Annotated in this window: 43 protein-coding genes (1 of these 43 running past the window's edge); 24 read left to right on the top strand and 19 right to left on the bottom strand. The window is 71.5% G+C overall.

All coding sequences use genetic code 11. The features are described 5' to 3' along the window. Both ACVTJA_RS48800 and ACVTJA_RS48805 read right to left on the bottom strand, forming a co-directional pair. Positions 1-1,306, bottom strand: partial view of an ABC transporter ATP-binding protein gene (locus tag ACVTJA_RS48800; RefSeq protein WP_465831299.1) — the 5' portion only. 551 nt of this gene lie to the left of the window's left edge; the window shows 1,306 of its 1,857 coding nt (coding positions 1-1,306); its start codon is at positions 1,304-1,306; the stop codon falls past the left edge of the window. Between the two features lie 35 nt (positions 1,307-1,341). After that, the gene (locus tag ACVTJA_RS48805) at positions 1,342-2,280 is read right to left on the bottom strand and encodes a universal stress protein (RefSeq protein ID WP_465831301.1); all 939 of its coding nucleotides are present in this window, start codon (positions 2,278-2,280) and stop codon (positions 1,342-1,344) included. Between the two features lie 702 nt (positions 2,281-2,982). On the opposite strand from ACVTJA_RS48805, the gene ACVTJA_RS48810 reads away from it, so the two are divergent. Further along, positions 2,983-3,141 carry a hypothetical protein gene (locus ACVTJA_RS48810; protein ID WP_206723799.1) on the top strand — a complete coding sequence of 53 codons (159 nt, stop codon included), beginning with the start codon at positions 2,983-2,985 and terminating at the stop codon, positions 3,139-3,141. A gap of 94 nt (positions 3,142-3,235) precedes the next feature. Here the strand turns inward: ACVTJA_RS48810 and ACVTJA_RS48815 are convergent, their stop codons facing one another. From ACVTJA_RS48815 to ACVTJA_RS48825, 3 genes are all read right to left on the bottom strand, one after another. Continuing rightward, complete coding sequence (locus ACVTJA_RS48815; RefSeq protein ID WP_465831303.1) at positions 3,236-7,222, bottom strand: hypothetical protein; 3,987 nt, start codon at positions 7,220-7,222, stop codon at positions 3,236-3,238. Positions 7,223-7,455: 233 nt separating this feature from the next. Next, the gene (locus ACVTJA_RS48820) at positions 7,456-7,647 is read right to left on the bottom strand and encodes a CsbD family protein (protein WP_465831305.1); all 192 of its coding nucleotides are present in this window, start codon (positions 7,645-7,647) and stop codon (positions 7,456-7,458) included. Positions 7,648-7,757: 110 nt separating this feature from the next. Beyond that, complete coding sequence (locus ACVTJA_RS48825) at positions 7,758-9,146, bottom strand: M57 family metalloprotease (RefSeq protein ID WP_465831307.1); 1,389 nt, start codon at positions 9,144-9,146, stop codon at positions 7,758-7,760. 253 nt (positions 9,147-9,399) lie between these two features. On the opposite strand from ACVTJA_RS48825, the gene ACVTJA_RS48830 reads away from it, so the two are divergent. Next, a complete protein-coding gene (locus ACVTJA_RS48830; RefSeq protein WP_465831309.1) occupies positions 9,400-11,175 on the top strand; it encodes a methyl-accepting chemotaxis protein in 1,776 nt (591 codons plus the stop codon). A gap of 54 nt (positions 11,176-11,229) precedes the next feature. On the opposite strand, the gene ACVTJA_RS48835 is transcribed toward ACVTJA_RS48830, so the two are convergent. Then, positions 11,230-12,087 carry a hypothetical protein gene (locus ACVTJA_RS48835; RefSeq protein WP_465831310.1) on the bottom strand — a complete coding sequence of 286 codons (858 nt, stop codon included), beginning with the start codon at positions 12,085-12,087 and terminating at the stop codon, positions 11,230-11,232. A gap of 258 nt (positions 12,088-12,345) precedes the next feature. Here ACVTJA_RS48835 and ACVTJA_RS48840 point away from each other — a divergent pair, with 258 nt between their 5' ends. Then, complete coding sequence (locus tag ACVTJA_RS48840) at positions 12,346-13,032, top strand: hypothetical protein (protein WP_465831312.1); 687 nt, start codon at positions 12,346-12,348, stop codon at positions 13,030-13,032. Then, on the top strand, positions 13,029-13,622 hold the full coding sequence (locus tag ACVTJA_RS48845) for a head protein (RefSeq protein WP_465831314.1): 594 nt from the start codon (positions 13,029-13,031) through the stop codon (positions 13,620-13,622). The genes ACVTJA_RS48840 and ACVTJA_RS48845 overlap by 4 nt, the downstream gene beginning before the upstream one ends. A 6-nt stretch (positions 13,623-13,628) precedes the next feature. Here ACVTJA_RS48845 and ACVTJA_RS48850 read toward each other — a convergent pair whose 3' ends face one another. Next, on the bottom strand, positions 13,629-15,203 hold the full coding sequence (locus ACVTJA_RS48850; RefSeq protein ID WP_465831316.1) for a phytoene desaturase family protein: 1,575 nt from the start codon (positions 15,201-15,203) through the stop codon (positions 13,629-13,631). A gap of 196 nt (positions 15,204-15,399) precedes the next feature. Here ACVTJA_RS48850 and ACVTJA_RS48855 point away from each other — a divergent pair, with 196 nt between their 5' ends. From ACVTJA_RS48855 to ACVTJA_RS48930, 16 genes are all read left to right on the top strand, one after another. Continuing rightward, the gene (locus tag ACVTJA_RS48855; RefSeq protein ID WP_465831317.1) at positions 15,400-17,238 is read left to right on the top strand and encodes a CHASE domain-containing protein; all 1,839 of its coding nucleotides are present in this window, start codon (positions 15,400-15,402) and stop codon (positions 17,236-17,238) included. Between the two features lie 103 nt (positions 17,239-17,341). Further along, the gene (locus ACVTJA_RS48860; protein WP_465831319.1) at positions 17,342-17,815 is read left to right on the top strand and encodes a chemotaxis protein CheW; all 474 of its coding nucleotides are present in this window, start codon (positions 17,342-17,344) and stop codon (positions 17,813-17,815) included. Further along, positions 17,812-19,350, top strand: a complete 1,539-nt coding sequence (locus ACVTJA_RS48865) for a CheR family methyltransferase (RefSeq protein ID WP_465831321.1) — start codon at positions 17,812-17,814, stop codon at positions 19,348-19,350. Before ACVTJA_RS48860 ends, ACVTJA_RS48865 begins: the two co-directional genes overlap by 4 nt. Positions 19,351-19,420: 70 nt before the next feature. Further along, positions 19,421-20,020: a chemotaxis protein CheW gene (locus tag ACVTJA_RS48870; RefSeq protein WP_465831322.1), complete on the top strand. Its 600-nt coding sequence runs from the start codon at positions 19,421-19,423 to the stop codon at positions 20,018-20,020. Beyond that, complete coding sequence (locus ACVTJA_RS48875) at positions 20,017-21,660, top strand: methyl-accepting chemotaxis protein (protein ID WP_465831324.1); 1,644 nt, start codon at positions 20,017-20,019, stop codon at positions 21,658-21,660. Before ACVTJA_RS48870 ends, ACVTJA_RS48875 begins: the two co-directional genes overlap by 4 nt. Next, positions 21,660-23,804: a hybrid sensor histidine kinase/response regulator gene (locus ACVTJA_RS48880; protein ID WP_465831325.1), complete on the top strand. Its 2,145-nt coding sequence runs from the start codon at positions 21,660-21,662 to the stop codon at positions 23,802-23,804. Before ACVTJA_RS48875 ends, ACVTJA_RS48880 begins: the two co-directional genes overlap by 1 nt. Then, positions 23,801-24,862 carry a chemotaxis-specific protein-glutamate methyltransferase CheB gene (gene cheB, locus ACVTJA_RS48885; RefSeq protein ID WP_465831326.1) on the top strand — a complete coding sequence of 354 codons (1,062 nt, stop codon included), beginning with the start codon at positions 23,801-23,803 and terminating at the stop codon, positions 24,860-24,862. Before ACVTJA_RS48880 ends, cheB (ACVTJA_RS48885) begins: the two co-directional genes overlap by 4 nt. Before the next feature lie 100 nt (positions 24,863-24,962). Further along, complete coding sequence (locus ACVTJA_RS48890) at positions 24,963-26,666, top strand: ATP-binding protein (protein WP_465831328.1); 1,704 nt, start codon at positions 24,963-24,965, stop codon at positions 26,664-26,666. A 160-nt stretch (positions 26,667-26,826) separates the two neighbouring features. Further along, complete coding sequence (locus ACVTJA_RS48895) at positions 26,827-28,308, top strand: potassium/proton antiporter (RefSeq protein WP_465831330.1); 1,482 nt, start codon at positions 26,827-26,829, stop codon at positions 28,306-28,308. Between the two features lie 106 nt (positions 28,309-28,414). Beyond that, complete coding sequence (locus tag ACVTJA_RS48900; RefSeq protein ID WP_465831331.1) at positions 28,415-28,789, top strand: response regulator; 375 nt, start codon at positions 28,415-28,417, stop codon at positions 28,787-28,789. A 268-nt stretch (positions 28,790-29,057) separates the two neighbouring features. Further along, on the top strand, positions 29,058-30,842 hold the full coding sequence (locus ACVTJA_RS48905; protein WP_465831332.1) for a monovalent cation:proton antiporter-2 (CPA2) family protein: 1,785 nt from the start codon (positions 29,058-29,060) through the stop codon (positions 30,840-30,842). Positions 30,843-30,993: 151 nt separating this feature from the next. After that, positions 30,994-31,710 (top strand): type VI immunity family protein, encoded by a 717-nt coding sequence (locus tag ACVTJA_RS48910; protein WP_465831333.1) that lies wholly within the window; start codon positions 30,994-30,996, stop codon positions 31,708-31,710. A 13-nt stretch (positions 31,711-31,723) separates the two neighbouring features. Next, positions 31,724-31,957, top strand: coding sequence for a hypothetical protein (locus tag ACVTJA_RS48915; protein WP_465831335.1), 234 nt, complete (start codon positions 31,724-31,726; stop codon positions 31,955-31,957). A gap of 185 nt (positions 31,958-32,142) precedes the next feature. Continuing rightward, positions 32,143-32,853: a hypothetical protein gene (locus tag ACVTJA_RS48920; protein ID WP_465831337.1), complete on the top strand. Its 711-nt coding sequence runs from the start codon at positions 32,143-32,145 to the stop codon at positions 32,851-32,853. Next, positions 32,850-34,259 (top strand): glycoside hydrolase family 1 protein, encoded by a 1,410-nt coding sequence (locus ACVTJA_RS48925; protein ID WP_465831339.1) that lies wholly within the window; start codon positions 32,850-32,852, stop codon positions 34,257-34,259. Before ACVTJA_RS48920 ends, ACVTJA_RS48925 begins: the two co-directional genes overlap by 4 nt. 64 nt (positions 34,260-34,323) lie before the next feature. Beyond that, positions 34,324-35,841 (top strand): sensor histidine kinase, encoded by a 1,518-nt coding sequence (locus ACVTJA_RS48930; protein ID WP_465831341.1) that lies wholly within the window; start codon positions 34,324-34,326, stop codon positions 35,839-35,841. A gap of 10 nt (positions 35,842-35,851) precedes the next feature. On the opposite strand, the gene ACVTJA_RS48935 is transcribed toward ACVTJA_RS48930, so the two are convergent. The 10 genes from ACVTJA_RS48935 to ACVTJA_RS48980 all read right to left on the bottom strand — a co-directional run bounded on the left by ACVTJA_RS48935 (position 35,852) and on the right by ACVTJA_RS48980 (position 48,409). Next, positions 35,852-36,220 (bottom strand): response regulator, encoded by a 369-nt coding sequence (locus ACVTJA_RS48935; RefSeq protein WP_465831342.1) that lies wholly within the window; start codon positions 36,218-36,220, stop codon positions 35,852-35,854. A 30-nt stretch (positions 36,221-36,250) separates the two neighbouring features. Beyond that, entirely contained in the window at positions 36,251-37,381 is a 1,131-nt protein-coding gene (locus ACVTJA_RS48940) for a PilZ domain-containing protein (protein ID WP_465831343.1), read from the bottom strand. Between the two features lie 260 nt (positions 37,382-37,641). Beyond that, complete coding sequence (locus ACVTJA_RS48945) at positions 37,642-38,607, bottom strand: fatty acid desaturase family protein (RefSeq protein WP_465831345.1); 966 nt, start codon at positions 38,605-38,607, stop codon at positions 37,642-37,644. Positions 38,608-38,740: 133 nt separating this feature from the next. Further along, on the bottom strand, positions 38,741-39,796 hold the full coding sequence (gene cheB / locus ACVTJA_RS48950) for a chemotaxis-specific protein-glutamate methyltransferase CheB (RefSeq protein ID WP_465831347.1): 1,056 nt from the start codon (positions 39,794-39,796) through the stop codon (positions 38,741-38,743). Further along, the gene (locus ACVTJA_RS48955; protein ID WP_465831349.1) at positions 39,793-40,614 is read right to left on the bottom strand and encodes a CheR family methyltransferase; all 822 of its coding nucleotides are present in this window, start codon (positions 40,612-40,614) and stop codon (positions 39,793-39,795) included. The genes cheB (ACVTJA_RS48950) and ACVTJA_RS48955 overlap by 4 nt, the downstream gene beginning before the upstream one ends. Positions 40,615-40,623: 9 nt before the next feature. Next, positions 40,624-42,993: a HEAT repeat domain-containing protein gene (locus ACVTJA_RS48960; RefSeq protein WP_465831350.1), complete on the bottom strand. Its 2,370-nt coding sequence runs from the start codon at positions 42,991-42,993 to the stop codon at positions 40,624-40,626. Further along, positions 42,990-45,539: a methyl-accepting chemotaxis protein gene (locus ACVTJA_RS48965; RefSeq protein WP_465831352.1), complete on the bottom strand. Its 2,550-nt coding sequence runs from the start codon at positions 45,537-45,539 to the stop codon at positions 42,990-42,992. The genes ACVTJA_RS48960 and ACVTJA_RS48965 overlap by 4 nt, the downstream gene beginning before the upstream one ends. Next, positions 45,520-45,966: a chemotaxis protein CheW gene (locus tag ACVTJA_RS48970; RefSeq protein WP_465831353.1), complete on the bottom strand. Its 447-nt coding sequence runs from the start codon at positions 45,964-45,966 to the stop codon at positions 45,520-45,522. The genes ACVTJA_RS48965 and ACVTJA_RS48970 overlap by 20 nt, the downstream gene beginning before the upstream one ends. Next, complete coding sequence (locus tag ACVTJA_RS48975; protein WP_465831355.1) at positions 45,963-48,035, bottom strand: chemotaxis protein CheA; 2,073 nt, start codon at positions 48,033-48,035, stop codon at positions 45,963-45,965. Before ACVTJA_RS48975 ends, ACVTJA_RS48970 begins: the two co-directional genes overlap by 4 nt. Further along, positions 48,032-48,409: a response regulator gene (locus ACVTJA_RS48980; RefSeq protein WP_465831357.1), complete on the bottom strand. Its 378-nt coding sequence runs from the start codon at positions 48,407-48,409 to the stop codon at positions 48,032-48,034. The genes ACVTJA_RS48975 and ACVTJA_RS48980 overlap by 4 nt, the downstream gene beginning before the upstream one ends. Before the next feature lie 460 nt (positions 48,410-48,869). Here ACVTJA_RS48980 and ACVTJA_RS48985 point away from each other — a divergent pair, with 460 nt between their 5' ends. From ACVTJA_RS48985 to ACVTJA_RS48995, 3 genes are all read left to right on the top strand, one after another. Beyond that, positions 48,870-49,364: an Hsp20/alpha crystallin family protein gene (locus ACVTJA_RS48985; RefSeq protein WP_465831359.1), complete on the top strand. Its 495-nt coding sequence runs from the start codon at positions 48,870-48,872 to the stop codon at positions 49,362-49,364. A 198-nt stretch (positions 49,365-49,562) separates the two neighbouring features. Beyond that, the gene (locus tag ACVTJA_RS48990; protein ID WP_465831360.1) at positions 49,563-51,326 is read left to right on the top strand and encodes an RCC1 domain-containing protein; all 1,764 of its coding nucleotides are present in this window, start codon (positions 49,563-49,565) and stop codon (positions 51,324-51,326) included. Next, positions 51,323-52,786: a di-heme oxidoreductase family protein gene (locus ACVTJA_RS48995; RefSeq protein ID WP_465831362.1), complete on the top strand. Its 1,464-nt coding sequence runs from the start codon at positions 51,323-51,325 to the stop codon at positions 52,784-52,786. Before ACVTJA_RS48990 ends, ACVTJA_RS48995 begins: the two co-directional genes overlap by 4 nt. Before the next feature lie 91 nt (positions 52,787-52,877). Here ACVTJA_RS48995 and ACVTJA_RS49000 read toward each other — a convergent pair whose 3' ends face one another. Next, the gene (locus ACVTJA_RS49000; RefSeq protein WP_465831363.1) at positions 52,878-54,857 is read right to left on the bottom strand and encodes a sensor histidine kinase; all 1,980 of its coding nucleotides are present in this window, start codon (positions 54,855-54,857) and stop codon (positions 52,878-52,880) included. A gap of 603 nt (positions 54,858-55,460) precedes the next feature. On the opposite strand from ACVTJA_RS49000, the gene ACVTJA_RS49005 reads away from it, so the two are divergent. Continuing rightward, complete coding sequence (locus ACVTJA_RS49005) at positions 55,461-55,910, top strand: Fur family transcriptional regulator (protein WP_465831364.1); 450 nt, start codon at positions 55,461-55,463, stop codon at positions 55,908-55,910. 162 nt (positions 55,911-56,072) lie between these two features. On the opposite strand, the gene ACVTJA_RS49010 is transcribed toward ACVTJA_RS49005, so the two are convergent. Beyond that, positions 56,073-57,380, bottom strand: coding sequence for a trypsin-like serine peptidase (locus tag ACVTJA_RS49010; RefSeq protein ID WP_465831366.1), 1,308 nt, complete (start codon positions 57,378-57,380; stop codon positions 56,073-56,075). Positions 57,381-57,671 lie beyond the last annotated feature (291 nt).

Genomic DNA, 57,671 nt, shown 5'->3' on the forward strand with positions numbered 1-57,671 from the left:
TCACATCCACGCCGCCGTAGAGGACCTCCCCCTCCGTCGGCTCGTAGAGGCGCAGCAGCAGCTTCACCAGCGTGCTCTTCCCCGCCCCGTTCTCCCCCACCAGCGCCAGCTTCTGCCCCGGCCTCAGCGTCAGGTTCACGCCCTTCAGCGCCCACGCGTCCTTGCCCGGGTAGCGGAACGACAGGTTCCTCAGCTCAATCGCATTCCGGTGCCCGCGCGGCGGGGACTTCGCCGGCAGCACCCGCGACGTCTCGCCGCCCGTGGGGATGTCCAGGTACGTGAAGAGGTTGCTCATGAAGAGCGCGTCCTCGTACATGGAGCCGATGCTCGTCAGGATGCCCTGGAACGCCGCCTGCCCCTGACGGAACACGCCCAGGTACAGCACCATGTCGCCCACCGAAATCGCTCCGCCCGCCGCGCGGCCCGCCACGTACAGGTAGCAGCCGTAGAACGCCGCCAGCGACAGCAACCCCAGCCCCAGCCCCCACGCCATCCGCTTGAACGCCAGCGCCCGGTCCTCGGTGAAGAACTTCTGGAACAGCGTGCGGTAACGCCCCAGCACCAACTGCCCCAACCCGAAGAGCTTCACCTCCTTCACGTGGTTGTCCCGCGTGAGAATCCACTCCAGGTAGTTCAGCTTCCGCCCCTCGGGCGCCCGCCACGAGTACAGCCGGAAGCCCTCCGCCGCCAGCCGCGCCTCCGCGATGAACGCCGGTACCGACGCCGCCATCAGCACCACCACGCTCCACGGCGACAGCGCAATCAACAGCGCGGCGAAGGTGCTCAGGGTGATGCCGTTGCGCACAATCGAGAACACCTGCATCACCAGCGACAGCGGCCGGCTGCTGGCCTCGCGCCGCGCGTTCTGCATCTTGTCGTAGGTGTCCGAGTCCTCGAAGTGGCGCAGCTCCAGCTCCAGCGCCTTCTGCAGAATCCGCTCGTTGAGGAGGTTGCCCAGGTTGGCGCGGAGCAATTCGCGCGTCAGCGTCAGCCCGCGCTCCACCACCGCCGAGCCCAGCATCAACGCGAACTCCAGCCCCACCAGGCCGTAGACGTGCGCGCGAGCCTCCGCCGAGCCCTTCGACGCGGCCACCACCGTGTCGACAATCAGCTTCCCCACCCAGGCGATGGCCGCGGGCAGCACCGCCGCCACCAGCGTCAGCGCGCCCAGTAACACCGCCATCCGGGGGCTCGCCCGCCAGAAGAGGCGGAAGGTGCCGGGCAACTGCCGGAAGAGGCTGCCCGTGTTCTTCAGACGGGACAGGAGGGACTGCGGAGCGGGAGCGACGAGCGGACGAGGAGCCACGGTCCGCGTTCATAACGCGGACCCGCCGTCCGCGCTCAAGAGGCGGGAGGCATCCTCTGACGCGCCACCAACACGTCGCAGGATGCCCGCGCCAGTACCCGCTCCGTCAGCGGCGTGCGCGCCTCCGCGCCCGACATCGCCACCGCCAGCACGTCCGAGCCGCGCTCCGCGGCCTCCGCGAGGATGCCGTCCCCGGGCTCGCCGCTGCGCACCCGCGCCTCGAACTGGCGCCCCGTCTCCCGGTAGGGAGCGAGGAACCGGCCGAGCGCCACCCGCGCCCCGTGCTCGCGCTCCTGCCGGAGGAGCAGCCACCGCTCCGCGGGCGCACCGGAGGCCCGCAGCAGCGCCTCCTCCTCACGCGTGTCCACCACGTGGAGCACGTCCACCGGCGTGGGCGACGGGCACAGCCTCAGCAGCAGCTCCAGCGCGCGGCGGGACTCTCGTGAGAAGTCCACCGCCACGAGGGGCCGCGCGTACGGCCGCACCGGGTGCGGCACCACCACCAGCACCGACGCGCCCAGCCGCCGGACCATGCGGCGGACCATCGAGTCCCCGGCCAGCTCCTGCGTGGGGTACGTCACGTGCGGGCGGCCCAGCACCACCAGCTCCGCCTCCAGCTCGCGCGACGCGGCGGACGCAGCCTCCACCGCGTCGCCCTGGCGCAGCACCTCCTGCACCTCCACGTCCACGCGGTGACGCATCCGGCGACACACCGAGGCCACCGCCTTGCGCAGACAGCGGTCGCACGCCACCGCCCCGCCCGCGCCGTCATGTCCGTCCAGCGGGGGCGCCACGTGCATCACCGAGAAGACGCCACCCTGGCCCAGCGGCAGACGCAGCGCTCGCGCCAGCGCGAACTCGGAGCGCAGGGAGAAGTCCGTTCCCACCAGGAGCCGCGAGACACCCCGCTGCCCCCGGAAATGCCCCGCCGCCAACAAGGGAAGGGCTCGTTGTGAAAGCTCTTGTGTCCTCATCTCACGTCCCTCCTTCCGCCTCCCTCACTTCTTTAGTGTGCGTGCGACGACGGAGTGACACCTGTTCTTACATCCAACGCATGCCCACGGGCCGCTGCTCCGCGAGCAGCCGTCTCACCCCAGGTTGAAGTGCCCGGTAGCAAAGAGATTCAGGGTCCGTGCCAACAGTGCAACCCGGGTCGCCGGGCCGCTGATGCGGTAGCCGGGCAAGAGCCTCCGCGTGACCACATTCACTTCACCGCGCGGGAACATTCCCAGACACCGCCGTTGAACCGTCATCCAGGGGAATGGACAGACACCATGGCGACGTCCCACTACACGGGCGCGTCCAGCCAGCGCCGAGGAGGCTGGTTCCGGGAATCACGCGCCGCGCCTCGAATCCACGCGGCGCCTCGAATCCGCGGCGCGTCACGTCAGGACGCGGCCGCCCGGGTGCCACCGCGCGGAGTCCGTCACGTGCGTCACACCGTGGACTCGGACCCTGAAAAATCTCCAGCGGCGCGACGCCCGTATCACACCTGGGCGCAGGGGGCCGTGCATCGGCGAACGGCGGTTGGCGTGCTTGGCACGTCCGGAGGGCAACAGAGCGACTCCGGACGGCCACACGAAGCACGGCCAGCGGTTTGCAGAGGGGATGTCGCGGCGGCGCTCGGTGCAGCGGGCGGCGGGGTCGGTCGGGAAGCGAAGAAGGGGGTAGTACCAATGCGCGGGGTCATCACCGGACGAGAGGTGGTCGCCAACCTGGGGCTCATCTATCGGGAGTTCGGTGCCAGCTGTGTTCTGCGCTGCCTGTGGGTCATGCTCAGCGGGAAGACCACCACGTTCCTCGAGGTGGCCTGCCCGCCGGTGACCAAGCGCTGAACGCGAAAACGGGCCGCGGGAGCACATCCCCCGCGGCCCGTTCCATTCCGTGAGTCCTCGCAAGCGACTCACGGCGCCATCAGCAGCAACAGCTTCAGTGCGGAGGAGGGGCGCTCAGCCGCAGCCGCAGCAGCGTGGCATCCACCCAGGAGCTGGCCTCGGGGCCGCCCGCGCTGGACTGGGCGTCCACGGTGGCGTCGAGGATGGCCTTCAGCCGGTCCGCCCGCGTCCGCGTCGCCGTGTCCAGGTCCGAGAGGACGTGGTGATTGGGCAGCGTGGCCGCGGTGCTGAACAGCCGGTACACGTCCACCAGGTCATCCATCACCGGAGCGGTCTCCACGTCGTGCGTGGAGGGCACGTCCTGGCCGGACAGGAGCGCGTCCTCTCCGTACAGCAGCGCGCGCAATTCCTCGTCGTGCTCCAGCGACAGCGGCAGCCCGAGCGCCACGTACGAGCGCCACACCAGCTTCGAGCCCGTCAGCCGGTCCGCCTGGAGCTGGAGCGCGTCACCCGACTGCTCCATCCGGTCCGCGATGGAGTCGTAGAAGTCGCGCTGCTCCTGGCGCAGCCGCTCCACCACCTTCTGGCGCATGGACGACCGGAAGGCGTCCGACGTGAGGACCGAGTACCACGCGGAGGCGTTGGCGTTCGGGTCGAGGAACTCACCCCAGTTGCGCTGCACCGACTTGTCCGCCTCGAAGGTGGCGTTCGGGTCGAACGTGGGCACCTGGGTCTGGCGCATCGTGCGCTGCGTCTCGATGCGGTTCGACTGGCGGCTGTGGACGTAGAGGTTCTGCACCTTCCACGTGCCGCCCTCGAAGTACCAGTAGCGCACGTAGACGGTGGCCTTGAGCCGGAAGAACCACTGGACGTAGTCCTGGAAGCCCGTGGGGATGGCGTTGTACCAGACCCACTCGCCCAGCACGCAGATGTCGATGCGGCCGCTGTCCACGTCGAGGTTGTCGGCGATGAAGAGCGGGCGGAGCGCGTCGTTGGACCAGCGCGCCGGGTCCGTGTCCATCGTCTCGGGCGAGCCGTCCCCGTTGATGTCGTACCAGTCCGACATGTTGCTGCGGCAGCGCATCAGGGGCCGCTGCACATACGGCGACTCCAGCTTCATGTAGTGCTGCGCGGGCTCCTGCTCCGGCGCGCCCCAGATGTCGATGCCGTACAGCTTGCGGTTCGCATCCCACTTCCAGTTGTTCGCGGAGGTCTCCAGCAGCCCCTTCATCGCGTTCCAGTCCGCCGTGTAGCGCGCGTGCAGCCGGGCGAAGAGGTCCTTGTCGATGTTGCGCAGGGCCGCGTCGAGCTGCGCGCCCTTGGTGGCGATGTTGCCGTGCCGCGTGCTGAGCATGGCGGCGCCGTGCACGGGCTGCTCCTCGAAGAGCTGCGCGTAGGCCTCCGCGCCCGCCATCCAGTCCATGGGGCTGGACAGGCGCTCGGGGTACAGCATCCCGCGGCCGAGCTGCACGGGGAACTCGCGCAGGTAGTTGATGTTGTAGGACAGCGAGTGGCCCGCCAGCTCCGACGTGGGGGAGAGGGCCGTGTTGCTGCCCCGCCCGTCGATGCCCGCCAGCGTCTGGGACTGGCTCGAGTCGAGCGCGGCCCACTGCGACAGCGTGCTCTCGGCGGGGATGAAGTGCGTCGCGTAGTCCATGGGAATGGAGTGGCGCGTGCTCCAGCCGAGGTACGTCCACACCGCGGACTCGAACGGGTCCCGCTTCACGTCGAGCAGGTACTCGTACATGTTCAGGTCGATGCGGTTGAGGTTCGCCTGCAGCGAGTACAGCGCGCGCTGCGTCTCGGCCACGTTCTGGTTCACCTGGCCCAGGTTCCAGTCCACCAGGTCGAAGCGGCTCTGCATCTCCTGGTGGATTTGATTGAGGCGTCTATCCACCCTGTCGAACCGTGAGGTCATCTGCCCCTGCATCTGCTCCACCAGCGCGTGCAGCTTGCGGACCTCGGCGAGGATGATGGCTTCAATCGGCGGCTCGGCGGGCTTGCGCAGCAGCGAGAAGAGCTGGAAGGCCGCGCTGATGATTTGACCGCTGAAGACGGCGGCGCTGACGATTTCGAAGCCCTTCACCCCCAGGCCCAGGAAGCCGGAGACCTTCTCCGCAATCTTGATGGAGCTCTCCGCGTAGCGGGCCACCGACTCCAGCGTGGTGTTGAGCGCGTTGCTGAACTTGACGATGTCGTCCGCGAACTGCGTCTCGCCATTCTTGCGGAAGAGGTCCGCCGCCATGCCCAGGCCGGAGTGCACGCCCTCGCGCACGCCGTTGAGCTGGCCGGCCAGCTCCGCGCGCCGCGTCTTCGCCTGCTGGATGGCGGTGGCGAGGTCCGTGGCCGGGCTCGCGGTGGCCATCGCCATCGACGCCGAGGTGCCCGAGGGGCCGGGCAGGTCGATGCTGTTGCGGTACGCCTGCTCGGCCGTGTTGAGCGCGTAGAGCATGTTGGCGTAGTCCTGCGCGGCCTGGATGCCCTGCGACGAGGCCTGCGTCACCAGGGCGCGGGCCTGCGTCGTCGTCGTGGACAGGCCGCCGTCCGGCGTCAGGTGGGCGAGCACGAACGACTCCAGCGGCTCCAGCGCGTACACCGCCAGAATCTGCTGGGCGGTGCTGGTGGTGGCCACACCCAGCGCGGTGCCGATGGCGCCGCTGTTCACCGCCGCCGCCAGCGCGGGGTTCGCCCGCGCCTGGTCATGGAGCTGGTTCCAGGACGCCTCGATGAAGGCCTCGGCCTCCGCGTAGCGCTCCACCTGCGTGTGGCTGGAGGCCAGCGCGCGCTCCAGGTCCAACCCACCGCGCATGCTGCCCAGGAAGGCCTGCGCGTACGCCCGGAGGGCCCTGCCCGCGGGCGAGGTGGTGGCCATGGCCGGCTCGGCCCGGCCGAGGATGCGAATCATCAGCCGCACCAGCGGGCCGCTGCCATCCCGCGCGGGGTCGAAGGAGTAGGCGGCCAGAGCGGTGGAGATGGCATTCAGCCCCGCCGCCAATTCCGCCTGCGTCATGGCCGGGTTGTCGCGGGCGAGGAAGTACGCGGAGCCCGCGAGGATGTGCAGCTTCGCGTCGCGCTTGTAGACGGCCGCGGTGGTGTACACGCGCCGGTTCAGCTCGTCGGCCGTCAGGCGCAGGATGCCCCGGCAATCCGAGCACATCATGGGCGCGTCATAGACGGGCGAGCCCAGGCTCTTCGAGGCCGTCCACTGCGACGCGGCCAGAGCCGTGGCCTGCTCCGGCGTGGAGCCGGCGGGCGCCTGCGCGTTCTCGAAGCCCGCGCCGCACTCCGCGTCCGGCGCCAGCCCGTGGTCCGGGTGGCGGCACGACTTGTAGACGGGCGACAGGCTGGTGGCCGAGCACGGCCCCACCATGGTGCCGCACTGCGCGCCGGTGACCCAGGCTCCGTTGACCTGGCACGTCTGCGGATTCACGCACGCCGGAGAGCACGTGGACTGCGAGGTGCCGCACTGCGGCCCGGTGCCGGACTCGTACCCGATGGGGTAGTTGGAGAAGGTGATGTGGCAGTACTCGGCGACGATGCCGGAGGACGGCTCTCCGGCGCCGGAGGACTTGAGGAGGGATACTTCAATCGGGCCCCCGTCATTGCTGATGTACCAGGTGTACGTGACGCCCTGGCGGTCCTCGGGGCTCAGCATGGACAGTTGGGCCGTGGCCGTCGCCTCGCAGTCCAGCGTCCCCTCGTACTTGCCCTGGCCCGCCACCATCTGGAAGGTGCCGCGCCGCGTGCCGAAGTCCGGGTGCTCACAGGTGTTGTAGGTGGTGCACGTCTGGGGGCCCGTGTCCTCGCCACAGCGCTGCGCGGACTGGAGGCCGTAGCACTCCAGGCTGTAGGTGAGGTTGCCGGCGCACGTCACCTCGGGGCCGAGTTCGGAGGGCGCGCAGGTCAGCGCCTCCTTCGTGGTGACCACCGCTTCCTCCACGGGCGCGGGGACTGCTTCTGGCGGGCCCGCCTCGCCACAACCCCAGAGGACGAGCGCGGCCAACAGGCCCCGCAGGGCGCGTGGGCGCCGGGCCGACGGGCGCACCTCTCCCGTCAGCGTCGAATTCACGGACTCATGCATGAAGGACTTCCCCCTCTAAACTCGGTGTGGTCGGTACGGCGCCACGGCGATACGCACTCCGCGAGCACCGCCCTGCGCCTGATACGGGGGAAGGTTGAAAAGCTGGTTGTTCTCCGAGGCGAAAACCACCCCGGGTGGGTGTCATCCGTGTGGGAAGCGCGGGCCTCGAACGACGACGGGCCGCGAGGGAAAGCCCCCGCGGCCCGAGTCACCTACGACAGCAGGACAGAGCGCTACGGCTCCCCCCGGCGCGGCTTGTCGGAGTCCAACGCGTCCTTGATGGCGCGCTTCGCGTCCTCGACCTTCTCCTTGATGTTGCCCTTCGCCGTGTCGGTCTTTCCCTCGGCCTCCAGCTCACGGTCGCCCGTGGCAACGCCCACGGTTTCCTTCACGCGGCCCTTGGCCTTGTCGGTCCACTCACCCATGTCGGAGCTCCTTTCCCTTGGCTGATGCCTTTGGCCCTTCAAGGGTGGGCATGCGCGCGGTGGCGTGCAGGTGCCGGGGGCCCGCACGCCTGTCCGCCGGGCGTAGGACCTCAGGGCGCGCCGCGCCGCCCCTCCGCGCGGCCGTAGAAAATCCAGTGCTCCAGCGCCGCCGGGTAGTTGGTGGGGCCCCAGGCCGCGGCCACGTCCGGGTTGTTGGCCAGGTAGTACTGCACGTCGAAGTCCGCCGAGCCGCGGCGGCCCTCGTAGATGCCCTGGGTGCGCCAGTGGTCCAGCGCCGCGGCGTAGTTGGTGCCGAACGCCGCGCGAAGGTCTCCGTGCGTGGCCAGGTAGTACTGCACGTCGAACTCGAGCGAGCCGCGGCGCCCCTCGCTGACGCCCGCGTTGAGCCAGTGGCTGCGCGCGGCCGGCCAGTTCGTCGCGCCGAACGCCGCCTGGAGGTCGCCGTAGAGGCCCAGGTAGTAGCGCACGTCGAAGTGGGACGCGCCGCGGCGGCCCTCGGGGATGCCCGCGTTGAGCCAGTGGCTGCGCGCCGCGTCCCAGTTGGTGGCACCGAAGGCGTTGGTGAGGTCGCCGTGGTTGAGGAGGTAGAACGCCACGTCCACGTCCCGGTCCGACGTCGGGCCGTAGAGCGCGTACGCGCCATTCACGTCCGAGCCGGTGAGATTCAAATCACCCCGGTTGGAGCCGTTGCACTGCGGGTAGTGCATCACCGACGCGGCGTCATACGCCGTGAGCGCGCGCCAGTTGTTGTCCTCGAAGCAGGTGCGCGACTCGGGGCGCGTGTGCTCGTGGCGGAAGCCGAGCGTGTGGCCCAGCTCGTGACGCAGGATGCCCGTCAGCGTCCACGGCGCGTTGTTGCCGAAGGACGTCGAGTCGATGAGCACGTTGCGGCTGCCGCGCGGGTAGCTGGGGAAGAAGGCGCGCGCGAGGTACGACTGGCCGCTCACCGGACGCACGTCGAAGATGACGTTGGCGTTGGCGGCGGTGCACGCGCCGTCCTGGTCGCTCCGGTGCTGGAAGCGCACGTTGACCTGCTGCCACGCGGCCGTGGCCCCATTCATGGCGTTCACCACCGCGGCGTAGTTGGAGCCGAACGCCGTGCTCACGCAGTAGGTGATGTTGCGCTGGCGCCGGTAGTCCCAGCGGTCATCCGCGTTGTTCACCCGGTTGACGATGAGCGGCGCGCGCTGCGTGCCGATTTCGGATTCGTCGGCCCGCGCGGCGCGCGCGTAGTCCCGGTACACCTCGCGCAGCCCGTCCTCGCCCAACACGGGCGTGTCGCCGTCGACGACGTAGATGCCGGTGTCCGGCTCGCGCCACGCCTGCGCGCGGAACTCCTCATAGGTGAGCACCGGCTCACGCGTCTCGGACGCGGGCGCCTCCCGCACCTCACCGCAGCCCACCATCCCCAGCGACACCAGCCCCGCGGCCCACAACAGGCGCGCATTCCGCGAGGACGGGTTCGAAGAACGATTCATGGATGCCTTCCTTTGTTGGAGCCGGCAGCAAGCCAGCCCCCCGCCGCGCGATCCAGAACCAAACGGGTAATTCAAGATTTATTTGCAATCCACCCAGCCGGGAGGAGCGGACTCCGGGGGTGGGAAGGGACCCGCACCGGGTGCCCTGTAATTGCGAGAGAAGCTGTTCTAACCGGTAGTAAGCCGGGACATTGACGGGGGGCGTGTTCGCGCCCCAGGCTGGGGTTACTGACACCCTGGAGTACAGCTTCCGATGTCCACCTCGACGCTCCCGACCCCTGGCGCGCTGTTGCTGCGGCTGTACTTCTTCAGGTCCATCATCACCACTGTGGCCTTCACGCCCGCGCTCTACGTCGACATGCAGCTGCTCGACCTGAACGGGGACCACGAGCGGCGCATCTTCCTCGGCGTCATCACTCCGTTGGTCCTGGGCCTGTGCGCGGTGGCGCAGCCCCTGCTGGTGACGCCGTGGCTGCTGCGGCGGGCCTTCAGCTCCGAGGGCGCGCTCCGGGTGGAGCGGTTGATCCGCATCCCCGCGACCCTGGCCTTCGTCGAGACGATGGTGTCGTGGACGGTGGGAGGCATCCTCTTCAACGGCGGGGTGGCGCTGCTGCTGAACCGGCCGGCCTCGGTGGTCTTCGTGGGCGTGGCGGTGGCGGTCAGCGCGGGGCTCTTCAGTTGCCCGCTGATGTTCATGGCCTTCGAGCGGGTGATGATGCCCACGGTGCTGGACGCGTACCGTCAGGCGCCCACCGCGCGGCCCGCGGGTGACGGCTTCGCGCCGCGCCAGCTCTGGCTGCTGCCGGCCACCGTCGTCTCCGCGCTGCTCGTCACCTGCCTCACCAGCATCGTCACGCTGAACCTGCGCCTGGAGCGCGGGCTGGGCGCGCTGGCGGCGGACCTGAAGAAGAAGGGCGACGTGGGGGCCTCGGAGCGCGTGCAGGCCACCATCAATCCGCTCCGCGAGGAGCTGGTGCTGCCGGTGGTGATGTTCGGCGGCTACGCGGCGCTGGGCTCCATCCTCACCGCGGCGTGGGCCGCCCGCCGGCTGGCGCGGGGCTCTCGCGCGGTGGGTGCCTCGCTGGAGGCGCTGGTGGAGGGACGCGCCGCGCCGCCGCAGTGGGTGTCCTCGGACGAGATGGGAGACCTCGCGGCCAACACGTGGCAGCTCTACCAGCGGTTGCAGGAGCTGCCGCGGTCGCTGCGCTCCTCCGCCGGAGACCTGGCCGTGGCCGGGCACCGGCTGTCGCAGGCCAGCACGCAGCAGAACCAGACGCTGTCGCGGCAGGCCGCGGCGCTGCACCAGGCGCGCGCCACCGCGCAGGAAATCCAGCAGGCCTCGCACGTGACGGCCTCGCGCGCCACCAGCATCCTGCGCGTGGCGGAGAAGGCCGCCGCCGTGGGCAAGCTGGGCGAGGAGTCGCTCGCCGGCACCGAGAAGGGGCTCTCGTCCATCCGCGAAATCGCCGCCGGCCTGCACGACCAGATGCTGGATTTGGAGCAGCGCGCTCGCGAGGTGGGCCGCGTGTCCGAGGTGGTGAAGGCGCTGGCGGACCAGTCGCACATGCTCGCCATCAACGCGGCGATTGAAGCCACGCGCGCGGGCGAGCACGGCAAGGGCTTTGGCGTGGTGGCGCGGCAGATGCGCGATTTGGCGGACCAGTCGATTCAGGCCACCAACCAGGTGCGCGGGCTGCTGGAGTCCATGACTGACGCCACCCATCAAGCCACGGCCATGACGGACCGGGGCGCGGAGGGAGTGGAGACGGCGCTGGCCCCGCTGCGCAACAGCGGCGAGCGCCTGCGCGAGCTGGCCGCGCTGTCCCAGGAGTCCGCCGCGGCGGTGCGGCAGATTACGGAGGCCGTGTCCCAGCAGCACCAGGGCGTGGACCAGCTCTTCGCCGCCGTGCGCGAGCTGGACGAGCTGACGACGGACACGCTGCGCCACCTGGACACCACGCAGCAGGCGGCCACCGCCGTCAGCCAGGCCACGGGACAGGTGTCCCAGCTGGCCGAGCGCTACGTCTGAGCGCCGTCAGTCGCCTGGCGCGCGGCCGCGGAGCTCCGGGCGCGGAGTGAGGCACTACGTGCGAGGCGTTGACGTCTCGCGGGATGACGCGGGCGGCTCGGGTGCGAGCCTCCCCTCCAACGTCAGCACGGGCGCGCGGAGCAGCACTGCCAGCTCGCCCATCAGCTCGGCCAATCGCCGCAGCCGTTCGCGAGGCTCCGGACTTCCGTCCTCGAAGCTGGCCGGGTCCAGGTACGCGAGCTGTGCCGAGACCCGTCCGTACACACCAGCCACTCGCACGGTCCTCACTTCCAGCGTGGCGTGCAGCGCTCCGAGGAAGCGCGTTGCCTGCGCCAGCGTTCCAGCGGCTTCGTCCAGTGCTCGCTCGCGCGCCTCTGGCTCCGTGCCCGGCATCGTCGCGGTCCACGGTGCCGCGGCTTCGAACAGCGACGCGCCGTCCACCACCACCGGCGGCGCGTCCTCCTCCAGCCAGCCACGGTCCAGCCACGTCAGCACGGGGACCAGTGCTGACGGTGCCTCCGCGCCCGCGCCCATCAATGGCCACGGGCGCACCGTGCCGCGCAACGCCGGCTCCAATGGCAGGGCTCGCAGCGCCTCGAGTGCGCCGGGTTCGAGCACGTCGGTTTCCCTCGCGAGCTCCCAGCGCTCCAGCCGCTCCAACAGCGCGCGGAAGGGCACCACACCCTCCGAGTGCGCGCGGGACTGGAGCTCGCCCCATGCGGTGACGCCGTCCCTCACGCGCAGCCGTGCGGCCTTGAGGGAGGCCAGGGCCTCGCGGTGACGTGCTCGCGCATCGCGTACCCTCGCCTCCTCGGGCGTCCGGGGCTCCGCCTCTCCCAGCACCCGCTTCACGCCGAGCCCCAGTGCCGTCAGCACCAGGCCACCCATGGCGAAGGGGATGAAGAAGGGCATGCGCGTCTCCTCCAGGAGAGGGTGTCAGCATCGCACCTTCCGCGCCCGCCGCGCGATGGAACCTCGGTCTGACTGCCCGAGGGGGAGGCAGGCTCAGCCCGCGCGGGGTTCGGATTCAGTCCTGGCATTCGTTTCGAGGGGTGGTGCACGCCTCCACGCCTGCCAGGTCAGTCAACGTCGCATCCGTTGGGGCCGACCGCCGCCGAAGCCGGAAAATCGGGCTCCGGAGCCGCGATCTCTCGAACGGAGTGCGTGGGGATGACCTACCGTGCGCGCTCCGTCTGGCGCCCTCTCCATGCGAATCCCCCGACATTGACGAGCTTCACGGCCGCACTACTCAGCGCACTTCTCGTGGCCTGCGGCTCCACGCACCACATGGTCGCTCCAGCCAGCGCCAGCGAGCTCACCCGCTTCGTGCTCTTCATCCGGGAGCTGCCCGACGGCACCGTGACCCACTCCTGGCAGCGTGCCGAGGAGGTGAACCTGGCGGAGTACAGGTTCCTGTCACGCGCACGCAGAGGGACCCGGAACTTTCTGCCCGTGGTCGCGCATCCGCGGGACTGCCATCAGGAATTCGTCGATTGCATCGACGAGTGCCTGTCACGCCCCCTCGCTCCAGGCTACGGACACATCACCTCCGACATGCCCAGGAAGGCCAGCAAGGCCAACAAACGGAAGTTCTGCCGGGGGAAATGCTGGCAGCCGTATCGAGACTGCAGCGAGCTGCAGGAACTGAAGCCTCAAGAGTTCACAGCCATCGACAGCGCGGTGGATTGGCTGAAGCGCAACCGCAAGACGGTCCTGGTAGGAAGTGTGGTCGTCGTGGCGGGCGTGGCCTTCGTGGTGCTCTCCGCTGGCGCGGGGCTTATCCTCCTCGCGCCTGCCGTGCTCCTGGCCGAGCCCGCGACTCCCTCTGAGTCCTGGATGGCGGAGGCCGCACCATGAAGGAGGACTGGCAGTTCCATTTTCGCGTCCTGAACCTCCTGGGAAAACTCTGGGAGGAATCCACGTCCGAGGAGGACAAGGAGTACCTGAGTGCGGCCAGGAACGCGCTCGACTTCATCCACGCGACCGGGCAGTCCCACGACTTCGAGGCCTATCGCGAGAGCCTCCAAGCCGATGCGCCCCCGCTCGTCATCGCGACTTTCGACACGAAGGAGAGCGCCGAGGACTGGCTGAAGAATCATCCGAACCCTCCAACCGGCGCAGATGTCTTGATTGCAGGCGAGTACCACTACGCCAATTGCTCACCCGACCTCAAACGTCGCTATCTGCTCCAGACTCGCACGCTCGAGTACTACCTCCGGGAGATGCTCGACGACGGCCTCTCCGCACCAGTGGCCACGTTCGACACGCTGGAACAAGCCCGAGCCTGGGTGGACAGCCAACCGAAGCCCCCCCAACAGGTGGTCATCACGATTGCCGGCGAGCCTCACCTCGTCGCGTACCACTACAAGGTCGGCCTCCGCGCCATCTACCCGCTCTCGCGCGCCGCGCCCCCGGGCTCCATCAACTACGACGTGGAGCCCGAGTAACCCGCCTCACCCCGTCCGCACCTGCGGCTCCGACTCCGCCGCGTCCAGCGGCGGCACGTACGGCCAGCCCGGCAGCGGCCCTTTACCGGCCTCGCGCGTGAGGTAGTCCGCCGCGATGTTGGCGCTCTCCATGATGGTGAGCAACCCGCTGCCCGGGTGCGTGCCACCGCCCACCCAGTAGAGCCCCTCGATGTCGCGGTTCTTCACCTTCGGCCGCAGCGGCCCCAACTGCAGCCACGTGTGCGACAGGTTGAACACCGCGCCGCGGAACACGTTGAAGTCGTCCCGCCACGTCTCCGCCGTGAAGTAGCGCTCCTCGCGGATGTGCTCGCGCACGCCCTTCAAGCCCACCTTCTCCAGCATCGCGGGGATGCGCTCCCGCAGCTTCGCCTCCGTGTCCGCCCAGTCCACATCCCTCGCCGTGTTCGGCGTGGGCACCAGCACGTACAGCGTGGAGTGCCCCTTCGGCGCCCCTGACGGGTCCGTCACCGTCGGGTTGCACACGTAGAAGGGCGGGTCGTCCACGTCCACGTGCTTGTCCTCCAGCGCGTCCCGGTCCGTGCGCCGCGCGGCGTCCGACAGGTAGATGAGGTGGTGCGGCAGCTCCGAGTACACCGTGTCCAGCCCGTAGTACGCCATGAACGTGCTGCACGAGTACTTCGCCTTCTCCAGCGCCGCGTCCGTCAGCCGCGAGCCCTCGCGCGCCTCGGCCGGCAGCAGCTTCGTCGCCGCGTACGCCAGGTCCGCATTGACGACCACCGCGTCCGCGTCCAGCACCTCGCCATTGGCCAGCTTCACGCCCACCGCGCGGCCCGCCTCCACGCGCACCTGCTCCACCGCCGTGCCCATGCGGAACGTGGCGCCCAGGTCCTGCGCACAGCGCATCATCCCCCGCGCCAGCTCGCGGAAGCCGCCCTCCACGTGCCACACGCCGAAGGCCAGCTCCAGGAAGGGAATCACGCTGAACACCGACGAACATGTCGTCGGGTGCAGCCCGAGGTACTTCGACGGGTACGCCAGCGCGTACGTAATCCGGTCATCGTGGAAGAAGGAGTCCAACTGCCGGTACAGCGTCTGCCACGGCTTGAAGCGCAGCGTGGGCGCCAGCCGCCACGGCGCGTAGTACCCGAGGCTGCCCGCGTTGGTGCAGATGAACTTCTCGTAGGCGATGGCGTACTTCTCGCGCCCCTCCTCCATCCACCCACGCAGCGCGGCGGCCTTCTCCGCGCCGTACTTCGCCACCTGCGCCTCCATGCGCGGCATGTCCCGCGTGGTGTCCAGGTACGTGCCGTCCCAGAAGTGCACCCGCGTGTTGATGTCCAGCGGGACGAGCTTCACGTAGTCGCCGATGCGCCGCCCCGCGCGCCGGAAAATCTGCTCCAGCACGCCTGGGAGCTGGAGGATGGACGGCCCGGTGTCGAGCGCGTACTCGCCCGCCGCGCCGAGCTTCAACCCCTTCATCCGCCCTCCGGGCACCGCGTCCTTCTCCACCACGGTGACGCGCAATCCCTGCCCGGCCAGGTTGATGGCGGCGGACAGGCCTCCAGGGCCGGCTCCCACGACGATGACGTGACGCACCATGACGCATGGATGCCTGAAAGGCCGGAACGTTGCACGCCTGTCGGTGCACGGGCGGACGGATGCCCTTCGGGCCTTTCGCCTGCCGGACAGGTGCGCTCCGTCCATGGCACGGTGGGGCTCCCGGGAACGCGGGTGTCGGGTTATCGCCCTGGTGGACCCTATTCAGGGGTCCCCGCTTCGTGCTCTTCGCGACATCGTGTTCCCCCTCCCGTCTTCCCACCTGCGCCGTCACGCGTCCGTGTACGGCGCGCTGCTGGTCGGCCTGGCCGTCACGGGGGTCTCCGCGTTCTTCGTGCAGCGAGGCATCGACGAGCGGCGCAACCAACGCTTCGATGACGCCGTCCGCGAGGGCGAGCTGGGCCTCCAGCAGCGCCTGGACACGTACCAGGCCATGCTGCTCGGCACGCGCGGGCTGTTCAGCAGCAGCCAGGTGGTGAAGCGCGACGAGTTCCACGCGTACGTGGAGAGCCTGGAGCTGCGCCGGCGCTACCCCGGCATCCAGGGCATCGGCTTCGCGCAGTGGCTGAAGCCGGGAGAGGTGGAGGCACACGAGGCCTCGGTGCACCGTGAGGGCTTCACGGACTATCGCGTGTGGCCGAAGGACGGCCGCGCGGAACACACCGCCATCGTCTTCCTGGAGCCCCTGGACACACGCAACCGCCGCGCCATCGGCTTCGACATGTACTCCGAGCCCATCCGCCAGGAGGCCATGCGCCGTGCCATGGAGACGGGGCTGCCGGCGGCCAGCGGGAAGGTGCGGCTGGTGCAGGAGCACGAGGCGGACCTCCAGCCCCAGGCGGGCTTCCTCATCTACGTGCCCGTCTACGATGGCCCGGCGGGCACGCAACCGGCCACGCCCGAGCTGCGCCGGGCCCACCTGCGAGGCTTCGTCTTTGCGCCGTTCCGCATGGGGGACCTGGTGGAGGGGCTGCGCTTCCCGGGCTTCCAGGGCACCGTGGACCTGGAGGTGCATGACGACGAGAACGTGCGCCCCGACTCCGTGCTGTACACCTCGGTCGAGGACGGCCCGTGGGAGGAGGGGCTGCGGCTGGGCCTGCGCCGCGAGGTGCCCATGTCCGTGGCCGGGCGGCCGTGGACGCTGGTCTTCACCGCGCGCGAGTCCTTCCTCGAGAAGAACACCCAGGTGGAGCTCTTCACGGTGGTGGTCGGCGGGCTGCTGGTGACGCTGCTGCTGTTCCTGATGACGCGCGCGCAGGTGAAGGCCCGGGCCGCGGCCGAGGCCGCGAGCGTGGAGCAGCAGCGGCTGGCAAGCGAGGCGCGGATGGCGGTGCGGCTGCGCGACGAATTCCTCGGCGTCGCCGCGCACGAGCTGCGCACGCCGCTCACGTCGCTGAAGCTCCAGTTGCAGTTGCTGTACCGGCAGCTCCGCCAGGGCGGGCCGCTGGACGCGGAGCGCGTGGAGCACGGGGTGACGTCGTGCGAGCGGCAGACCACGCGGCTGTCGCAGCTCGTGGACAGCCTGCTGGACGTGTCGCGGCTGATGCACGGGCGGATGGAGCTGCGACTGGAGCCGCTGGAGCTGGGCGAGGTGACGCGAGAGCTGGTGCGGCGCTTCGAGACGGATGCGCAGTCGGTAGGCTCGCGGCTGACGGTGGACGCGCCGGAGCCGGTGCCGGGCCGGTGGGACCGGCTGCGGCTGGAGCAGGTGCTGACGAACCTGGTGTCCAACGCGCTGAAATACGGCCAGGGCGCGCCGGTGGACGTACGCGTGCGCGGCGACGGAGACGCGGCGCTGCTGGAGGTGAGCGACAGGGGCATCGGCATCGCCCCCGAGGACGTGGAGCGCATCTTCGACCGCTTCGAGCGGGCGGTGTCGAGCCGGCACTACGGCGGGCTGGGACTGGGGCTGTTCATCACGCGGCAGCTCGTGGAGGCACTGGGCGGGCGCATCTCCGTGGAGAGCACTCCGGGCCAGGGGGCCACCTTCATCGTGCGGCTGCCGGTGACGGGGCCAGGGAACGGAGCGCACGCCACGGTGGCCGAGCCCGAGGAGCCCCGGGCTCCCCTGCACTGAGCGAGCGGGGAAGCACGCCGCCCACTGGGCACTGGTGGACACCCCGCGCGCGAGCGCACATGAGGGTTCGACAGCCCGCACGTCCGTGTCTATGTCCCAGGTCATGGAGCCCGCACCGCGCGAGGTGCTGCTGTTCACCCTGGAAGGCCAGCGCTACGGCCTGCTCGCCGAGGACGTCCGCGAGCTGGTGCGCGCCGCGCGCCTGACCCCCCTGCCTCGCGCTCCCGCCGTCGTCGAGGGCCTGCTCAACCTGCGCGGTGAGCTGCTGCCCGTCCTCGATTTGCGCCGCCGCTTCCGCCACCCGCACCGCCCGCTGTCGCCCCTGGACCACTTCATCGTCGCCCGCGCCGGGGCAAGACAGGTGGTGCTCCGCGTGGACCGCGCGGAAGGGCTGCGCGTGCTTGCCCCGGGTGAGTGGGATGCCTCGCCTCGCGAGCTGCCCGGCGTGGGCCATGTCGCCGGGGCCGCGAAGCTCGCGGATGGGCTCGTGCTCGTCCATGACCTGCGCTCCTTCCTCTCCGAGGCCGAGTCGCTGGAGCTCGACGCCGCGCTGGCCTCGCCGCCGGAGACGCCGTGAGCTGGGGCCCCTGGAGTCATCCCGGCTTCGCCGCCGTGCTCGCGCTGGTGGAGGAGCGCGCCGGGCTCGCCGCGCCGAGCTGCCCCGCCGCCGCCGAGGACGCCATCTCCGGGGCCATGGCCCGCGCCGGCATCTCCGACTTCGACGTGTACCGCGCGCGCCTCGCCGAGGACCCGGCCGCGCTCGATGACCTGCTCATCGAGCTCACCGTCGGCGAGACGTACTTCTTCCGCACTCCCGAGCACTTCGAGCACCTGCGCCGCGTGGTGCTGCCGGAGATTCGCGAGCGGCTCGGGCCGGAGCACACCGTGCGCATGTGGAGCGCGGCGTGTGCCTCGGGCGAGGAGCCGTACTCGATGGCGGTGCTGCTCCAGGCCGAGGGCTGGGGCGAGCACATGGCCGTGTATGCGACGGATGTGTCTCGCGGCGCGCTCGCGCGGGCACGGCAGGCGAACTATGGCGAGTGGTCCCTGCGCGGCCCGTGGGCGGACCGGATGCGGTCGCACCTGCGCATGGAGGGCCGCAGGTATGTGCTGGCTCCCGACGTGCAGCAGCTCGTGCGCTTCAGCTACCTGAACCTCGCGCTCGACACGTGGCCCTCGGCGGACAGCGGCATCTGGAAGCTGGATGTCGTCTTCTGCCGCAACGTCCTCATCTACTTCAACCGCGCCACCATCGAGGCCGTGGCCCGCAGGCTCCATGATGCGCTCGCGGAAGGGGGCTACCTGTTCACCGGCCCCTCGGACCCGCCGCTCGGTGAATTGGCGCCGCTGCGGCCCGTACTGACCGAATGGGGTGTGCTCTACCGGCGGCCGTTGCGCGGTGCCGCCGTGTCCGTGCCCTCGACGGTGCATGAGGCGCGCGGGCCGTCCGGGGCCGTGCTCTCGCCCGACGTCGGCGCGCCGGCACCCGTTCCGATGGGTGTGGGACCTGGATACGCGACAGAAGCGGGTCCGACGCCAGCACGTGACGGTGGCGCACCAGGCGCTCCCGTCGCACCCTCGCGTGCGGCCCACGCGCCGGACGTGGAGGCGCTCGCCGCGGCACGGACGGACCTGGAGCGCGGTAACTGGCGTGGTGCCGCGCAGCGGCTCGGTGCCTTCGACGAGGACGCGGCCGTGGCCATGGAGGCGGTGCGCGTCCTCGCCAACCTCGATGCCCATGCCGCCGTGGATGCCTGCGCGGAAGCGGCCTCGCGTCACCCGCTCGTCGCCGGGCTGCGGTACCTGGAGTCCCTGCTGCTGCTCGGTCAGGGCCGGTTCGCCGACGCGGAGCGCTCCGCGCGGCAGGCGCTGTACCTGGAGCCCTCGCTGGTGGTGGCGTGGCTCGTCCTCGGCCGTGTGCTCCGGCGGCGTGGTGATTCAGAAGGTGCCCTCAAGGCCTGGAGCGAGGCGGAGCTGCTGTGCTCCGTCCTTCCCCCGGACGCTCCCGTTCCCCTCGCGGATGGCGAGCGTGCCAGTGCGCTCGCGGAGGTGGCGCGCGGTGAGCGGACACGGCTGAAAGCGGCCCTGGCTGCTGGCGGAGAGACGACGTGATGTCGAGGTTCGGCGCAATCGACAGGGACGCGGCGCGCGGTGAGCGCACCCGGTCTGGGGAGACGACCTGATGGCGGGCTCGGGAATCGACTGGGACGCGGCACGCGCGCGACTCGCACGGCTGGCGGCCCTGGCGGAGTCGGAGGGCACCCTCGCTCCCGCGGAGGCTGGGGCCGTGCTGGATGCCCGTGCCCGCGCCCTCGCGCGTGCGCCCACGCCCGAGGCGGAGCCCGGCACGCTGCGCGAGGTCGTCCACTTCCGCACCGCCGGTCAGCGGTACACGCTGGAGTCGCGCTTCGTGCTGGAAGTCGTGCGCGCACCGGAAGTGGTGCCGCTGCCGGGCGCACCGCCCGCGCTGCGTGGCCTCACGCTGCTGCATGGCGAGGTGCTCCCCGTCGTCGAGCTGGCGCCCCTCTTCGGCCGCGCGCCGTCGGAAGCCACCGGGCCCGTGCTCGTCGTCGGCGCGGGGCGGCCCGAGCTGGGCCTGCGCACCGAGGAGGTCGAAGAGGTCACCCTGCTGCGAGGGCGCGCGCTGCTGCCGCCGCCCGCCACCGTGGACACCGCGCTGGTGTCCGCCGCTGAAGAGGACGGCACGCTCGTGCTGGAGGGAGAGGCGCTGCTGGGTGACAGTCGCCTCGTCTTCGATTTGTCCGAGGAAGGAGCTGTATGAGCATCGGGAATCGCATCGCACTCGGCTTCGGACTGTCCCTGCTGGTGCTGCTGGTGCTGGCGGGCGTGGCCTTCCAGGGCGCCAACCAGCTCACGGACAGCACCAACACCCTCCTGCGGATTCAGGAGGACGTCCGCCTCATCAGCGAGATACGCACGCTGCTGCTGGAGGCAGAGTCCAGCCAGCGCGGCTTCCTCCTCACCGGCGAGGACCCGTACCTGGCGCCGTATCAGCGGGTCGCCACCACGCTGAAGGAAGACCTGGCGCGGCTGCGCGAGGCGGTGGCCTCCGACGCCGAGCAGCGCGCGCGGCTCAGCCAGCTCGAGCCCGCCGTCGCCGAGCGCATGGACCGGTTGGCCGAAGGCATCCGCGTGCGCCGCGCGGAAGGCCTGGAGGGTGGCTCTCGGTACATCAAGGTGGGCCAGGGCGAGCAGCTCATGGGCCAGGTGCGGGACATCGGCGCCGAGATGCTCGCCGCCGAGCAGGAGCGGTGGGAAGACCATGCCGCGGACGCCAAGGCCATGGCGAGCCGCCTCATGTGGGTGCTCGGCATCTGCTCCCTGCTCGGCCTCGCCATCGTCGCGGTGGGCAGCTACGCCGTCACCAAGAGCATCACCGTTCCCCTGCAGAAGCTGATGGTCGGCGCCGAGCAGCTCGGCCGGGGCCAACTGGAGCACCGCATCGACGTGCGGGGCAGCGACGAGGCGGCGGAGCTGGCGCGCGCCTTCAACGCCATGGCCGAGCGTCGCCGCGAGGCCGAGGCCCAGCTCGCGAAGCAGGCCGAGCAGCGCGAGCACACGCTGCGGACGGTGGCGGAGTTCGTCAACCAGCTCGCCGGAGCCAGCGCGCAGATTCTCGCCAGCACCACGGAGCAGGTGGCCGGCGCGCAGGAGCAGGGCAGCGCGGTGACGGAGACGGTGAGCACCATCGAGGAAATCACCAAGACGTCCGAGGAGGCCGCGGCGCGCGCGCGTGGAGTGAGCGACTCCGCCCGCCACGCGGAGGAAGTCGGCCGCGGCGGGCGGCGCGCGGTGGAGGAGGCCGTGGCCTCCATGGGCGTCGTGCGCGAGCAGGTGGAGTCCATCGCCTCGCGCATCCTCGCCCTCGCCGAGCAGGCGCAGGCCATTGGCGACATCATCACCACCGTCAACGACATCTCCGAGCAGACGCACATGCTGGCCCTCAACGCCTCCATCGAGGCCAGCCGCGCCGGAGAGCAGGGCCGGGGCTTCGCCGTGGTGGCCGCCGAGGTGAAGGCGCTCGCGGACCAGTCCAAGAAGGCCACGGGCCAGGTGCGCCAGATTCTGGGGCAGATTCAGAAGGCCACCCACGGCGCGGTGATGACCACCGAGGAGGGCACCAAGAGCGTGGCCACCGCCACCCGCGTGGTGTCCGAGGCGGGCGCCAACATCCAGACTCTGTCCGACCTGCTCGCCCAGGCTTCCCTGACGGCGGCGCAGATTGCGGCGTCGGCCAATCAGCAGGCCACGGGAATCGCCCAGATTCGCCAGGCGATGCATGACGTGAACCAGGCCACGCAGCAGGCCGTCCAGTCCTCGCGGCAGACGGAGCGCGCCATGCAGGACCTCAACAGCATGGGCCAGAAGCTCAAGGGGCTGCTGGGAGAGTACGGGCGCTGATGGACCGGGACCGGCTGGCGCAGGCACTGCTGGCGACGTTCCTCGAGGAGCTCGAGGGGCATGTGGCCTCGCTCAACCGCGAGCTGCTCGCCCTGGAGCGCGAGCGGACACCGGCGCGCGCGGCGGAGCACGTGGCCTCGTTGCTGCGCACACTGCACAGCGTGAAGGGCGCGGCGCGCGCGGCCAGTACGCCCCTGGTGGAGACGGCGTGTCACCGGATGGAGGAGGTGCTGGAGCGCGTTCGCGACGAGGGCGCCGGCGCTCCCGAGGTGTATGAGCTGTGCTTCACCACCGTGGATGCGCTGGATGATGCGGGGCGGCGGCTGGCCGCGAAGGAGGACCTCGCCGGCTCTCCGCTCGAGGCGCTGCTACCGCAATTGGAGCGAGCGGCCCGACGCGCCGAGCCTCCATCAGCTCCCGCGCCTGGTGTCGCCGCGCGCGAAACGGCCGTCGTCGAGCCCGCCGCCTCGGAGCTTCCACCTCCCGGCCCCGGCGTTGCCGAGACGCTGCCGGTGCGTGTGTCCGCGCAGAAGCTGGACGCGCTGCTCGCGCGCAGCGGCGAGCTCCGCGTGGCCACGCTGCGATTGGATGGACGGGCCGAAGCCCTGGAGTCCGTGCGCGAATCCCTCACCCAGGCTCGCGAGGCAGTGCGCGGGACGGCGGGCGAAGCAGCCCTGCGCCGCGCGGAGACGGAGCTGGCCCGCGTCGCTCGCGAGCTGGCCGCGGACCGGCGCACCCTCGGTGGCGTGGCCACCGGCCTCGATGACGAGGTCCGCCGCGCGCGCACCCTCTCCTTCCTCGAAGGATGTGAGGGATTGGAGCGCGCCGCCCGAGACGTGGCTCGCACGCTGGGCCGCGCCGCTCGATTGGAGATTCACGGCGGCGCCCTGGAGTTGGACCGCTCGTTACTACAGGCACTTCGTGAGCCGCTGCTCCACCTCGTGCGCAACGCGGTGGCACACGGGCTGGAAGCACCGGAGCAGCGACGCATCGCAGGCAAGCCGGAGGAGGGCCGCGTCGCCCTCACCGCGCGCCTGCGAGGCAGCCGCGTGCAGGTGACGGTGGAGGACGACGGACGTGGCCTCGACCTGGAGGCCCTGCGAGAACAGGCGCGGGCTCGCGGGCTCGACGTGCCGGAGGACGACGCGGACGCCGCGCGGCTCGCCTTCCTTCCAGGCCTGTCCACCGCGACGGAAGTCACGCGCGTCTCGGGCCGGGGCGTCGGCCTGGACGTGGTGCGCACGCAGGTGGAAGCCCTGCGCGGCACGGTGGAGTTGGCGACGCGCCCGGGCCAGGGCACCACCTTCCTCCTCGATGTGCCCCTCACGCTGAGCACCCTGCGCGTGCTGCTGGTCTCCGCGAGCGGGCAGACACTCGCCCTGGCCAGCGAGAGCGTGGCGCGGCTCGTCCGGTTGGCCTCCAGCGAGGTGCGCGAGGTGGAAGGCCGTCCCATGTGGGCCTCCGGTGACGCGCTCGTGCCCCTGGTCTTGCTGGCGGACGTGCTGGGCCTGCCACCCGGTCCTCCGCGCACACGGCGGAGCGCGGTGGTGCTCGCCGCCGGTACCGCGCGCGCCGCGCTCGTGGTGGACGAGGTGTTGTCCGAGCAGGAGACCCTGGTGCGCTCGCTCGGCGCGCGCGTGCGCCGGGCGCGGCACGTGTCCTCCGTGGCGGTGCTGCCGGACGGGCGGCTGTCGCTGTTGCTCAACCCCGTCTCCCTCGTGCGCGCGGCGGGAGGACGGCCCTCCGCGGCACTGTTCCCCGCCCCCGCGGCCCAGCGGACGAGGCGCCGCGTGGTGCTGGCGGACGACTCGCCCACCACGCGCGCGTTGGAGCAGAGCATCCTGGAAGGCGCGGGCTACGAGGTGGTGGCGTGCGTCGACGGCGCCGAGGCCTGGGAGCGGCTCCAGGCGGGCGGCGCGGACGCGCTGGTGCTGGACGTGGAGATGCCCCGCATGGACGGCTTCGCGCTCACCGAGGCCGTGCGCGCCTCGCCGCGCTTCTCGCGGCTGCCGGTGGTGCTCGTCACCGCGCGCGGCAAGCCCGAGGACAAGGCGCGCGGCCTCCAGGCCGGCGCCAGTGCCTACCTGGTGAAGAGTGCCTTCGACCCGACGAGCCTGCTGGAGACGCTGAGGCGACTGTTATGAGGAACAACCCGTTGCGAATCGTCGTGGCCGAGGACTCGCCCACCGCGCGCCGGCTGCTGGTGGAAATCCTTCGCGCCGACCCCGGCCTCACGGTGGTGGGAGAGGCGAAGGACGGCGTGGAGGCGGTGGAGCTGGTGCAGCGCCTGCGGCCGGACCTGGTGACGATGGACATCCAGATGCCGCGCATGGACGGCCTCGACGCCACCCGCCGCATCATGACGGAGGTGCCCACGCCCGTCGTCGTCGTCTCCACGCTGGTGGAGCGCGACATCCAGACGTCCATGGCCGCGCTGCGCGCCGGAGCGCTCGCCGTGCTGCAGAAGCCGGTGGGCCCGGAGTCGCCGGACTTCGACGCCGAGAGCCGCCGCCTGCGCGACACCCTCAAGGCCATGGCCGAGGTGAAGGTGGTGCGCCGCTGGCCCGAGCGCGCGACGCCTCCCGCGCCCCCCGCCGTCACCGCCCCCGCCGCTCCCGTGCAGCGTCCGGCGGTGGTGGCGCTGGCCGCATCCACCGGAGGCCCGGCCGCCCTCCACCGCGTGCTGTCCGAGTTGCCCGCGGACTTCCCCGTGCCGCTGCTGGTGGTGCAGCACATCGCCCTCGGCTTCAGCCAGGGCTTCGCCACCTGGCTGGGCACCGCCGGCCCCCTGCCGGTGAAGGTGGCCGAGGACGGCGACCCATTGCTGCCCGGCCACGTCTACCTCTCGCCGGACGACCGGCACCTGGGCCTCCATGGCGAGGGGCGCGTGGAGGTGTCCCGCGCGGCGCCGGTGAATGGCTTCCGGCCGTCCGCCACGTGGCTGTTCCGGTCCGTGGCGCGCGTGCACGGGGCGCGCTCACTGGCGGTGGTGCTCACCGGCATGGGCCAGGACGGCCTGGAGGGCGTGCGCGAGCTTCGCGCCGCGGGCGGCTACGTGCTGGCCCAGGACGAGCCCACCTCCATCGTCTACGGCATGCCGGGCGTGGTGGTGGGCGCCGGTCTGGCGCACGAGGTGGTGCCGCTGCCCTCCATCGCCTCACGGCTGCTCCAGGGAGTGCGGCTGGGGGTGCCCGCTCCCTGAGTCGCACTATCGGCTTTCCGTAAATTCGTTGCGGAGCGCCCCACGCCGGGATGGTCCGGCGCGGCCCAGGTGTCATCATGGGGCCGGACCTGTACTGCGCATGGAAGCCCTCCCTCCCTCTCTCGCCGCCGCGTTCACCGCGCTCCCCGACCCCACCTACGTGCTCGACGCGATGGGCCGGGTCGTCGCGTGCAGCACGGCGGGAGCACGGGCATTGGAGCGCACGCCCGCCGAGCTGGCAGGCAGGCACTGGGGCGAGCTGGGCGTGTCCGCGCGGGACTTCGCCCTCCTCGAGACGACGCGCGCCCGGGTGCTGAGCACCGGCGCCGCGGAGACGCTGGAGCTGACGTGGCCCACGGAGCTGGGCCCTCTCCGGCACGCGCTGGTGCTCACACCGCTGCCGATGCGGGACGGGTGCGAGGCCTGCGTGCTGGTGACGGCGCGGCCCCTCACCGAGGCCGAGGCGGTGTACTCGCGCGCGCTGGAGTTGGAGCAGGCCTCGCGCGCGGAGGTGGAGCAGGCCGAGCGGCGGCGCTCGTTCCTCTACCAGGCGATGACGACGCTGTTCACCCATCCGCCGGACCCGCAGGGCATGTACACGCTGCTGGCGCACCTCGCGGTGCCGGACCTCTCGGACTGGTGTCTGGTGGATGCGCTGGAGCAGGGCCCGTGGGTGACGCGCATGGCGGTGGCGTGCCTGGACCCGATGCAGCAGGAGCGCTCGGGCTCGCTGCCCATGCGCACGGAGCTGCGCGACGACGCGCCCGTGGGCCTGCTGCGCGTGCTGCGCACCGGGGAGCCGGAGCTGGTGCCCGCGGTGACGGACTCGCTGTTGCGCGCGGCCTCGGCGGAGCCCGCGCACCCGGCGCTGCTGCGGGCGCTGCAGGCGCGCTCGTACATGATTGTCCCGCTGCGAGCGCGCGGGCACACGCTGGGCGCGGTGACCTTCGTGGCGTCCGGCTCCGGGCGGCGGTACGGGCCGGATGACCTGGCGCTGGCGGAGGACCTGTGCCTTCGCGCGAGCCTCGCCATCGACAACGCGCGGCTGGTGGGTGAGTCACGCCGCGCGGCGCGGGCCCGTGAGGATTTGCTGGCCGTCGTGTCGCACGACTTGAAGAACCCGCTGGGCGTGGTGCAGCTCGGGTCCGCGCTGCTCTTGCGTGGCCCTGGGAGCAAGCCCGGAGGAGAGAGCGTGGCGAAGCAGGCCACGCGCATCCAGGACGCGACGGAGCGGATGTCGCGGCTCATCTCGGACCTGCTGGACTGGGGACGGCTGGAGGCGGGAGGGCTGCCGCTGGAGTGGGGTGAGCACGCGGTGCCGGCGCTCGTCACCGAGGCGGTGGAGTCCATCCGCCCGCTCGCCGAGGCCAAGGGCCTGCACCTGAACATCGAATTGCCCGCGAGCGACGTGCGCGCGCGGTGCGACCGGGTGCGGGTGCTCCAGGTGCTGGGCAACCTGCTGGGCAACGCGGTGAAGTTCACCTCCGCTGGCGGCGAGCTCGCGGTGGGCGCGCGGATGCGTGGCCCCGAGGTGGCCTTCCACGTGCGCGACACCGGCGCGGGCATCGCTCCCGAGGCGCTGCCGCACATCTTCGACCGCTACTGGCAGGCGCGCGACGCGGCCAGCAGGGGCACGGGCCTGGGGCTCGCCATCGCCAAGGGCCTGGTGGAAGCGCACGGCGGCACCATCCGCGGGGAGAGCACGCTGGGCGAAGGCAGCACGTTCACCTTCACCCTGCCGGTGGCCACGGGCGCGGCGCTGGTGTCAGCAGCACCGGCGGCTCGCGCGGTGTCTCACGACTGAGCTGTCGCCCGGTACTCAACACCTGACACCCGGCGCGTGGATGAAGTCTTCTGCTCGCACGTCCCAGCGGGAGCCCGGCCCTCCTCGCATGCGATGGCGGACACTGTGTCCCGCGTGAGCGCCGAATGCCGTGCCGGGGCCGGTAGAGTCCCGCGCAGTCATGCTCAGCGCGGAGCCGCTTCCCACCGCCTTCCTGTTGACCGTCTGCGGCGCCCTGCTGGGACTGAGCGTGCTCTTCAGCCGTGCCTCGGGGCGCTTCGGCATTCCCGTGGCGCTGCTCTTCCTGGGCGTCGGCATGGCGGCCGGCACCGACGGCCCGGGCGGCATCTCGTTCAGCGACTACGGCTTCGCCTTCCGCCTGGGCACGGTGGCGCTCGTCCTCATCCTCTTCGACGGCGGCCTCAACACGCCGCTGTCCGCCATCGAGCACGCGCTCCGCCCCGCCGCCGTGCTGGCCACGGTGGGTGTCGTCGCCACCGCGGCCATCATGGGCGTCGCCGCGCACCTGCTCTTCGGCTTCTCGTGGACGGAGGCCATGTTGCTCGGCGCCATCGTCTCCTCCACCGACGCGGCGGCCGTCTTCGCCGTGCTGCGCGGCAGCGGCCTCACCCTCAAGCGCCGCGTGGGCACCACGCTGGAGCTGGAGTCCGGCCTCAACGACCCCATGGCCGTCATCCTCACCACCGGCCTCACCCACGCCCTCGCGAGCGGCAAGCGGCCCGGATGGGAGTTGGTGGTGGAGGCCGTGGTGCAGATGGTGGTGGGCGCGGGGCTCGGGCTCGCGATGGGCTGGGCCGGGCGGCTGCTCCTCAAGCGCCTGCGCCTGCGCGTCGCCGGCCTCTACCCGGTGATGACGCTGGCCCTCGCGCTGCTCGCCTACGGCGTGCCCACGCTGCTGCACGGCAGCGGCTTCCTCGCGGTGTACGTGGTGGGCATCGCCCTGGGCAGCGAGACCATCCGCTACCGCACGGGCCTCTTGCGCATCCACGATGCGCTCGCGTGGCTGTCCCAGGTGGGCATGTTCCTCGTGCTCGGGTTGCTCGTCTTTCCCCGTAGGCTCTTCGACGTCGCGCTGGAGGGGCTGGGGCTGGCGGTGGTGCTCGCCTTCGTGGCGCGTCCCGTCGCGGTGCTGCTGTGCCTGCTGCCCTTCCGCTTCCCCGCGCGGGAAATCCTCTTCACCGGCTGGGTGGGCTTGCGCGGCGCGGTGCCCATCATCCTCGCCACCTTCCCCGTGCTGTCCGGAACGCATGGGGCCCGCGAGGTCTTCACCATCGTCTTCTTCATCGTGGTGGTGAACGGGCTCATCCCCGGCGCCACCGTGCCCTGGGTGACGCGCCGGCTGGGGCTCGCCTCCAGGGCCCCCGAGCCGCCCCCGGCCGTGCTGGAGATTGCCTCCACGCAGCTCCTCAACGGCGAGCTGAGCGCCTTCTACATCGGCTCCGCGTCGGCGGTGGCCGGTGAGCGCGTCTCCGACCTGCCCTTCCCTCCGGGCTCGGCCGCCATGCTGCTGGTGCGGGGACAGGAGCTGATGGCGCCCCGCGGCGACACCGTCTTCCAGACAGGAGACCACGTCTACGTCTTCTGTCACTCCGAGGACCTGCCGCTCCTGCGCCTGCTCTTCGGCCAGCAGGAGGACGAGTAGCCCGGGTGTTCAGGACGGACATGCCAGGGGGCACCGGAGGACAGCGTCCCCGGAATGGAGGTACCATTCCCCGTCGTCTACCTCTCGGCCCGGTTGGGGTGGGAACATGCGCCGTGAGCACGCCCAGCACTCCATCCTCGTGGTGGAGGATGATCAGGACATCCGCGAAGCGGTCGCCGAGCTGCTGGAATTGGAGGGCTATGCCGTCTCCAGCGCCAGCAATGGCCAGGAGGGGCTCAACGTGCTCGCCACCCTGCGCCAGCCGTGCCTCGTCCTGCTCGATTTGATGATGCCGGTGCTCACGGGCTACGAGTTCCTGGAGCGCCTGCGAATCACCGGCACGCAGTCCCTGGTGCCGGTGCTCATCATGACCGCGAGTCACATCAACGAGCTGCCCAACGGAGCCGCGGGACTGCTGCGCAAGCCCGTGGAGATGGCCCACCTGCTCCAGGCGGTGGCGCGCTTCTGCCAGCACGGCTGAGTCCGGCCCCGGTACCCGGTGGCGGCGGCCGGCGAGGACCGGAATGAACGTTCCTTCCGCCGCACCGGCCGCCGGGCGAGGACCGGAATGAACGTTCCTTCCAGCGCCGCCCCGCCAGAAAGGCGGGCCCTGCCTCGGGCGGACCTCTCCGGAACGGTGGGTCCGTCAGGTCCCGGGCCTGCCTGAACGGGCAGGTTCCAGGCTCCATCCACCCGGCCGCCCGGGCCACGTTTGCCGCCGCCGCACCGTCCGTGCGAGGAAGAGCGCCATGTCCTTCCTGCATCAGGCACTGGTGTTCCTCGGGGCGGCGGTGGTGGCGGTGCCTCTGTTCAAGCGGCTCGGGCTGGGGTCGGTGCTGGGTTACCTCACGGCGGGCGCGGTCATCGGTCCATGGGGCGCGAAGCTCGTCACCGACGTGGAGAACATCCTCCACGTGTCCGAGCTGGGCGTGGTGCTCCTGCTGTTCGTCATCGGCCTGGAGCTGCGGCCCACGCGCCTGTGGGAACTGCGCCGCTCGGTGTTCGGCATGGGCGGCGCGCAGGTGCTCCTCACCGGCGCGCTGCTGGCCGGCATCGGCATGGCGCTGGGCATGGTTCCGGGCGCGGCCATCATCGCCGGCTTCGGCCTGTCGCTGTCCTCCACCGCCTTCGCGCTCCAGCTCCTCGCCGAGCGCAACCAACTCACCACCGGCTACGGGCGGCTCGCCTTCGGCATCCTCCTCTTCCAGGACCTGGCGGTGATTCCGCTCCTCGCGCTGCTGCCGATGCTGGGAACGAGCCCCACCGCGTCCACCGAGCCGGGCTGGCTCACCGGCCTGAAGGTCGTCGGTGTGCTCGTGGTCGTGGTGTTCGCGGGGCGCTACCTGATGCGCCCGGTGTTTCGCGCGGTGGCGTCGTTCCACAGCCAGGAGCTCTTCACCGCCACCGCGCTGCTCGTCGTGGTGGGCACCGCGGCGCTCGTGAGCGCGGTGGGCCTGTCCATGGCCCTGGGCGCGTTCCTCGCCGGCGTGCTCCTGGCCGAGTCCGAGTACCGCCACGAATTGGAAGCGGACATCGAGCCCTTCAAGGGCCTGCTGCTTGGCCTGTTCTTCATCGCGGTGGGCATGTCGGTGAGCCTGGGGCTCATCGTGGAAAAGCCGCTGCTGGTGGGCGGGCTGGTGCTGGCATTGGTGGTGGTGAAGGGCGCGGTGCTGTACGGGCTGGGCCGCTTCAGCCTGAAGCAGGACGAGCCCGCGCTGAGCCTGGGCGTCGTGATTTCACAGGGTGGCGAGTTCGCCTTCGTCCTCTTCGCGATGGCCGTCTCCTTCCGGGTCATGGACCGCGCGCTGGCGGACCTGCTCGTGGTGGTGGTGGGCCTGTCGATGGCGACGACACCGCTGCTGTACGCCGCGCACGAGCGGTGGGTGCGGCCGCTCTTCCAGAAGAAGGCGGAGGCGCGCGAGTTCGACGTGGCGCCCGAGGAGGACAACCCGGTCATCATCGCCGGCTTCGGCCGCGTGGGTCAGGTGGTGGGCCGCATCCTGCGCCTCAAGCGCATCGGCTTCACGGCGATTGACGCGAGCCCCGAGCACATCGACTTCATGAAGCGCTTCGGGAGCAAGGTCTTCTACGGCGACGCGTCGCGGTTGGACCTGCTGCGGGCCGCGCGCGCGGACAAGGCGAAGGTGTTCGTGGTCGCCATCGATGACGTCGAGGCGTCGCTGCGCACGGCGCAGGCGGTGAAGGAGCACTTCCCGCACCTGACCATCTTCGCCCGCGCGCGCAACCGCGTGCATGCGTACCGGCTGCTGGACCTGGGCGTCCGCCACGTGATGCGAGAGACGTTCGCCGGGAGCCTGGAGATGGGCCAGGACGTGCTCATGAGCATGGGGCTCACGTTCTCGGAGAGCCACCGCGCGCTGGAGCGCCTGAGAGACCACGACGAGGAGCTCGTGCGCGAGGCGGCGAAGTTCTACAAGGACGAGGCGAAGCTCGTGGAGCTGGCCACTCGGGGACGCAAGGAATTGGAGAGCCTCTTCGAGCAGGACGACGCAGACCGTTCGAAGTCCGCGTGAGCGTCCCCACGCATGAGCGCGCACGTCCCGAGAGTCCGCCTCCACGCATCCGAAGCCGACGGCTCGGTGCTGCTGGCTCGGGAGGTCATCCGGCTCGTGTTCTACCTGCCGCGTCCGGAGCCTGCTGCGCCCCTTCGAGGGTTACCGCTTCGTGGACGAGCTCGCGAGCGAGGACGCTACCCCCTTTCTGCCGACCCAACTCAAGACGCAAAGCGAGACGGCGGTCCTCCTCACCGGGCTCGAACCCCAGCCCAACGGATTCTCGTTCAGCTACCGGGCCCGCCTACCGTGGCGCACGTCGCCCGCGGGAAGCGTGAGCCTGCTGAGCGCCACGCTTCCCTCTGAGTACCTGGAGGAACACGGCCCCGGCAGGGTGCGGAACCTGGCGATGGAACTGGCCTCACTGCTGCCCTTCTCCACGGGGCATGCCGGCCTCTCCTTCGAGCTGTTTGGGAGGAGGAGCCGTGCCCTGTCGCTGATGCGCGAGGCGCTATTCCGTCATCCGGGAATCGACCTTTCGCGGGTCGGCGTGGAGTCGACCCTGGGCACTCAGGTCGATGGCGTGCACTGGCTGGACTTCCTGGGCCCACCCGTGCTGGACGCGCTGGGCGGAGTGGACGGACTGCGGAAGCGGTTGAGCACGCCCCAGACACACGTCGAGGAGATGAGCAGTGGTCGCGCCCTGGTGTCGCTGGGGACGTGGCCCGAAACGGGAGACCTGGCTCGCGGCGAAGACCTTCCCGCATACCGCGAGCTGGCTCGGGTACTGGAACCACGACTGCACGTATTCGAGCCGCGCTTCGCCCGCTCATGGACGGGGTTCACAGAAGAAGACGTCAGGCGCTGGTGGCGCCGCTTCCTCGATTGAGCCGTTCCGGTACGTGCCCACCCAGCAGTGGCGGGACTCCCTCAAGCCAGACATCGTCCTCCACGCCGCTCGCGACCCGGCCCGCGTGCAATGTGTCCATGACTTCAAGTTCCCCTGCTCCACCGCGAACAAGAGCGACCCGCTCGGCAGCGCGGGAGTGAGCGCGCAGTTGACGAGGTATGAGGAACTCGGTGGCAACTGCCCGCCGGCCATCGTCACCCCGCAGCTCGGCATCAACCGGGAGTGAGCGGTTCTACCGGCTTAACGCCATTCCAAGATATTCCCTGTTTCACCGAACCCCGCATTCAACATGGCCGCATTCCTACGTCTCGGGTGGACCCCGTGACGCAGGGGGGCTGCTCCTCGCGTTTCCGCCTGTGACACGCAGTGCACAGGAGCCCGGCTGCCCTCGCGCGGGACGAGGAGCGGGGTATGGTTCACGCCTGGATGTGCTTCTCGCTCCCCGCACTCCTCGCCGTCACCCTCACCAGCGCGCCCGGCACAGCGCGCGAGATGGCCACGGCTCCGTCCGCGGTGGAGCCTCTCCGCGCACTCGACTCTGAACTGGGCACCGCCGTCGGCCTCTTCACCGGCGGCTACGGCTTCGAGGGCGGACGCTGGGAAGACGCCTACCTCGCCAACACCACCTCCGCCCGCTTCCTCCTCGGCGGCTTCACCCTCGACGGCGGTCTCCTCTCGCTGCTGCCGCTGGAGCGCGGCGGCCCCGGTGCCAGCACCACCGTCTCCGCGCGCCTCGGCTACACCGCTGAGCGCTGGAGCGTCGTCGGCGGCGCCGTCGTCGGCCTCGGCTACACGTCCCAGCCGTTCCTCCAGGTCCTCCCCTCCGTGAAGGGCATGTACCGCGTGGGCCCCGTGGACGTGGAGGCCGGCATCTTCGATGCGAATGGCCAGGTGCCCGCGCACCTCGGCGCCTCCTACGGGCCCGTGGGCCTTGCGTACGTCTTCCCCCTCGGAGGCCGCGCTCGCGTGGACATTCCGCTCGCCGCCCGCGCCGGCGTGCGCCTGGAGGGCTTCGTCTTCCAGTACGGCGACGTGCGCACGTCGCTCGTCACCGTGGGCGTCGTCGGCCGCCCCTCCGCCTCCGCGCGCGCTGGAGGCGCTTCTGCCGGAGGCGCCTCATGAGCCGCCGCGCGTTCCTCGCCCTGCCGCTCGCGCTCGCAGCGTGCAGCGACAGGCCCGCCTTCGACGCGGAGGACATCCGCCGCGCCACGCTCGGCACCGGGCTGCCCTCGGGCTTCCTCCTCGGCACCGCCACCGCCAGCCACCAGATTGAGGGCGGCACCGTCAACGACTGGAGCGCGTGGGAGCAGGGCTCCTTCCCGGACGGCCGGCCACACATCAAGGACGGCAGCGTGTCCGGCGACGCGGCCCAGTCCTGGCAGCGCTTCGACACCGACGTCGCGCTGATGAAGACGCTGGGTGCCAATGCCTACCGCTTCAGCCTGGAGTGGAGCCGCCTCCAGCCCGCGCGCGGCGAATGGGACGAGGCCGCCCTCACCCGCTACCGCGAGCAGGCCCACGCCCTCCGCGAGCAGGGAATCACCCCGCTGGTGACGCTGTACCACTTCACGCTGCCGCAATGGGTCGCCGACGCGGGAGGCTGGGAGAACCCCGCCACGCTCGACGACTTCGAGGCCTATGCCGCCCACGTCGCCGAAGCCCTGGGCGCAGACGTGGACTGGTGGTGCACCGTCAACGAGCCCAACGTGCTCGCGGTGTTCGGCTATCTCGACGGCGTGTGGCCTCCGGGGAAGAAGGACACCCAGGCCATGGCCACCGCGCTGTCGCACCTCATCGAGGCCCACGCGCGCGCCGCCCGGCAGCTCCGCGCCCGCGACACCGTGGACGCCGACGGCGACGGACATGCCACCCGCGTGGGGCTCGCCCACCACGTGCGCATCTTCCAGCCCGCCACCGGCTCCACCGCGGACGTCACCGCGGCCGGGCTCACCGACTCCTTCTTCAACGAGAGCGTCCCGCTGGCGCTGCGCACCGGCCGCATCCGCCTGTCCGTGCCCGGCAGCGTGAGCATCGACCGCGAAGTCACTGACTTGAAGGGCTCCAGCGACTGGCTCGGCCTCAACTACTACTCGCGTGACTACGTGCGGCAGGACTTCCGCGAAGCGTCACTTTCCAATCAGTACGTCCCCTCGGGCCGCCCGGTGAATGACCTCGGCTGGGACATCTACCCCGAGGGACTCTACTTGTTCCTCCTCCGCTTCCGGGACCTGGGCATCCCCCTGTTCGTCACGGAGAATGGAATGGCGGACGCGGAAGGAAACCGGCGACCGGATTACTTCCGTAGCCATGTGTACGCAGTGGAGCAGGCAGTGAAAGAGGGGGCAGATGTGCGCGGCTACTTCCACTGGAGTCTCATTGACAACTTCGAGTGGGCCGAGGGCTACACGCCCCGCTTCGGCCTCTTCCATGTGGACTTCGGCGGCCCCGACAAGCCGCGCACTCCCACGCCCGCCGTGGAGAGCTTCCAGGACGTCGCCCGCAACCTCGGCCTCATGCCCGTACCTTGAGGGCGCGCCTCCACCCCGTGTTCACCCCTTGATGGCCTCTGGGCCCACCCCACCCCGACGACGCATGGCTTCCACCCCCGCCAAGAAGCGCCAGCGCCCCCCGGCGGCCGCGCCCCCCTCCGAGGCGCCCGCCGTGCCGCTCCACGCGCTCCTGGAGGGCCTGCCGGACGCCTTCTTCCTCCTCACCGCGGAGTGGCGCTTCCAATACATCAGCCCCCGCATGGCGGAGCTGCTGGAGGGCCGCGGCACCACCGGCGATGACCTGCGCCGCGTGTGTCCCTCGCTGCTGGAGCTGCGCCGCCACGTGCGCTTCGAGGAGTCCGCCACCGAGCAGGCCGCCGTGCGCTTCGAGCACGGCTGGCCGGACCGCGACTTGTGCTTCGACGTCCGCGTGCGCCCGGTGGAGAGCGGCCTGCTGGTGCACTGCCGCGACATCACCGGCGAGCGCCGCGCGCGCGAGGAGCTGCGGCGCACCAGTGAGACGTTCCGCTCCATCCTCGAGGGGACGACGGACGCCGTCTATACCAAGGACCTCCAGGGCCGGTACCAGCTCATCAACTCCGCGGGCGCGAAGGCGGTGGGCTACGCGGTGGAGGCCATGATTGGGAAGACCGACCAGGAGCTCTTCCCGCCGGAGGTCGCCAGGGCCAACGCCGCCAACGACAGGGAGGTGTATGCCTTCGGCCGCACCGTCACCTACGAGGACGCGCAGCCGGGCGCCGAGGGCCCGCGCGTGTGGCTGTCCACCAAGGGCGTGCTGCGGGACTCGGAGGGCAAGGTGTCCGGCCTCTTCGGAATCAGCCGCGACATCACCCAGCGCAAGTGGGCCGAAGAAGAAGCGCGCCGGCACGCGGAGTTCCAGGAGCAGCTCATGGGCATCGTCAGCCATGACATCCGCAGCCCGCTCGGCGCCATCATGAACTGGTCCCGCGTGCTCGCGGAGAGCGGCACCGCGGAGGAGGCGAAGCACACCAGCAAGCGCATCGCCACCGCGGCGGTGCGAATCGAGCGGCTCACCCGCCTGCTGCTGGACTTCACCCGCACGCGGCTGGTGGGCGGCGTGGCGATTGAGCCGCGCACCATGGACCTGAAGGACCTCGCGGCGAAGGTGGCGCACGAGTTCCGCGTGGCCTTCCCGCAGCGCCTGGTGGAGGTGGAGCACAAGGGCAACACGCAGGGCACGTGGGACCCGGACCGGCTGGGACAGGTGGCGTCCAACCTGGTGGAGAACGCGCTGAAGTACAGCCCGTCGGAGACGCCGGTGCGCCTGGCCGTGCGCGGCGTGCGCAACAAGGTGGTGCTGGAGGTGCGCAACGCCGGCCGCCCCATTCCGGACAACCTGCTGCCCCACCTCTTCGAGCCCTTCCGCCGGGGGCCGCAGACGGCCCGCACGCTGAAGATGAGCTACGGGCTGGGGCTCTACATCGTCCGGGAAATCGTCCAGGCCCACGGCGGCACGATTGAAGTCAGCTCCAGCGAGGACGAGGGCACCACCTTCACCGTGACGCTGCCGCGCCGCTCGCAGCCGACGCGGCCCAATGGCTCGCCGTCCGGGCCGCCGCCGTACGGCACGCCCCGGTAGCCGCCTCGGGTCAGCCCAGGTAGCGGTGCAGGAGGGCCTTCAGCGCCTCGCCGTCGAAGGGCTTGGGGAGGAACTCCGTGCAGCCGCTGTCGTAGCCGGCCTGCACGCTGCGCGGCTCGGCGCGGGTGCTGCAGAGGATGATGGGCGTGTGGCGCGTGAGCTCGCGCGTGCGCAGCGCCCGGCACGTCTCCAGGCCGTCCAGGTGCGGCATGACGACGTCCAGGAACACGAGGTCGGGCCGCTCCGTCTCCGCCCGCGCCAGGGCCTCCAGCCCGTCGCGCGCGGTGACGGCCTCGTAGCCCAGCTCCACCAACATGCCGTGGTGCAACAGCAACACCGTGGCCGAGTCATCCACCAGCAGGACTTTCTTGCGTCGCATGGCGCCCCCCCGGGCAAGAAACACGCGCGACTAGAGTGAGGCTACCGGCTGGCAGAGCTGACGCAGGTGCATGAGGCGCGACGGGCCCATGCCGAGGAAGCGCATGCCCATGCCGTACGGGAAGGACAGGCCGTGCCGTGGCGCGAAGGGATTGGACCAGGCCACCACGCCGGACGTCTCCAGCCGCTCGCGCGTGGTGGGCAGGTGGATGCGCAGCCGCACCGCCGTCCCCGGCCGCAGCGGCACCAGCGTGCGGATGATGAGGCCGCCGGGGCTCAGCGCGCTGGAGAAGCCGGACGTCCACTCCGAGTCGCGCGAGCCGCCCTCGCCGAACTCCACCGGGCAGCAGAAGGGCACCCGCTCCTCCACGTGCAGCGAGCCCGAGTCGCGGCCCAGCAGCGCGTCGATGCGGGGCAGCAGCGCCGCCAGCCCCGGCGCCCGCGTCCCCGGCCCCACCGCCACGGTGAGCGCCGGCACCCCCTCCAGCACCGCCCGCGAGCGCAGCGTGGACAGCAGCCGCAGCGCCGCCAGCGGCCCCTCGCCGGAGACGAGCACCAGGTGCGGCACCACGACGCCGTCCGCCAGCCGCACCGCCGCGCCCTCCACGCTGGCGCTGTAGACGAGGTGATGGCCGCACGCCTCCAGCAGCGCGCCCAGCCCGCCCCATGCACGCGGGCCGCTGGCGCCCGCCATCAGCACCACGCGGGGGCTGTAGCGCTCCACCGGGCGCACCGGAGCCGCCGCCGGCTGTTCTCCGGTGAGGACCGCCAGCCGGGCGCGCAACTCGGAAGGGCGCAGGGGCAGGAGGAGGCAGTCCTCCACGCCCTCGGACTCGCCCGCCTCCAGCACCTCGGCCGGGGTGTCCGCCTCCGCCACCATGACCACCGGCGCGGCACCGGAGCGCGTGCGCAGCGCGCTCAACGCCGGACCGCGCGCGTCCGCCACCTGCCGCCAGTGCACCAGCACCAGCGCGGGCTTGAGGCGCTGCGATTCCAGGCTCGCGGCGTCCAGCGAGGAGACCAGATGGGGCTCACCGCCCAGCACGTGCAGGGCCCGCGTCACCGCCAGCCACGGCTCCCCCGAGGGGCCCACCCACAGCACGCGCGGCGCAGCAGTCACCTGGGCGGGCGGCGGACGGATGCGTCCTGAAGCCGTCATCATGCGGTGCCTCCGTGTCGTTACCCCCCCCGGCACGCCCGTCTCGTCTGGAGTCCACGAGATATGACTAACGGACACACGACGAATACTCCCCCGAGGCTGATTCCTGGGAGAGATGGGGAATACACGACACAGAAGCGGACACCGAGACGAGGCGGAGGTCGGGAGGAGAACCCTCCCGGCGCCCCCGGGGCCGAATCCTCGGCCTTCCAACGAACGTCAGGACGGCGCGCGCGTGTCGCACGCCGGAACGACGTCGCGCGTCAGACGCGGGCGGCGTTGATGCCCGAGTCGACGGCCTGCAGCTCGTCGCCGAAGGCCACGTTGACCGTCTCACCCGTGGGCGGCTCGTAGGGCGCGCGGCCCACCTGCTTCGTGCCGAAGCGGGGGAAGAGGGGCGCCAGCACGTACACGCGGAAGCACCAGCCGAAGAAGCTGACGGGCTTCAGGTCCGGGTGGACGGAGGCCTCAATCTTCGCGTGCGCCTCGGGCAGCAGGCTCCAGTGGAGGCCCGGCGTCTCGTGGTGCACGGCGTGGAGGCCGTTGTTGAAGAGGAAGAAGTTGATGGCCTTGCCGGTGAAGCTGCGGCTGTGGTCGTGCTCGCTCCAGGGGTCCGCGTGGACGTGCTGGATGTAGTTGAAGAACATGATGGTCCACAGCGAGAACATCGCCGGGATGAAGAAGGCGAAGACCCAGATGCGGGCGCCGGCGCTGATGCCGTGCAGCACCATGGCCAGCGCGAGCAGCGCCGCGTGCGTGCCGCCCCAGATGACGTACTGAAGGACAATCTGGCGGAACAGCGGCCGGTTGCGCTCGCGGGCCTTGTCGATGAAGGCCTTGGTGGGCTCCTGCTGCCAGTACGAGGAGACGAAGGGGTAGACGAAGGCCACCAGGAAGTTGTGCTTCTTGGAGTAGCGCCACGTAATCGTCGCGTCGCCCGCCTTGTTCACGAACTTGTGGTGGTTGAGGTTGTGCGTCGGAATCCACACGAAGGTGGGGTAGCCGTAGAAGAGCGACAGCCACATGCCCATGGCCTCGTTCATCTTCCGGTTGCGGAAGGTGGGGCTGTGGTTGTGGTTGTGCGCGATGACGCCCGCCGACAATGCCAGGTAGCAAGCCAAGGGGCAGAGATAGGGAATCAGCGAGGGGGCCGCGTACATCGACAGGGCCACCACGGGCATCGCCAGACACCACAGCATCGTCCGGCGGTCAGCGGAGTATCGAAGCATGGCCGGGATACTGCCCCACCTCGTGTTCATTACCCAAACTTCCACACAACTTCAGGGAGGGGTCGCCTGGACTCTTGGCATGTAGGACCGCAGGCGCCGCGTGCCCACCCGGCGCGGAGTGTTTCCGCGTGTTTCAGCGGACGTAGCGACTGAGCAACGGCACCAGGCCGTCCAGGTGCGCGGTGGCGGAGGCGAGCCCGGCCTCCACCACGGCGCGAGGCATGCCGTACACGACGCAGGAGTCCTCGGCCTCGGTGAGGACGGTGCCGCCCGCGGCGCGGATGGCGCGCGCGCCCTCGCGTCCGTCCTCGCCCATGCCGGTGAGCACCACGCCCACCGCGTCCGCGCCCCACGCCTTCGCGGCGCTGTCGAAGAGGACGTCCACGGAGGGGTGGTGCGGCATGCGCAGGGGGTGCCTGTCCAACCGCGCCACGCCCACCGCGCCGTGCCGCTCCACCTTGAGGTGGTGCCCGGCGCGCGCCAGCACCACGCGCCCGGGGCGCAACTCCACGCCATCCTCCGCCTCCAGCACCTCCAGCGGGCACTGCGCGTCCAGCCGCTTCGCCACCGCCTGCGTGTAGCCCGCGGGGATGTGCAGCGCGAGCGCCAGCGGCGCGGGGAAGTCCGCGGGCAGCGCCGACAAGAGTCTCGTGAGGGCCTGCGGGCCTCCGGTGGAGGTGCCCACCACCACCAGCTTCCGGGCCGGCGCGGGCCTTCCCGCCGGAGCCCCACCTGGAACCGTGGCCGCGGCCTCGTCCACCTCCGGCGCCGGGTGCGGCACCGCGCGGGCCGCCGTGCGCACCGCCTCCACCAGCTCCGCGCCCAGCTCGTAGAGCCGGTCCGTGGCGAGCGCGGTGGGCTTGTTCACCAACTCCACCGCGCCGGACTGGAGCGCGGACACGGCCAGCTCGCTCTCCTCGCCCGCGCTGCTCACCACCACCACGCGCGGCGCGGAGGGCATGGAGGCGAAGGCGCGCAGCACGCCCAGCCCGTCCAGCCCGGGCATCACCAAATCCAGGGTGAGGACGTCGGGAGCCAGCTCGGCCACCTTCTCCAGCGCGTCCAGGCCGTCGCGCGCGGTGCCCACCACCTCCAACCCTTCCGCGCTGGAGAGCACCTGCCTGAGCACCTTGCGCGCGAAGGCGGAGTCATCCACCACCAGCACGCGGATGCGAGCGGGGGCCGTCATGCACCCTCCCGGGTGTAGAAGAAGGCGCCGCGCCGCTCCTCGCAGGAGAGCGCGGTGCCGAAGCGCATCAGCGACTCGGAGGTGCCCACCAGCAGGTGGCCGCCGGGCCGCAGCGCGCGGGTGAGGGACTCCACCACGCGAAGGGCCGTCTCGTCCTGGAAGTAGATGAGCACGTTGCGGCAGAGGATGGCATCGAACGTCCCGAGCGTCGCCACCGCCGCCGCGTCCACCAGGTTGACGCGGCGCCAGTCCACCGCGGCCGCCAGCTCCGGCTTCACGTGCGGGCGCCCGTCGCGCACCTCCAGCCAGCGTCCCTCCACCCCAGGCGGCAGCGCGCGCATGGAGCGCAGGTTGTGCTCACCGGCGCGCGCCCGCTCCAGCGCGCGGGGGCTCAAGTCACTGGCCACCAGGTCCACGCCAGAGAGGACGCCGCGGTCCGCCAACATCATCGCCAGCGTGAGGGGCTCCTCGCCGGTGGAGCACGCGGCGCACCACACGCGCGGGCGCCTGCCGGCGTGCACCGCGGGGGCGAGCACGTCCTGCGCCAGCACCTCCAGCGGCAGCGCCTCGCGGAAGAAGTACGTCTCGTGGACGAGCAGCGAGTCCACCAGCGTGTCCAGCGCCTCGGAGCCCGCCGGGTCGTAGCGGAGGTAGTAGTAGTAGTCGAGCAGCGAGTCGAAGCCCGCCTCCTCCGCGCGCATGGACACCTTGTCCTGCAACAGCTCGCGGTCCTCCGGGGCGTAGTGCAGGCCGGCGCGCTGCTCAATCAGCGCCGACAGGATGGCGAACACCTGCGGCGACATGGAAAGCGAGGGCATGGCGTCACATCACCGGCCCAGCGCCAGCAGGCAGGCTCGCCGCACCTCGGCGTCCTCGTCGTGCGTGGAGGCATGCTCCAGCGCCTCGCGCGCCTCCACGGTGCCCAGCGCCGCCACGGCCGGAGCCGAGGCGCGCCGGCCCGCGGGGCTCGCGGACACCAGCGACTGCAGCAGCGCGGCGCGCGAGTCCGCCCGGCGCATGCGGGCCAGCGCCGCCACCAGCAGCGGCGCCGTCACCTCGTCCGCCGCCTCCAGCGCGGCGAGCAGCCCCGGCAGCCGGCCGTCGATGGGCAGCGCCAGCGCGCTCACCACGCGCTCGCGCAGCGTCACGTCCCCCAGCAGCGTCACCAGGGCCTGCGTGGCCGGCACCCCGGCGCGCGTGGCGAGGAAGCCCACCGCCGCGCTGCGCACGCTGTCGTCCCTGTCGCTGGCGGCGCGCAGCAGCGCGGGCAGCGTCTCGTGCGCGTCGTACTCGGCCACCGCGGAGAGGGCGACGAGCCGCGTGGCCGCATCCTCGGAGGCCACCGCCTCCAGCAGCACCGGCAGCGCGTCCGGACGGCGGGCCACGCCCAGGCCCAGCAGCGCCGCGCGGCGCACGTCCGCGTCCGCGCTGGAGGCCGCGCGCCGCAGCGCGGACATGGCCCCTTCCGTGTGCATGTGCGCCAGCGCGTCCACCACCGCCACGCGCACCTGGCCCGCGTCGTCGTCCGCCAGCGCGACAATCGCGTCCGCGGCGGCCTCCTCGTTCAGCTTCCCCAGGGACTGGCACGCGTAGTAGCGCACCCACGGGTCCCTGTCGTTGAGGCCGCCCAGCAGCGTGGAGGTGATTCGCGCCTCCTTCTCCGTCTGGCCCAGTGCGCGCATGGCCGCCGCGCGCGTGCGCTCGGACTCGTGCGCCGCGGCGAGGAGGAGCGCGTCCACCGCGCGCGGGTCCTCGATGAAGGGCAGGCCGTAGATGGCCGCGTCGCGCAGCCGCTCGTCCGGGTCTCGCATCGCCTGGAGCAGCACGTCCAGCCCGCGCGGGTAGCCGAAGTAGGCGATGATGCGCAGCGCCGCGCGGCGCAGGCGCGCGTCCGGCGAGCGCGCCGCCTCCAGCGCCATCCGCTCCGTCTCCTCGCTGCCCAGCGACTGGATGGCCCCCACGGTGGCCTGCACCACGCGCGGGTCGTCGTCCACCAGCCGCGCGAAGAGGGCCGGCACCGCGGCCGGGTCACCGATGCGCGACAGCGTGTCCGCCGCCAGCGCGCGCACCGCCGCGTCCCGGTCATCGAGGCACGCCAGCACGTCCGGCACCGACGCCGCCCGGCGCCCCACCAGCGGCAGCAGCACGCGGCGGCGGGCGCTGTCACCATCGCGAAGGGCGCGCAGGAGCTGGGCGTCCGCGTCCGCGCCCAATTCCGCCAGGGCGCTGGCCGCCGCGCGCGCCACCGCCGGGTCCGGCCCGTCCAGCAGCTTCAGGAGCCCCGCCGCGGCGTCCGGCCCGCCCACCCAGCCGAGCAGCCGCGCGAGGGCGGCCTTCTCCGCCGAGTCCGCGCCGTTGAGGGCCTGCGACAGCCGCCGGCCCAGCATCGCCACGTCCGCGTCCCCGCGCAGCGCCGCCTGCACCGCGCGCGCGCCGCCGAAGCGCTGCACCTGCGACTCGTGGATGTCCACCAGCGCCACCGCCGCCCCGCGCACCAGCGCGTCGTTGCCCCGGCGCAACAGGCCCACCAGCGCGGGCACCGCCGCCTCCTGGCCGGTGCGCCCCAGCGCGCGCGTCGCCTCCAGCGCGTAGAAGGGGTCCGACAACAGACCCAGCAGCGCGGGCACGACGATGGGGTCCCCGCAGCGGCCCAGCACGTCGATGGCGGGGAAGATGCGGAAGAAGTTGCCGCTGCCCAGCGCCGCCAGCAGCGTGTCCACCGCCGCTCCACCGCCGATGCGGCCCAGCGCTTCAATGGACGCCACGGCCACGTTGTCGTCCGGGTGGACGGTGAGCCGGGCCAGCAGCGGCACGGAGCGCCGGCTGCGGCGGCGGCCGAGCACCTGGGCCACGTCGCAGACGATGGCCGGGTTGGAGTCCTCCGCGAGCGGCTCCAGCGCCACCTCCACGTCGCCCGAGGACGCCACCAGCGCCTCCACCGCGGCGGCCAGGCGCGCCTCGTTGTCGCGGCGGTGGCGGAGCACGTCACGCAGCGGCGTCACGGCCGGGCTGCCCAGCCGCGCGAGGGCGCCCACCACGGCGCGGCGCACCGCCCAGCTCGGGGCGTCCAGGCCGGACACCAGTGTCTCCAGGCTGCCGGAGCCGCGCCGGGCGAGCTGCTCCACCGCCTCCACCTGCGCGCGGTCATCCGCGGACAGGGAGAGGGGGTGGCCCTGGGCCGAAGAGGTCGCCGTCACGCCTGCTGCTCCCGGGGCCGCGTGGCCCCCGACTCGGTGTTGCGCGCGCCGCCGAGCAGGCCGTTCAGCCGCGCGAGGCTCTCCGCCTGCTCTCCCTGGAGCCGCGTGAGCTGCGCCAGCCGCCCGGCCACCTCGCGCACCTCGGTGGCGGTAGCCGTGGCGGTGCGCGTCTGCTGCGCGGTGGTGGTGACGATGTCGCGGGCCCGCAGGCGCATCTCCTCCACCCCCTTGGCCAGCCCCTCCGTCACCGAGGTGGCCTCCGTGCTGGCGCGCGCCACGGCGGCCACGCTGGTGGCCTGGCGGGTAGCGGACACGGCGAGGGAGCCCAGCGCCTCCGTCTGCTCATCCAGCGCGCGCGCCGTGGACTTCGCCACGCGCCGCACCTCGTCCGCGCCCTTCACCAGCGAGGTGAGCGCCTGCGCCTGCTCCTCGGTGGCGCGCGTCATCTGCGCCGCCAGCTTCGCCACCTGGCGGCTGGCCACCTCGCCCTGCTTGAGGGCGCGGGCCTGCTCGGACATGCCGCGCGCGGACTGGGCCACCTGCTTGCGCGTCTCCTCCATGGCCCGCGTCACCTCGGAGGCGGCCTTGGCCTGCTCGGCCAGCCCCAGCAGCGTGCGCTGGGTGGCGGTGGCCACCTCCTGGGACAGGGTGCCCACGGCGGCCACCTCCTTGCTCTGCGCCGCCACCGCCCCGCTCACCGTCTGCACCAACTGCCGCATCTGCACGGAGGCCTTGGCCAGCTCTCCGGCGCCCACGGCCTGCTCCTGCACCGCGCGCGACACCTTCAGCGCCACCTCCGCCAACTGGCCGTTGGAGCGCACCGCGTCCCGCAGCGCGCGTGCCTGGTCCGCCGTGGCCTGCGTCGTCTGGCGGGCCATGCGCCGCATCTCCGTGCCGCCCTGGGCCAGCGACTGCGCCGCCTGGGCCTGCTCCGCCGACGAGGTGCTGATGACGCGCCCCTGCTCGCTCACCCGCGCCGTGGCCTGGGCGAGGGACTGCACCGCCTGCACCTGCTCGGAGGACGCGCGCGACACCTCGCGCACGTTCTGCCCCAGGTCCTCCACGCCCTTGAGGATGGTGGACAGCGCCCGCTCCGCGTCGCCCACCAGGGACGCGCCCTCGTCCGCCGCGCGCACGCCCTCCACCGTGGCGCTGGCCGCCTCGCGCGCCGTCGTCTGGAGGCCCCGGACGATTTTGGCCACGTCCGCGCTGGCCGCCGCCGCCCGGTCCGCCAGCGCGCGAATCTCCTCCGCCACCACCGCGAAGCCACGGCCGTGCTCTCCCGCGCGCGCCGCCTCGATGCTGGCATTGAGGGACAAGAGATTGGTGCGGTCCGCGATGAGGTTGATGGTCTGGACGATGTCGCCAATCTCCTCCGCGCGCTTGCCCATCTCCTTCATGACGCCGGAGGACTCGACGATGGACTGGCGGATGCGGCCGAAGCCGGCGATGGAGCGCGCCACGGTGGCGCCGCCCTCGCGCGCGGTGGTGCCCACGCGCTCGGCGGTGGCGCGGGCCTCCTCCGTCATCTGCGCCACCCGGCGCGTGGACGTCTCCAACTGCGTGGACGCGGTGGCGCTGCCGGCCGCCAGGGTGTTGATGCTCTCCGCCGCCTTCGCCACCTGCTGCGCGGAGCGGGCGAGCTGCTCAATCGTGGCCGCGTTGGCGTCCACCACGGCGGCGTTCTTCTCCGCGGTGGCGGCCACCTCCTCCACGCTCGCGGCCACCTCCTCCACGGTGGACGCGGTGGAGGCGGCGTGCGTCTCCATCACCCGCGCATGCTCGGCCACGCCGCGCACGCTGCGCGCCAACTCCTCCGTGGTGCTGGCCGTCTCCTCCACGCCGGACGCCATGCTGGTGGCGTCGCGGGCCACCTCGCCCAGCACCTTGCCGATGCCCACCACGGCGTTGGACACCGACGCCACGCGCTCGCCCACTCCCTGCGAGTCCGCGGCCAGGCGGGCGATGCCCTTGGCCATCTCCTCGGCGGTGGCGGCGACTTCTTCCGTCGCGGCGGCGCTGGACTGGTTGCGCGCGACGAGGTCCGCCACGGTGGCGTTCATCTCCGTCATCGACGCCAGCAACTCCTCGCTGGAGGCGGCCAACTCCTCCGCGTTGGCGCTCACGCCCTTCACCGAGCGCGACGCCTGCTCCAGCGTGGCGGCGGTGGCGTCGGCCGAGGTGGCCAGGTGCGCGGCGTCCTTGCGCACGCCGGCCACGGAGGCATTCACCTCCTGCAGCGCGCCCGCGTTGCCCTCGGCCTCCTGCTGCAGGCCGCGCGCGGAGTCGCTCACCGTGCGCTGGGAGCGCACCAGCTCGTGCACCGACAGGCCCGTCTCCTCCACGTGGGCGGCGACGGACTCAATCGCGGCGCGCACCTGCTCGGAGGCGGCGGCGTTCTCGTTGCCGCTCGCCGCCAGCCGCGTCGCCAGGGCCTCCACCGCCTGCACCATCACGGCGCTCTCGTGCACGCTGCGCGCGGTGCTCTCGGCCAGGGTGCGCGCGTCGTCCAGCGCAAGGGCTCCGTTACCGTTGTCCGTCGCCATCCGGCGTCTCCTCCCCGATGACCCGGGGGAAATCAATGAGCATCACCAGCCGGGGCCCCACCTGGGCCACGGCCTTCACGAACCCGCGCGCTCCCTCCATGACCAGCGGAGGGGGCGGCTTCACCTGCGCCGGGTCCAGCTTCAGCACCTCGCGGGCGCTGTCCACGAGCAGCCCCACCGTGCGCTGCCCGAGCTGGCCCACCACCACGCGCGAGTCCAGCGAGCGCTGCACGGGCGGCAACCCGAAGCGCACCCGCGCGTCCACCACGGGGATGACGCGGCCGCGCACCTGCACCAGCCCGGCCACGTGGGACGGAGCGCCCGGCACCGGCGTGGCGCCGGTGTAGCTCTCCATCTGCAGCACGTCCGCCGCGGGCAGTGCGTACTCGGCCCCGTCCACCTTGAACACCACGTGCAGCACGCTCATGTCGCGCGCTCCCTTCCCGGCACGGGCTCCCGCCGACGAGCGTTGCTCCCCCTGGCCGCGCCCAGTGCCGCCAAATCGAGAACCAGCGTGGGCTGTCCGTCACCCAGGTCCGTCGCGCCAGCCACGCCGGGCACCCGCACCAGCGGGTCCTCCAGCGTGCGCAGCACGATTTCCTGCTGGCCGAGCAGCCGGTCCACCGCGAAGGCCACCGGCTCACCGCGCTGGCGCACGATGAGCGCCTTCGTCCCCGCGCCCTCGCGCCTGTCCGCCCCCTCTCGCCCGAGCAGCCGCTCCAGCGACATCACCGGCACCGCGCTGCCCCGCCGCTCCACCAGCACCACGCCGCTGGCGCCCGCGGGCCGCACCAGCTTCGCCGGGTCCACGTCGATGAGCTCCTCCACCGAGCCCACCGCCACCGCGTAGCGCATGCCCGCGCACTCGAAGACGAGCGCGTCCAGCAGCGTAATCGTCAGCGGCACGCGCAGCCGGAACGTCGTGCCGGCGCCGGGCCGCGTCTCCAGCCGCAGCTCGCCGCCGAGCTGGTCCACGGCGATGCGGCGGACGATGTCCATGCCCATGCCACGTCCGCTGGTCGCGGTGGCGGCGTCGCGCGTGGAGAAGCCGGGGCGGCAGAGCAGCTCCAGGAGCGCGTCCGACGTCGTGGGAACGGGCACACCCGCGCGCGCGGCCACCGCCCGCGCGTCCACGCCGCGTCCGTCGTCGATGACGCACAGCTCGAGCAGCCCGCTGGCGCCACCCTGGGTGATGAGGCGCACCACGCCCTCCTCGGGCTTGCCGGCCGCGTGGCGCTCCTCGGGTGTCTCCAGCGCATGGTCCACCGCGTTGCGCACCAGGTGCACCAACGCGGGCAGCAGCCGGTCCGCCACGGCCTTGTCCAGCTCCGCGTCGCCCACCTCCAGCTCCAGCCGCACCCGCTTGCCCGTGCTGCGGCGCAGGCCGCGCACCAGCAGGGGCAGCCGCTCCAGCACGTCCGCCACCTTCACCATCCGCAGGCGGATGATGGCCGCGCGCATGTCGCGCAACTGGCGCCCGTTCTCCTGGAGGATGGCGGTGAGCTCGCGCGTGGGCGCGCCCGCGGCCGTCAGCGCCGCCACCGCGCGGGTGAGCCGCGAGCGATTGACGACGAGCGCCGCCAGCCGCTCCATCGCCTCGTCCAGCCGGGACACCTCCACCCGCAGGCTGCCCCCGCCCCGGCGCTGCTCCTCGGGCTCGTCCTCCACCCGCGACGCCACCGCCTCCAGCTCGGGCTCGGACGGCGCTTCGGCTGGAGCCGGCGCGACGGGCGCGGTGGCCAGCGAGCGCACCGAGGCGGGCGGGCCTCCCGCGGCCTCCAGCAGCGTGTCGTCCTGTGCGTCGGTGAGCAGGAGCAGCGCGAAGGTCAGCGAGCCACCGCCCGCGGCGGGCCCGGAGAGCGGCAGCACCTTCACCGTCTCGGCCAGCTTCGCCATGCGCTCGCGCACGCTGTTGATGGTGATGCCGTTGGCGGCGCGCTCGGCGCCCGGCACGAAGTCCAGCCGCACCGCGCGTTTCCCCGAAGCGGCCCCGGCGGTGAGCTGCTCCCGCTCCGCCGCGGACAGGCGGGAGGCGAGCGTCGCGTCCAAGTCCAGCGTGACGGGCGCGCTCTTCGCGGGGCCGGTGCCGAGCGCCGCCGCCTCCAGCGCCTCCAGCCGCTCCAGGAGCCCCGCGGGCACGGGAGAGGCCTGCTTCCCGGCGGCGAGCTGCCGCACGCGCCCCTCGATTTCACGCAGCCCCTCCATGAGGGGCTCCACGCTGGCCTCGGGCAGCCGGCCTCCGGCGCGGTCCGCGTGGCGCAGCGATGTCTCCATCCAGTGGGCGATGGAGACGATGGGCTCCACGTCCACCATGGCGGACAGGCCCTTGATGGTGTGCAGCGCGCGGAAGAGCTCGCGGACGGCGCGCGGGTGGGCGAGCCCCCGCCGCACGCTGGCCTCCACGGCGAGCAGGTGCCGGTGGGCCGCGCCGAGCAATTCCTCCGCCTCCGCCAGGTAGGCCGGAAGGAAGTCCGCGAGGTCCACCGAGCCGGTCACCCGCGCGTCTCCTCCAGCAGGGCTCGCGCCTCGCCGAGGATGGCGTCCGGGGTGAAGGGCTTCGTCATGAAGCGGTTGGCGCCCACCGCCAGCGCCCGGGCGCGCGACGCCTCGTCCCCACGCGTGGTGACGATGATGATGGGCAGGTTCCGGAGCCTGTCCTGCCCCCGGACGAACTCGACCACCTCGATGCCGCCGATGTCCGGCATGTTCAGGTCGAGGACGAGCAAGTCATACGGCTGGAGCGACAGGCGCTCGATGGCCTCCAGCCCACTGGAAGCGTGGGTGAAGGTGAGGCCTGGATAGGGGCGCAGGCACGCGACGACCATGTCGCGCATCACCTTGCTGTCATCAACGACGAGCACCTCTGGCATGGCTTCCCCTGGCAACGAGTGCCGACCCTAGAGCGATTCCGTGAAGATGAAAGAGAAGGCCGTACATATGGCCTTCGCAGCGCCCAGTGGCCGACAATCGTACGCAGGGACAGCAGCGCACCCGGACGGAAAGTGCCTGGAGGGCCGCTCCTGAGGTGCAATCCGGTGTCACGTGGCGGACCGCCCGCGAGCCGCACTCCGGTGCCGTGTAACGGGACGCCCGCGAGTTGCCATCCGGAGTCAGGCGGCAGGCTGCCCGCGAGTTGCCATCCGGCCGCGTGAGCGAGCGGGCCGCCTGCCCGGTGGGGAGGCGGGCCCTGGCACGGGGAGCCATTCCACGTGCCGCCCGCCCGCGCCTCGCCTTGCGACGTCTCCGCGCTGCTTTACGGTCCATTCAGGGCGAGGTGGCGCCAGGGTGACGCCACCCACCTCTCAACCGAAGTCAGAGGAGGGATTCGAAATGGCCGACATCACCCGTCGCGAAGGCAGCATTCCCCGCCGCGAGCGGGACCCGTTCTCCCAGATGCAGGAATTGATGGGCTGGGACCCGTTCGAGGCGATGACCCAATTGCTGGGCGGCGGTCGCGGCGCCGTCCCCACGTTCGTACCCGCCTTCGAGGTGAAGGAGACGAAGGACGCGTTCATCTTCAAGGCGGACCTGCCCGGCGTGCAGGAGAATGACCTGGAGATTTCGCTGACCGGCGACCGCCTGGTCGTCAGCGGCAAGCGCGAGTCCGAGAAGCGCGAGGAGAACGAGCGCTACTTCGCCTACGAGCGCAGCTTCGGCTCGTTCAGCCGCGCCTTCACCCTGCCGGAGGGCGTGGACTCGGAGCACATCGCCGCGGACCTGAAGGACGGCGTGCTGAACCTCACGTTGCCCAAGAAGCCCGAGGTGCAGCCCAAGCGCATCAAGGTGGGCGGGGGCAACGCCGGCGGCGAGAAGCCGAAGGCGTAATCACGCGGTAGCGGTTCCGGGATGCGCGGGGCCCCAGTCGCCCTGAGGCATCCCGGTAACCGGGTTGCACCTGATTCCCGAGAGGAAAAATCACGGCCGGAGTGCGCCGTCAGCTTGCCTGCCCCTCACCCGGGCGGTAAGAGGCGGACCGCTGTCTGATTCTGCAAATCAATCTCATCTCCTCCCGGGAGTCCCCACATGAAGTGCTTCCGCCCCGTCCCGGCGCTGCTCGCGCTGTGGCTTCTTGCTGCCTGCGGTTCGGACGTCGCGTCCGTGCAAGGCGTGCCCGCGCCGCCGGCCATCCAGGTGCTGACTCCGGAAACAGGCGCGTCGTTCGACGAGCCCACGGTGCGGCTGTCCGGCACGGTGGGAGCGGCCGGTGGCCTGGCGTCGCTGACGGCACGGGTGAATGGCGGTGACGCGCAGGCGGTCACCGTGACGGAGACGCAGCCACGCCACTACGTCTTCACGGTGGAACTCGTCCTGCCCGAGGGCGAGAGCGAGGTGCGGCTGGAGGCGGAGGACGCGGTGGGCGGGCACCACGCGCGGACGCTGCGCCTGCGCCACACGCCGGACCGCACAGCGCCACAGGTGCAGGTGCTGTCGCCGGTGGCAGGACAGGCGCTCGGCGTGCGCCGGGTGTCCGTGGACGCGCGCGTGACGGATGACCGGGGCGTGGTGTCCATCGCCTACGTGCTCAACGGCGGCGAGGAGCAGGAGCTGCAATCGAAGCCGGGCGACGCCGGCGCGCTGTCCTTCGCACTGACGCCCCAACCGGGAGCGAACCAACTGGTCCTCCGTGCGAGGGACGCGCGCGGCAACGTGGGCGAGAGCGCCGTGGCCTTCCACTTCGGAGGGCTGGCCACCGCGGGCGGGCTGCACAGCGGCCTGCTGCGCGACGGGCGCGTCCACGCATGGGGCCGCAACAACCGTGGGCAGCTCGGCCTGGGCGCGGCGGTGACGGCGGACCAGAAGCAGCCGCAGCTCGTGCCCGGACTCGAGGGCGTGGCCTCCATCGCCTTCAACCAGAACTTCTCGGTGGCGCTCCGCTCGGACGGGACGGTGTGGACGTGGGGGGAGAACGCGGACGGACAGCTCGGGCTGGGCACGCCTCCGGAGCCGGGGCAGCCGCACACTCCGGACGTCACCCTGCGCCGCGAGCCCACGCGCGTGCCGGGACTGGAGGGCGCGGTGGCGGTGGCGCTCGGGTATCGGCACGCGCTGGTGCTGATGGCGGACGGCTCGGTGCGCGCGTTCGGCAACAACGCCGACGGGCAGCTCGGTGACGGCACCCGCGAGTCGCGGGACTACCCGGTGCAGGTGCAGGGGCTGGCGGACGTGGTGAAGGTGGTGGGTGGCTCGCAGCACTCGGCGGCGCTGAAGGGTGACGGCACGGTCTGGGTCTGGGGCCGCAACAGCTACGGCAACCTGGGGACGGGGAGCGCGGACTCGGAGGGGCACCCTGCTCCGGTGCAGGTGCCGGGACTGGAGCACGTGGTGGACCTCGCGAATGGGAGGGACCACCTGCTCGCGCTGCACGCGGATGGCACGGTGTCCGCGTGGGGCCTGGATGCCAGCGGCCAGCTCGGCACGGGAGCCGTCAGTGCCGGGAAGCAGAGCGCGACGCCGGTGCAGGTGAAGGGGCTCACGGACGCGCGCGCCGTCTTCGCCAACGGCAACTTCAGCTTCGCGCGGCGGGCGGATGGCTCGCTGGTGTCGTGGGGGCAGAACGGCAACGGACAGCTCTGCGTCGGAGACGATAAAGACCGCCTCGAGCCCACCCCCGTCGCCACCGAGGTGAGCCCCGTCGCGACGATGGGCATGGGCGCGACGCACGTGCTCGCGCTGCGCCAGGATGGCTCGCTGTACGGGTGGGGATGGAATCTCAACGGCTCGCTGGGGCCGGATGCCGTCATCGACCGGTGGTCCTATACGAATCCCATCGCGGTGCCGGTGCCGTGAGGTTGCGCATCACCCTGCTCCTGGGCGCCCTCGGCCTCGTCGCGTGCAGCGACGAGGAAGGAACGAGCACACCGCCTCCCATCGAGGAACCAACGCCCGACGCCGGCTCCGAGGAGCCGCCACCTCCTCCACCGCGCCACGACGTGGTGGAGGCGGGCGAGGAGCGCCCCGGTGGAGACACCAGCATCACGCCTCCAACCGCGGCCACCGCCTTCAAGCGCCCGGCCGCGAACCTCACGCTGGAGCGGCGCGCGGAGTTCTTCACCGGCGAGGCCGTCTTCGAAGCGGACTGGCTGCCCGCGCCCAACACGACAGCGGACCGGGACGGGCTGGGCCCGCTGTTCCACTCCGTCTCCTGTCTCGCCTGCCACGTGCGCAACGGGCGGGGCCGACCTCCCGAAGAGGGCGAAATCGCCAACACGCTGCTGGTGCGCCTGTCGGTCCCCGGCACGGATGCCCATGGAGGGCCGCTGCCGGAGCCCAACTATGGAGACCAGCTCCAGCCCCGAGCAACCTCGGGCGTCCCCGCCGAAGGACAGGCGCGCATGCACTGGACGGAAGTCCCCGGCACCTTCGCGGATGGAACGCCCTACTCGCTCGCCGCGCCGGAGCTCCAACTCACCGACCTCGCGCACGGCCCGCTGGCTCCGGACACGCGCACGTCGGCGCGCGTGGCACAGCCCCTCATCGGACTCGGCCTGCTCGCGGCGGTGCCCGAGGCGACGTGGCTGGAGTGGGCGGACCCGGACGACACCAACGGAGACGGCATCTCCGGACGGCCGAACCGCGTCTGGAGCCGGCGCGAAGGCCGCGCGGTACTGGGGCGCTTCGGGTGGAAGGCGAATCAGCCGGACCTCGAGCATCAGAACGCGGCTGCACTGCTGGGGGACATGGGCCTCACCTCTCCGCTGTTCCCCGATGAAACATGTACTGAAACACAGACGGCCTGCCGCGCGGCGCCCAGAGGAGGCACGCCGGAGGTCAGCGAGTGGCAGGCCCGAGCGCTCGACTTCTACACGCACCTGCTCGCGGTACCGGTGCGCGAGCGCGTGGACGCATCAGAGGTCCTCGCGGGCAAGGCCCTCTTCCACCGCGTGGGCTGCGCGCGCTGCCATCGCCCGTCACTCACCACCGGCACGCTGGAGGGCTACCCGGAGCTCTCCGGCCAGCGCATCTGGCCATATACGGACGGGCTGCTGCACGACATGGGCGACGCATTGGCGGACGGCCGTGAGGACTTCCTCGCCACGGGCCGGGAGTGGCGCACGCCGCCGCTCTGGGGTCTGGGCCTCATGAGCACGGTGAGCGGACACACCCGCCTGCTGCACGACGGCCGGGCACGCTCACCGATGGAGGCCATCATGTGGCACGGCGGAGAGGCCGAAGCCGCGCGCGAGGCCGTGCGTCGTCTCACGCAAACAGAGCGCGACGCCCTGCTCGCCTTCCTGGACTCGCTCTGAAGCGAAGGGCAACTGCTGAAGCGCTCGGCGTCCGCTGCCTGCTTCGACTCGCGCTGAGGGAAGGGCGGAACGTGGCGCCCCGCCCTGCCCCTCAGGCCCGCGCGGCCCGCACTTCCGTCGGGCCCGAGCGTGGCAGGCGGATGCGGAACGTGGCGCCCTCACCGGGCGTGCTGTTCACCGACACCTCGCCCCCGTGCGCCTCCACGATGCGCCGCAGCCGGTACAACCCGAGCCCGAGCCCACCGTAGTGCCGCACCGGCACCGCGCGCTCGAAGCGGCGGAACAGCCCGTCCACCCGCCCCGGGGCAATGCCGATGCCGTGGTCCGTCACCACCAGCGTCGCCATGTCCGGCTCGGACTCCAGCTCCACCTCCACCGGCTTGCCGGGCCCGAACTTCATCGCGTTGGACAACAGGTGCGTCACCACCTGGGACAGCCGCGCCACGTCCCACTTCCCCGGCGTGGGCGACAGCGGCTTCACCACCAGCCGGCAGCCCACGCGCGCGGCGGCCTCCTCGGAGCGCGCCACCACCTCGCGCACCACCGACGCCAGGTCCACCTCCTCCAGGTGCAGCCTCGGCGCGCCGCCCTGCAACTGCGACACGTCCAGCAGCGACTCCACCAGGTCCGCCAGCCGCTGCACCTGCCGGTCCGCCGCCTCCAGCGCCCGCTCCAGCCGCTCCGGCGCGGACGCCACGCCCGCGCGCAGCACCCCCTGCGCCCCCTGCACGCGCAGCCGCAGCGCCGCCAGCGGTGTGCGCAGCTCGTGCGCCGCCACGCTGAGGAACTCGTCCCGCGCGCGCACCGCCTCCTGCGTCTCGCGGTACATGCGGAGCTGCTCCGTCACGTCGCCGATGATGCCGGCCATGCGCACCGCCCGCCCCTGCGTGTCCCGCAGCGCCCTGCCCCGGCTGACACAGGAGCGGAAGCCACCGGTGACATGTCGCAACCTGAATGACACGTCATACGGCACGCCCCGCTCCAGGTGCGCGGCCAGCGCGGCCAGCACGTCCGCCCGGTCCTCCGGGTGAATCAGCTCCGTGAAGGCCTCGTACGTGCCCGCGAAGTCCTCCGGCCGCAGGCCCAGCATCTCCAGCAGGCGAGGGCTCCAATAGAGCGTCTGGCGCCGCAAGTCCCAGTCCCAGATGCCGTCATAGGAGCCATTCACCACCAGCCGGAAGCGCGCCTCGCTCTCACGCGCGGTGCGCTCCGCCTGCTCCAGCAGGCCCACCCGCCGCTCGAGCTGCCGCACCATCCGGTACAGGTGCTCCTCGGTGCCCAGGTCCGAGGGCGGCGACACGTGCGCGGGCGCCCCCGAGCGCAGCTCGTGCAACAGCGCGCCCACCAGCTCGTCGCCCTCCTGCGTGCGCCGCACGAAGCCGTTGGCCCCCACGTTGTGGGCCATGCGCAAATCCAGCTCGTCCGGCGCCACCGTGTGCGTGAGGATGACGGGCACGCGCGCCAGCCGGGGGTCCTGCCGCAGCGCCAGACACAGCCTGAAGCCGTCCATCCCCGGCATCAGCGCGTCCGCCAGCACCACGTCCGGGCCGCGCCGCTTCGCCCACTCCAGCGCCGTCACGCCGTCGGCCGCCATGAGCACGTCGAAGCGCAGCGGCAACAGGTGCAGCTGGAGCAGCTTGCGGGACACCGGGTCGTCGTCCGCCACCAGCACCGTGGGCCGCGCAGACCCGGGCAGCTCGCGAGCCTCCGGCGGCAGCGCCTGCCGTACGCCCTCCACCAACGCTCCCAGTGACAACGGCCGGTCGAGGAAGCCGAGCCCCGGCAGGTCCAGATGGCGCAGCCCGTCCTGCTCGGCGGGGAAGGCCATGACGCGCAGCTGCGTGCCCGCCAGCGACAGGGCCCTGCGCAGCGCCTCCTGCCCCGCCGCCGTCCCCGCCACCAGCAGGCCCGCCGCCACCACCAGCACGTGCGCCGGCTCGGCGTGCAGCAGGGTGATGGCCACCGGCACGTCCGACAGGGCCGTCACCCCCCACCCCTGGCTCTCCAGCGCCAGCACCTGCACCTCTCGCATGGAGCCAGCTTCTTCGACGAGCAGGACGGTGGGCTTCATCACGGCGATTCGGCGGGAAGGGCGGGCAGGCAGGACGCGAGGGGCGCCCTGAGATGAAGAAAAGTCGCAGTCTGGGCACCGGGGGCCGTGAGTCAAGCCATCCGAATACAAGTGTTCTCCGGTGCAAATCGGCCAGATACCCGACCCGCCTCGGGAACACGCATCCGCGGCGCGCGTTCTTCCGACAATCCAATCCGGGGGACTTCGGACAACGTATCTCCATGACGGATGCAGCCACGGCCGCAGCAGTAGCCTCGTCAACACGGACAGCATGGGTTACCACCCTCCTGCCGTCCGGGCGCCAGAAGGCCGTGGCCGCCAGGAGACCTCCGGGGTCACTCCCTCGGGACAAGCCTTGCGACCTCTCAGACAAACCAGCGTTCTCCCGGGGCAGCACACAGGGAGCGAGGCACCCCACCCGGGTACCCGTAGACTCGGTATCTACCTGCCTACCAGGGCAATCCAGATTCTTGTGCAAGACAGTTGCATCTGCGTCACGAGCGCCCGGCTGTCCCCACGCCCCGGAGAGTCGTACCGGACCCGCCGGGTTGGTTCGTGACACAGGTGAAAATGCATGGCAGTTGCGTTAATTGAGAGGACATCATGGGAGCCAAGAAACTTGCCGCGCAGCCGAAGCTCACCGAGTTCCAGGACCGCATCCGTGCCGCGGGCCTGCGCAGCACCGCGCCCCGCGTGGCGGTGCTGAGGGAGTTGGAGAGCGCCTCCTCGCCGATGAGCCACGCCGACCTGGTGGACTCGCTCGGTGACGAGGGTTACGACCGGGTGACCATCTACCGCAACCTGACGGACCTCACCGAGGCCGGGCTGGTGGTGCGGGCGGACCTGGGGGACCACGTGTGGCGCTTCGAGCTGAAGCGCGAGGGTGAGGCGCATGGCAGCAGCCATCCGCACTTCACCTGCACCGACTGCGGCACCGTCGCCTGCCTGCCGGAGGAGTCGGTGCGCATCGCCTCGTCCAAGGGCGTGCCCAAGGCCGTGTCGCAGCGCTCCGTTGAGGTGCAGCTGCGCGGCCTGTGCGACCGCTGCGCGTGACGGACGGCGGGACCCGCCTTCGCCCCCTCGCGGGGTGAGCGGGCCCGCCCAGCTACCGGCCCCGGGCGTGTGACGTGAAGCCTCATTCAGGAGGCTGCGCGCCCGCCGGGGCCCCAAGCGCGGACGGTGGAGCCACCGCCCGCGCTCGAGCCTTCATCCGAGCTACTGGACGGTATACGCCACCGTGCCGCTGCAGCTGCCGCTCGAGTAGCAGCCGGCGCGAATCTGGTACGTGCCCGCCGTGGTGGCCTTGAAGCTGGCGAACGACAGCGTGCCGCACGAGTCGTCGTTGGACGCCACCTGCGTGGTGCCGTTGTACAGGCGCAGGTACGTGTCACCGGTGCCCGAGGCGCCCGCCACGGAGCAGGTGCCGAAGTTGAGCGTCTGGCCGGCGGCCAGGGTGACGTTGCGGTTGGTGGTGTTCTGCTGCGCGCTGTTGGTGTTGGTGGCCGTGAAGGTGAACGTCACCGGCGTGGGCGGCGGCGGGTAGCCGGCGCACAGGCGCGTGCTGGTGGCCACCGCGCAGTACGCGTCGATGGCGGGGCGCACGTAGGTGATGTCCTCGCCGCGGCAGCCCGTCTCCGTGCACTTGTTGACGATGCTGCAGCTCCCGTTGGCGACGTAGTCCGTCTCGCCGCGCACCAGGATGCCGGCCACGGTGTAGCCCGAGTTCTCGTACACGCCGGAGCCGGAGTTGCCGCCGAAGGTGTCCGTGCTGGCCACGAAGTAGTCCAGCGTCGTCGCACGCGCGTCGCGCACCGAGCCGCCCGAGTCAATCTTGAAGGGAATGCCGCTGCCGGAACCAATCACCGTCACGTTGGTGCCCGCGGCCAGCGCGCTGTTGCCCGCGCGGATGGGAGCGGGCGTGAAGCGCGGCGTGGCCACGCGGTCCAGCTTGAGGATGGCGTAGTCCAGGTTGCGGCCATTCACCGTGGCCTGCTGCCGCGCGACGATGGACGTGCACGAGAAGATGTCCGCCGTCGTCACCGTCTGCATCGCGTTGGCGGCGGTGCGGTAGAAGTTGAAGACGAGGCGCGTGCTGGTGCACGCCGACGCGCTGGTGACGCAGTGGCCCGCGGTGAGCACCAGGTCATCGTCGATGAGCGTGCCCGAGCAGAACGCCGGCGTCAGGTCGCTGAGGAAGCGCTCGGTGGAGCAGAGGTTGTAGGAGCTCTGCAGCGTGGGCGCGTTGAAGGTGACGACCCCCGTGGTGGTGTTCACCGTGTAATCCGACGTGTTCATCAGCGCCACGGTGGACTGCTGGGCGCGGGCGCGCAGGGTGGCGTCCGCGTGCGCGTACACGTCCGTGCGGTTGTCCGTGCCGTAGACGACGGGCTGCTGCTGCGTGCCCGAGGGCGCGCCGTCGGCCGGCGGCGGGGCCTCCGGAGCCGGGCCGCACGCCGCCATCGAGAGGGTACACAACAGCGTGCCGAGCAACGTCCTGCGGGTGGTGCGACGGGGGACTCGCATCGTTGGACACTCCAGGTGAGGGTGAAGGCCCCCCCGCAAAGACGGCAGGGGTGGCCATCTTCCATGCTCCCCTCGCCCGGGAATATCCGCAAACCAATCAACAAAAGAAGTATCAGCGATTCCTGCCGCTCTCGCTTATTGCAACTGAGCTACAATTTCTACGCCCCGCCAGAGGGTGATCCACGCCGCTACAGGGTGGGCGCGGGACGAATACAACCTGGCACGTTCCTTTCCGTTGGATGCTGAGCAGTCGTCTCAACTGCCCTGGGGGCCGCGCTTCCTTCGGGGTGG

The organism is Pyxidicoccus sp. M6, assembly GCF_055568925.1.

What these genes read in the sequence shown, in the direction of transcription:
- ACVTJA_RS48850 (WP_465831316.1), bottom strand. Translation starts at nt 15,203, where the DNA reads ATGGTGCGTCACGTCATCGTCGTGGGAGCCGGCCCTGGAGGCCTGTCC.
- ACVTJA_RS48890 (WP_465831328.1), top strand. Translation starts at nt 24,963, where the DNA reads ATGGAAGCCCTCCCTCCCTCTCTCGCCGCCGCGTTCACCGCGCTCCCC.
- ACVTJA_RS48810 (WP_206723799.1), top strand. Translation starts at nt 2,983, where the DNA reads ATGCGCGGGGTCATCACCGGACGAGAGGTGGTCGCCAACCTGGGGCTC.
- ACVTJA_RS48965 (WP_465831352.1), bottom strand. Translation starts at nt 45,539, where the DNA reads ATGGCGACGGACAACGGTAACGGAGCCCTTGCGCTGGACGACGCGCGC.
- ACVTJA_RS48990 (WP_465831360.1), top strand. Translation starts at nt 49,563, where the DNA reads ATGAAGTGCTTCCGCCCCGTCCCGGCGCTGCTCGCGCTGTGGCTTCTT.
- ACVTJA_RS48845 (WP_465831314.1), top strand. Translation starts at nt 13,029, where the DNA reads ATGAAGGAGGACTGGCAGTTCCATTTTCGCGTCCTGAACCTCCTGGGA.
- ACVTJA_RS48985 (WP_465831359.1), top strand. Translation starts at nt 48,870, where the DNA reads ATGGCCGACATCACCCGTCGCGAAGGCAGCATTCCCCGCCGCGAGCGG.
- ACVTJA_RS48900 (WP_465831331.1), top strand. Translation starts at nt 28,415, where the DNA reads ATGCGCCGTGAGCACGCCCAGCACTCCATCCTCGTGGTGGAGGATGAT.
- ACVTJA_RS48830 (WP_465831309.1), top strand. Translation starts at nt 9,400, where the DNA reads ATGTCCACCTCGACGCTCCCGACCCCTGGCGCGCTGTTGCTGCGGCTG.
- ACVTJA_RS48945 (WP_465831345.1), bottom strand. Translation starts at nt 38,607, where the DNA reads ATGCTTCGATACTCCGCTGACCGCCGGACGATGCTGTGGTGTCTGGCG.
- ACVTJA_RS48820 (WP_465831305.1), bottom strand. Translation starts at nt 7,647, where the DNA reads ATGGGTGAGTGGACCGACAAGGCCAAGGGCCGCGTGAAGGAAACCGTG.
- ACVTJA_RS48925 (WP_465831339.1), top strand. Translation starts at nt 32,850, where the DNA reads ATGAGCCGCCGCGCGTTCCTCGCCCTGCCGCTCGCGCTCGCAGCGTGC.
- ACVTJA_RS48970 (WP_465831353.1), bottom strand. Translation starts at nt 45,966, where the DNA reads ATGAGCGTGCTGCACGTGGTGTTCAAGGTGGACGGGGCCGAGTACGCA.
- ACVTJA_RS48875 (WP_465831324.1), top strand. Translation starts at nt 20,017, where the DNA reads ATGAGCATCGGGAATCGCATCGCACTCGGCTTCGGACTGTCCCTGCTG.
- ACVTJA_RS48940 (WP_465831343.1), bottom strand. Translation starts at nt 37,381, where the DNA reads ATGATGACGGCTTCAGGACGCATCCGTCCGCCGCCCGCCCAGGTGACT.
- ACVTJA_RS48835 (WP_465831310.1), bottom strand. Translation starts at nt 12,087, where the DNA reads ATGCCCTTCTTCATCCCCTTCGCCATGGGTGGCCTGGTGCTGACGGCA.
- ACVTJA_RS48860 (WP_465831319.1), top strand. Translation starts at nt 17,342, where the DNA reads ATGGAGCCCGCACCGCGCGAGGTGCTGCTGTTCACCCTGGAAGGCCAG.
- ACVTJA_RS48920 (WP_465831337.1), top strand. Translation starts at nt 32,143, where the DNA reads ATGGTTCACGCCTGGATGTGCTTCTCGCTCCCCGCACTCCTCGCCGTC.
- cheB (WP_465831347.1), bottom strand. Translation starts at nt 39,796, where the DNA reads ATGACGGCCCCCGCTCGCATCCGCGTGCTGGTGGTGGATGACTCCGCC.
- ACVTJA_RS48870 (WP_465831322.1), top strand. Translation starts at nt 19,421, where the DNA reads ATGGCGGGCTCGGGAATCGACTGGGACGCGGCACGCGCGCGACTCGCA.
- ACVTJA_RS48880 (WP_465831325.1), top strand. Translation starts at nt 21,660, where the DNA reads ATGGACCGGGACCGGCTGGCGCAGGCACTGCTGGCGACGTTCCTCGAG.
- ACVTJA_RS48955 (WP_465831349.1), bottom strand. Translation starts at nt 40,614, where the DNA reads ATGCCCTCGCTTTCCATGTCGCCGCAGGTGTTCGCCATCCTGTCGGCG.
- ACVTJA_RS48895 (WP_465831330.1), top strand. Translation starts at nt 26,827, where the DNA reads ATGCTCAGCGCGGAGCCGCTTCCCACCGCCTTCCTGTTGACCGTCTGC.
- ACVTJA_RS48805 (WP_465831301.1), bottom strand. Translation starts at nt 2,280, where the DNA reads ATGAGGACACAAGAGCTTTCACAACGAGCCCTTCCCTTGTTGGCGGCG.
- ACVTJA_RS48825 (WP_465831307.1), bottom strand. Translation starts at nt 9,146, where the DNA reads ATGAATCGTTCTTCGAACCCGTCCTCGCGGAATGCGCGCCTGTTGTGG.
- ACVTJA_RS48930 (WP_465831341.1), top strand. Translation starts at nt 34,324, where the DNA reads ATGGCTTCCACCCCCGCCAAGAAGCGCCAGCGCCCCCCGGCGGCCGCG.
- ACVTJA_RS48815 (WP_465831303.1), bottom strand. Translation starts at nt 7,222, where the DNA reads ATGCATGAGTCCGTGAATTCGACGCTGACGGGAGAGGTGCGCCCGTCG.
- ACVTJA_RS49005 (WP_465831364.1), top strand. Translation starts at nt 55,461, where the DNA reads ATGGGAGCCAAGAAACTTGCCGCGCAGCCGAAGCTCACCGAGTTCCAG.
- ACVTJA_RS48840 (WP_465831312.1), top strand. Translation starts at nt 12,346, where the DNA reads ATGACCTACCGTGCGCGCTCCGTCTGGCGCCCTCTCCATGCGAATCCC.
- ACVTJA_RS48935 (WP_465831342.1), bottom strand. Translation starts at nt 36,220, where the DNA reads ATGCGACGCAAGAAAGTCCTGCTGGTGGATGACTCGGCCACGGTGTTG.
- ACVTJA_RS48980 (WP_465831357.1), bottom strand. Translation starts at nt 48,409, where the DNA reads ATGCCAGAGGTGCTCGTCGTTGATGACAGCAAGGTGATGCGCGACATG.
- cheB (WP_465831326.1), top strand. Translation starts at nt 23,801, where the DNA reads ATGAGGAACAACCCGTTGCGAATCGTCGTGGCCGAGGACTCGCCCACC.
- ACVTJA_RS48905 (WP_465831332.1), top strand. Translation starts at nt 29,058, where the DNA reads ATGTCCTTCCTGCATCAGGCACTGGTGTTCCTCGGGGCGGCGGTGGTG.
- ACVTJA_RS49010 (WP_465831366.1), bottom strand. Translation starts at nt 57,380, where the DNA reads ATGCGAGTCCCCCGTCGCACCACCCGCAGGACGTTGCTCGGCACGCTG.
- ACVTJA_RS49000 (WP_465831363.1), bottom strand. Translation starts at nt 54,857, where the DNA reads ATGAAGCCCACCGTCCTGCTCGTCGAAGAAGCTGGCTCCATGCGAGAG.